Here is a 57671-nt window from a genome sequence, read left to right as displayed (position 1 = left end):
GAAGCAAAGTAATTTTTCGCCGGTTCTGCCACTAGGTACCAAATAAGTCCAGCAAATAATAAGAAGTTAACAGTTCTTTGAACTATATCAGTATCCCCATGACCTGCTTCAGATGCTAATGCATAAGTTGATACCATTAGTAATAACACTAAAATTCTACTCACATTACATCCTTATATTTGACTTATTTTAGCTGTAACAGCTTCTTTAAACATTGGAACTTGAGCCATGAGCTCTTTTGTCAACTCTTCTTGAGATTGAGCAAGTGACTGCTTAAACTCAACATAATCTACTGCAAGTTCAGCACGTTTTGCTTCTAACTTGTTCTCTGCTAACTCTTTAGCATCCGCAATAACTTTTTCTCTTAGGGCCGCAGCTTCTAGTTTAGCATTCATAATGATTGATTCTGCTTTTGCTTGTAACTCAGCGATTTCGTTATCATTTGAACCTACTTTTTCAAGGTCTTTTCTGATATCTTCATCACGTTTGTCCATAAAGCCAAACAATGGATTATAAAGCCAACTATTTAGAACGGCTATAAGCGAAACAAATACAACAAATGTAGCCAAAAGTAACATTGGATTTATATCTAACATAGCACCTCCTAAAAGTTGCGAGATTATACTATTATTAAATTGAAAGGATAGTTAAATTTATAAAAATTTTAATATTTTTGAAGAAATTAGGATAAATGTGACAAAAATTCACTTATTTCATCTTCTGATGAAAACTCGATGGTTAGCTTATTTGCGGAAGTTTTATAATTAAAGTTAAACGTGTCAAATTTTTCTTGTAAATTAGAAAAATCATATGCTGTTTTTTCAGTTGAAGTAGGTTTTTTCTCTAAATTTTGCTTTCTATTCTTAATCATAGATTCTACTTCACGCACACTTAATTTTTGACCAATAATAGAATTTACAATCAGCTCTTGTTCTTTATCGTCAAGCCCAACCAATACTTTTGCATGGCCAGCTGAGATACTTTTTTCAATAAGAGCTTTTTGTGTTTTTTTAGATAATTGTAATAAACGTATAGTATTAGTAATATGCGTTCTACTTTTGTGAATCATTCCAGAGAGTTCATCATGTGTCAGTTCATGAAGTTTTAAAAGCTCTCCATATGCCTCAGCTAATTCTACAGCATTAAGCTCTTCACGTTGAATGTTTTCAATAAGAGCAAATTTACGCATTTTTTGCTCATCTGAATTTAATACAATCGCTTTTATCTCTTTTATTTTTGCAAGTTTTGAAGCACGAAAACGTCTCTCTCCTGCAATTAACACATACCCTTCTAAGTCATCTTCTTTTACAACAATCGGCTGGATTAATCCATCATTTTTAATAGATTCTGCAAGTTCATGTAAAGCTTCTTCATCAAAATGCTTTCTTGGCTGAAATGGATTAGGACGGATGTTTTTAACTGGGATTTCTAAAATGACATCTCTATGAGAACCTTCATTCTCATAAGCTTCATCAATCTCCCCTAAAAGTGCATCTAATCCACGACCAAGTTTTTGACTTTTCACTTTTGAACTCTCCTTTTATTATTTTATAATTGCTTGCGCTAAGTTTTGATAAGCTATTGAACCTATCGATTTTACATCATATAATATTGCAGGTTTTCCAAATGATGGTGACTCTGCCAATTTAACATTTCTCGGTACTACTATATATTTACTCTCATCATCAGTAAATAGCTTCCCTTTAAAATGTTGTTTAAGATCTGCAAATACCTGTTTAGACAAATTGTTTTGAGATGAATACATTGTCGGTACAAAACCTTTTATATTTAATTTCGGATTGATCGACTTTCTTACAAGTTTAATTGTATTTAATAACTGTGCCAAACCCTCTAATGCAAAAAACTCACATTGAATAGGAATAATGACAGAGTTGGATGCTGAGAGTGCATTAATTGTCATCGGTCCAAGTGCAGGAGGAGAATCTATAATAATATAATCATAATCTTTTTTAACATGAGCGATAGCTTTTTTAAGAACAAGTTCACGTCCTCTTGCTTTATCAGCATCATAATACTCTTTTTCAATACCAACTAAACCGATATTAGATGGAGCAAGGTGTAATGTAGGCAGATCAGATTTTAAAATGATATCTTTAAGTTTTTTCGCACCAATTAAAACATGGTATATATTAAACTCGTAATCATTTCTATGAAATCCCAATGATGTTGTTGCATTTGCCTGAGGATCGGAGTCAATTAATAAAACTTTTTTCTCAGCAACAGCGAGCGAGGCTGCAAGATTTACTGCAGTTGTAGTTTTTCCAACCCCACCCTTTTGATTTGCTATTACTATAACTTCACTCATCTTAGACTATATATCCTCTCACCATCAATTTTTATACTTCCATCAGCTTCAAGTATTGCATTACTTAAAGGAACTTTTTTATTATTTATATGTACAAAAAATTTATTATTCTTACGAAATTCTAACTTATATTTGCTAAAAACTTTCTTCCATAAAACTTTTTTTTCAACTTTTTTGAAATAGTTTTCAAGCAACAGTTTTTTATCTACTATTATGTCGATTTTTTCAAACCCTTGTGGTGCTGCTATAAGGTTTAATCCTACACCGCAAATCAACTTATCTCCTACAATATTAGTGATCATTCCTCCGATCTTTTTTTCATTGAGATAAAAATCATTAGGCCATTTTATGAATACTTCAGAACCCATCTCAGCCAATGTCTCTTTTAAAATATAAGCAAAATAGATTGATGCAGATTCAAGTTTAAGATCGTTGGGAAGTTCTTTTAAAGAAATTGCAAATGAGAGAAAAAGATTCCCTTCTATACCGTTCCATGAATTGTTTCGGCTTCCAATGCCGTTGGTCTGTATCTCTGAAGATACAGCTATAGGTAAATCGGGTTTAGTATCTTGAAGTAATTTTTTTAAATAGTTTTGTGTAGAGTCAACTTCATCAAGATAAAGTATCTTCAACACCTATCCTTTTACCGTTAATATATGAAAGAACATTCATCTCTTTTTTCGATTCTGGCTGTACACTGAAAATTTCTAAACTACCGTTTGTACATCCAACTATAATGCTCTCTTTTTTAACTTCTATTATTTTTCCGGAATCATTTTTCGATTTTGTTTCAACTAAAGAGATATTTTTCAGCTTTAATCCACTTTCTAAATAGATCCCAGGCCAAGGTGTAAATGCACGATACTTATTATATACCTCTTGCGCACTATCAAAAGATACTTTTCCCTCAGCTTTTGTTATTTTCGTACAATGAGTTGCTAGTGTTTCATCTTGTTTTACAGGTGTATAGTTTTTATAGTTCTTTAAAACATCGATTGTAAGCTCAGATGCAACTACGGTGAGTCTCTCAAAAAGAGTAGCTACCATTTCATCGTCAGGTACATCTATCTCAGAAATTTTGAGGATATCTCCCGTATCTAATCCCACATCCATCAGCATTGCAGTTACACCCGTTTTAACATCACCATTTAAAAGTGTCTGTTGAATCGGACTTGCACCTCTATACTGTGGTAAAATAGAAGCATGAAGATTAATACACGGAGCATGGTCTAAAACCGCTTTTGGAAGGATCTGTCCATATGCAGCAACAACTATATAGTCACAATCGATTTTTAAAAGTTCCGCAACCGTCTCTTCATCTCTTAAACGTGTCGGTTGATATACTGCTATACCGGCTTTTTCAGCTGTAACTTTGACAGGGGGTGGTGTTAAAACCTTTTTTCTACCAACAGGTTTATCCGGTTGTGTATATACAGCTACTATATTGATCTCTTGATCAGATATAAGCTCTTTAAGAATCTCATCTGCGTAAGATGGTGTCCCCATAAAAATTACATTCATTATATACCTTTTGTAAATAAAGTTCCGCCGATATGATTTTTTTCAAGCATAAAACTTTTAACATCTCTAAGATCAAATCCACTTGCTAAAAACATATCAATATTGCTATTAAGCAGATAAGAAGCAGCTTTGAGTTTAGTTACTATACCACCCGTAGCAAAAACGTTATTTGGCGTTACATCTTTTGTTAATTCTTCTTCAGAAATTTCATGAACAACTTTTAGTTTTTTCGCATCATCATGTTTTCTAGGGTCTTTGTCATAGTATGCATCAATATCAGAAAGTATAATCAACATATCTGAAGCGGTATGTTTAGTCATATACGCTGAAAGCTGATCATTGTCCCCTACTACTAATTCTTCAACAGCAGTTGCATCATTTTCATTGACAATAGGGATAACACCATTTGCAAGTAAAGTATCAACAGTGTTTTTAATTTTTTGGATTTCATCCTCACGAGCCAAGTTTGCAGCAGTTACTAAAACTTGTGCAGTAATAACCTCATGCTTTTCAAACTTAGTTGCATATTTTTGCATTAAAACCGGTTGACCAATTGCAGCAAGAGCTTGTTTATTTGCTAAGACGGAACGATCAAGTTGCAGTTTTGTATATCCGCCTGCAACTGCTCCAGAAGAAACTAAAATAACTTCATTCTCTTTTTTCAACTCTGCTAAAAAAGCTACAAGTGAACGCATTCTATCTAATGCGATCTTTCCATCTTGTGTTAAAACTGCACTACCAACCTTAACTACAATTCTTTTCATTACTCTTTTCTATCACTTTGTACAAGATTAAACAGAGCATATTTAAGACCCTCTATATTTTTGTTGATCGCAGAAGATATCGGTAAAATAAAATATGGTTTTTCTCTATCAAACCCTAAAGTTTCATCCACAGTATCTTGAATATAGTATGGCAGATTTTGGTCAAAGTCAAATTCACTGTGTGTACTTTTCTCAAGTCCCATCATCTTAATAAAACCGCCAACTAACTCATCTACATCATCAGGAGCAATAATATCTACACGTGTAAGTGCGATCGCATATTTCGAAGTACCCAGCTTTTCCGAGAATGATGCTACTTCATCTTTTAAAACATCAATCTGTTCTTTTAAGTCTCTATATGAAGCAAGGTCAATCATAAATAGAAGTGTTTTGGTTCTTTCAATATGACGTAAGAACTGAATCCCTAAACCTTTCCCTTCATGAGCACCACCGATAATTCCAGGAATATCGGCCATAACAAATGACTCATAATCACCAATGTTTACCTGACCGAGTTTCGGTGTCAATGTTGTAAATTCGTAGTTTGCGATCTCAGGACGTGCATTTGAAACTGTTGAGATTAAAGTAGATTTTCCAACATTTGGAAATCCTACTAAGCCAACATCAGCGATCAGTTTTAACTCTAACTTTATAGAACGAGTTTCACCCTTTTGTCCAGGCTGTGCGTATGTCGGTCTTTGATTTGTAGGTGATTTGAAGTGTGTATTTCCAAGTCCACCTTTTCCACCTTCAAGAAACTTTGCTTCTTGCCCGTCTTCGAGCATATCAAGCAGTACTTCACCTGTTTCTTGGTCTACGATCTGTGTCCCAGGCGGTACGATAATAATCTTTTTCGCACCAGATTTTCCAGTCATATTTGAGCCTTCACCCGGACGACCGTTATCTGCTTTTATATGCATTTTTCTTTGAAAATGGGAAAGTGTATGTGTATTATTATCACACTTGAACCAGATGTCTCCACCTTTTCCACCGTCACCACCGTTTGGACCACCGTTGAGTACAAACTTTTCACGACGAAATGCTACACATCCTGCGCCACCTTTTCCTGATGAAACTGTTAATTCGACACTATCTGTGAACAAGTGAACTCCTAATATTAATATTTAGCTATATATAGTCAATATTTTTTTCAAATATTAACCAACGAATACTTAACAATACACTAAACGATGATAAAGTAGATTATTAAATATTTTAAATTTGAGTATTTTGGAAAAATTTCCGAAGTTAAAAAAATATTTGAGCCAAAGCTCAAATATTAAAAGTAGAATTATGCAGCAGGAATAATAGAAACTTGTTTACGTTTCTTATCTTTTCTTTCAAAAGAAACTACACCGTCAACTAAAGCGTAGATAGTGTGATCTTTACCCATACCTACATTTTTACCTGGGTGAACTTTTGTTCCTCTTTGACGAATAATGATGTTACCAGCAACAACAGCTTCTCCACCATATTTTTTTACACCAAGTCTACGACCTGCTGAATCACGGTTATTCTGTGTACTACCTTGACCTTTCTTATGTGCCATCTTGCGTCTCCTCTTTTAGTTTAGCTTATGCAGCGATTTTCGTGATACGAACACGAGTATGATCTCTTCTGAAACCACGTTTTACTTTACTGTCTTTACGACGACGTTTTTTGAAAGTAACAACTTTTTTGTCACGACCTTCACTAATTACCTCAGCAGTTACAACAGCGCCATCCACGTATGGAGCTCCAACTTTAAGCTCACCAGCGTTTACTGCTAAAACTTCTTTAATCTCGATAGTAGCTTGTGGTTCAAGAGACATTTTATCGAAATCTAAAACGTCACCCTCTTGAACTTTATATTGCTTACCACCATTTTTAATAATTGCGTACATCTATGGTCCTTAAATTATATATACTGTATTTCTACAAAAAGTGCGGAATTATACCGAACTTAGTTTTAAGTTTTGTTTAATTGTTAATGATTTGTTATTTTACGAATCACTTGTATAGCTTTTATAACCATATATCTTAACAATGATAGTAAAAGGTACACTATAAAAGTATAAATAAAAGGATGAAAATAATTTTCTCTTTCATACATAAGTGAAAATCTTTCACTCAAATTACTTAATAGATCAGGATGAATAACTACAGCAAGAAAGATAAGTAAGCTGATAAAAATACCAACTTCTCTTATCATCAAAGATCTCATCTTACATTAAACCTCTCATCATTAAATACCAATACATAGGTTTTAACATGTAAAGATCAAATGCCCACCACATCCATCTTTGTTCACCAACAGCTAATGGGAATGACGGTGCAGCACCCTTATAGTCAAATTCAGCAAGGATAATTTTACCATATTGAGTTTTTAATGGACATACAGTGTAACCATCAAACTTCTCTTTAGGCTTTTTGCCTTCCATTACAGATAAAAGATTCCCTACCATAATAGGTCCGTGATGACGAGCTGAACCACCTGTTTTTCCCTTAGCAACTCCACAAATATCACCGATACCGAATACATTATTATAACGTCTATGCTGCAGCGTGTATTGATCAACTTCCAACCAACCTTTTCCTGTTCCTTTTTGCCATGCAAGCGGTGAAGAAGCAACAGCATCAACACCAGCCATTGGTGGAACAATATGGATAAAATCGTATGGCATATCTACACGCTCAGTTTTCTTGATGATATCATACTCTTCCAAATCTTCATCATACTCACCTTGTAGCTCATACTTATGCTCAAATGTAGCTATCTTTTTCTCAGCATCGATTGCCACAAGATTATGTCCAAACTTGTTAGTTATATTTCCATATCTAGGCTGCACTTCCTCTTCAAGCGTTTTATTTACTTCTGGAACGCCAAACAAATTAGTTGATGATGTTGCAAATGTAAAGTCAGCTGTTAGTTTATCCTGTTTTAAAAAGTCATTGCTTAGATAAAGGATCTTTTGTGGAGCACCACCACATTTAATAGCTGTTTCAGGTTGTGTACATATTACTTTCTGTTTGCCTGTTTTAGCTGCTTCTTTAAGATCGTTAAACCACTCCCAAGTTAAAGAACCGCCATCCGCAGTTCCAGCTTCGGCATTATTCAGATAAACTGAAGAGATCCCGTTTTTTCCGATCATATCTTCAGTAAGACCTTCAATCCACTCATAATGGTACTGAAGACCGGTAGCTACTACTAAATAATCATAGCTTACTTCTTCTCCGGCACGAGTAATCACTTTATTGTTATCAGGATCAAAGGTTTTCACTTCATCTTTAATCCACTTTACATCATCAGGGATAAAGTCTTTATTATCTTTTACTATATCTTCAAAAGTGTACTCACCGGCTGCCATAAAAACTTGCCCAGGTTGATACAAGTGTTTTTCATTTGGTGCAATAAGTGTAATGTCAGGGTCTGAAAGTGCCGAATGAAATCTTGCCATAGCCATGATCCCACCTGAGCCACCACCAACAATTACAATTTTTCCTTCAGCAGAAGATGATGCTTCAGCTGTTGTAGCTTCACCAGCAGCACCACTCAATAATAATCCGGCTGCAATTGGTGAAAGCCCCATAACTTTTAAAGCATCACGACGACTCATCCCAGAGTTATTTACAATCTCGTCCATAAACTCATTTTTCTTATCCATAATTTCCCCTTTAACTCTATAACGTTTTAGTATCTATAACTTACTGCAAATCTCAAATCAGATGATGTAATATCTACCTCTTCTGGTATTACCCATCCTGCGCAGTTAATGTTTGGTGTAAAGTTGTGTTGTACGTACGTGTAACGGATCTGTGATGGAAGATATTTCACACCAAAGAGATCAAAATTCCAGTACGCTTCATAAGCATCACCACGTACTGCTATTTTAGATCCGATTGCCGTATCTTCTGCCCATGTCATCGGTGTCCAGTACTTTGTTCCATGATTATATTCCAAACCAAATTTTCCAGCATCTGTTATGCTATCAGGGAAAACTGCTCCGATCCAATAAGAATATCCTGTTTTACTTTCCCTTGATCCAAGCAGTTCATGATTCTCTTTTGGATTGTATTTAGTAGCTGCAAGCGATAGAAAAAGTGTTGTCTCATCTAAAAAGTCACTGATCTCATCTCCAACACCTTCAACTTTTAATGAAAGAGCTCCAAGATCTGCACTACCTGATGCTGCTTTATTTACATCATCCGCTACTCCAGCACCATTTAATGCCTTCCCTTTTGTATCAAAGATATGAGCCCATTGATACGCTAACTGATATTGTCCATCATTATATCCATCACCTAAAAATACAAAGAAATCTACACTCTCATCTTCTAAAGTTGCGTTTACATCCCCACCGCTTAATGCATAAGGCATTCTAGTTACCGGGCTATCACCGTATACACTCTGCATCTCTCCACTATGTGCACGACCATATACTAACTTTGTGTATGCACCATCTACAAAACGGCTGAGATTAAACATTGCCATAGCAGCATTTACTTCCATATTTGTAATATGAGCCAAAGGGGAACCTGCCACTTTTTCATTCTCTCTATAATTTGCTAAAAAGCCGTTTGTTGCAGGGCGTCGACCAACACTAACACTGATAGGCTGTTCACCTAAAGCAGTATTATAGATAAAATAAGCTTCTTTAATTCGCATCACTGTATCAGCAGGTCTTGATGAAGCCGCCCAATCTTTGAGTGCATTATCATCCACATAAAGATGTGAACCCCATGTAGAGTATACAGCCAATTTTCCTTGAAAAATAAGATCTTTAATTGGAGAAGATGCCATTGTCAAATAAAGTCTGCTTGTGAGTAGAGAGTTATTAGAAGCTGTCTCTCCCGTTTTATTGTTTTTATACTCTATTACATCAACTGCATTTCTAAAATCGAGTCCAAATTTTACATTATCAAAAGCATCATGCTTTTTTACCTTTGAAAGAGTTTTGCTCGTTCTTTTTTGCTTTTTTTCTAATTTTTTTACTTTAGTAGTCAATGCTTTAACTTCAGCTTTTAAGTCTGCTATATCATCACCAAAAAGATTTAATGATAAAGCACTTACCACTACAGAAGAAAGGAGAATTTTTCTCATAAATATTTCCTATTTTTTGATTTTTTATTTGAGGGTTGTTATGCAAGTGCACTGCACTTGCATACAATTAACACTTAGGGATATTACCGCTGTCACTTGCAAAGTCATTTACAAAGTCGTAAAGATGTGAAGAAAACTTATTTTTAAACTTATCACTTTCAAAAAACTCTTTTCCTGCTGGACATATCTCAGTCATTGCCTTACCAAGTTCACCATTATCATTTGCTTCTGCCCATTCATCTTGAGAATGTTTTGCTGCAAATACTGCACCTGTCATACCACAAACTTCTTTCAATTTCTTTTGATAAATTCTTTGTCCTTTTGCAGCATCTGCACTTACAGTTGTTGCGAAAAGTCCTAATCCTAATAATGCTGTTAAAGCGATTTTTTTGTATGAAACCATAATTATTTCCTTATTTAATTTTATTCATAAGTAAGCATTATATACATAGAAAGATTAATAGATTATTAACTATTTTTTATAATAAAAATAAGAATTTCTAAAAAAAGAACAAAATTAAACGAATAAAAGATGGTATAGTGGAAATAAAAAGGTAATTAGATTTTAATATAAGGGGAAGAAAAAGCCCTGCTATAGGGCTTTTATATATAAGTTAGGTTATTAGTTCGCTAATGCTATAGCATCAATCTCAACAAGAGCATTCTTTGGTAAAGTTTTTACTGCTACTGTTGAACGAGCAGGTTTATGAGAACCAAAAGCTTCTTCATAAATTTCATTTACTGTTACAAAATCTCCCATATCTGCTAAAAATATAGTAGTTTTTATAACTTGCTCCATGCTGCTTCCTGCTTCTGTAAGTACAGCTTCGAGATTTCTTAACACTTGTACAGCCTGTACAACTACATCTTCTTGAAGTAATTCATCACTACCATCAGGTTTTAAAGCTATTTGCCCTGATGTATATACCATCCCATTTGCTTTTACGGCCTGTGAGTATGGTCCAATAGCAGCAGGGGCATTATTTGTTTGAATAAGTTCCATTGTTTCTCCTTTATTTATTAACTTTTAGTCTGTCGTGTGCATTATCCATAAATGAATCAAAACACTCCACACCACGATGGCCTAATGTCTCATAAAGTATCTCACCTTGTGAATCTACAAAATAGTGTCTAGGTACTGGTGTAGTTTCAAAATTTTTAGGTACAAAATGACGATCTCTAGAGATATGTACTACGACAAACTCTTTTGCTAATCTTTCTTGTATAGCTTTTTCCTGTAAAGTTGTATTTTCAAATTTTCTACACCATCTACAATTATCCGATGTTAAAAGTACATATACAAGTTTGTTTGATTTTTTTGCATCTATCAATGCTTGTTTATAGTCATGCGGCCAATCGATTCCCGAAGCAAATAACGAAAACGTCATTGCTAAAAATAAAACTATTTTTTTCATACTATTTATCCCATATTTCTATCAAAGTTTTAAAAACCTGACATAAACCTTCAACCTCTTTTTTTGAAGTTCTTTCATTTACAGCGTGAATGGTGTCATTCTTGACACCGAATTCTACCACATCAACTCCAAATGCGGAGATAAAGCGTGCATCACTTGTTCCACCGGCAGTTGAGTGTTTAGGTTTAATAGATGTTACTTTTTCAATAGCCTGGTCTATCTTTTTTACTATTTTTGTATCTGTATCTGTTTTAAACGGATAAGAACCTTGCGTAAGTCTAAGTTCATAATCAAGGTCTCCCAGATATTTTTCTACAAATGCCTTAATCTCTTCTTGCGTTGTTTTTGTATTATTACGTACATTGAACATCATTTGAAGTTCATTTGGAGTAACATTTGTTACCTGCATACCTGCACGAATATCAGTTACTACAAATTTTGAAGGTGCGAAGTGTTCATCCCCGTTATCTAGGTCAACTCCGGCCATCTCACCGAGTACTTGTGAGATTTGATGGATCGGATTAATAGCTTTTTCAGGATACGCAGCATGACCTTGCTTCCCTTTAATAGTGATGTAACCGTTTATAGAACCGCGACGCCCTACTTTAATGGCATCTCCAAAGTTCTCTTCACAAGTCGGTTCAGCAACTACACAAAAGTCAGGCAGCATCTCTTTATCTCTTAAGTATTCTAATACTTTTACCGTACCATTAATTGCATCACCCTCTTCATCAGATGTAAGTAAAAGTGAAAGTGTTCCATTGAAACTATCTGCTTCATTAACGGCTTGTGTAAATGCCGCTACTCCACTTTTCATATCTTGTGTGCCACGTCCGTAAATATAACCGTCTTTCTCTGTAGCTTGATAGGGATCAGTATCCCAACCTTTTGAACCAGCTGGAACTACATCTACATGTCCTGCAAAACAGAGATGCTCACCCTCACCGAATTTTTTATAGATAAAAAGGTTTTTTACATCTTCTACATCAACTCTAACAGCTGTAAAGCCCGGTAAATAATCCTCTATAAAAAGTAATAAACCTCCATCATCGGGAGTTTCACTTTTCGAATTGATCATATACTTGAATAATTCAATTATTTGCAAAACTATTTTCCTGCACTACCGTACTTAAGTGTTTTTAGAGCTACCTCTTCATCATCTTGACGCATTAAAGACTCACCAACTAAGAAAGCGTCCACTCCCGCTTTAGAAAGATCTTCTAACTGCCCGTGTTCATAGATACCGCTCTCAGCTACGATCACTTTTCCGTTTGGAATTAATGGAATAAGTTTATATGAAAGCTCCATATCCATCTCAAAAGTTTGCAGGTTTCTATGATTGATTCCGATAATATCACTTCCCGCATAGATAGCTTTTACAAGATCAGATTTATCATGAACCTCAACTAACGCTTCCATACCAAGGTGTCTAGTATATGCTAAAAGATCTTTTAACTCTTTTTTTGAAAGTGCAGCAGCAATTAAAAGGATAAAGTCAGCTCCATATACTAGAGCTTCTAGGATCTGATACTTTGAAACGATAAAATCTTTTCTAAGAAGCGGAATTCCTACATATCTTCTTATACCTGCTAGATAATCTAAACTTCCTTGAAAAAAGTGTGGCTCAGTTAAAACAGAGATAGCACTTGCCCCACCTCTTTCATACGACTGAGCGATAGCTAACGGATCGAAATCTTCGCGAATTACTCCTTTAGACGGAGAAGCTTTTTTCACTTCAGAGATAATTCTGTAAGGGTCCTCTTCAGTTGCAGTAAGGTATGGGAAAACATCTCTTGGTTGTCTTGCATTAAATGCCAATGAACGCCCCAACCAATCCATAGAGAACTCTTTTTCCCTTTTAGCTAAGTCTTCTTTTGTTTTTTTGATAATATCATCTAAAATCATTCTTTATTTTTTCCTCTTTAAAATTTGTTTTTTTAAACATTCATTTATCTTCTTCATGTGCAGATCAACTTCAGGATCATCTCCACCCTCTAAAGTTCGAACTTTCAGCATCAGCTTCTTCGCTTTTTTACATTGTCCCAGTTTATAATATCCCCATGCTAGAGAATCTAAATAGTATCCCGATTTCGGTTTTACTTTTAAAACCTCTCGAACATACTTCATACCTTTTTTAATATCAAGCTCATGGTCTATTAGGATATACCCTAAATAGTTTTTATATAGAGTGTCATTTTTTACAGCTACGACTCTCTCTAACTTCGATACTACACTCTCTAAAATTTTTTTATTGAGATTACTTTTATTTGCTTCATATTGATAAATAGCACTCTGTCCCAGATACTCTAAAGAGTTCTCTTTCTCATAAAGTTTAGAAGCTATAAGATATGCTTTTTTAAAATCTTTTGCTGAAAGGTAAAGCTGTAGTAGAAGTTCATCATCTTCACCACTCTCTTCCAAAAAGTTCATCAACTTTACATAATCTCTTTTATAACCGTATATCTGAATAATTTTTTTTGCTACTGCACTCTCTTTATCTAAAGAGTATTTTCTTTTATATACACTTAATAATCCGTCAATATCATTTTCATTGCTATAGATCCCAATAAGTCTATCACAAATCAGTTCAGAACACCCGTGCATCCTTGAGTGTGTTTCAAGCTCAGCTATAGCATCTTTTTTTCTCGATAAATTCACATATAAGATAATTGCAATTTTATCTAATATCTTCTCATTATACTCTTTAGCATAAGCACTCTCAAGATATTGCAATGCTTCTTCATATTGATGATTTTTGATATATACATCTGCTGTAAGGATATAGTCATCGGGTTGTTGTGTTTGTTTTGATAGAGAAAGTGCCAATGCAATTGCATTAGGTATGTCTCCCGATTCGGCAAGAGAACCTATCTTATATCTTTGAAGTTTTCTATCGTTTGGTTCATATGCTAAATACCGATCGATAATCTCAATAGTAGTATTGTAATCTTTTGCTAAATATCTATTTTGCACAGATCTATACAAGTACTCTTTTTTTTGTGACTTGTCATACAACTGAGCAAAAAGTTTAGCTGCTGTTTTATAACTTTTTACCTGTTCCGCACGAAGAGCAAACATGATGTAGGTATCTTCCTCATCAAATGCTTTTTCATTTGGCGTAGGTTGCGTCTCCTGCATTGTTGAACAAGAGATAAAAAAGATTGAAACAAACAGAAGCAAAAAATTTCTATACATCTACTATCCCTGGGCATTCTTCTTTGAGCTCATCTACCCTTGTTTTAAAATAATCCCAAAACGGAAAAGTTTTACACTGCGTCGGACGTGCCTTATAGATCTGACATCCATTGCTTTCTTTGTCGTAAAACACGCACTCGTAGGAGTCTCCCACCTTGTTCTCTTTTATAGAGTATTTATACCCTTTTTTAAAGAGATATTTTATCGCAAAATCATTAACATCCATCTCTAAAAGATCTGCAATCGCAAATATCTCACTTTTGGTGACGTAGATATATCCACTCTCACCCGTACAACATCTTCCTTCACAAGTTTCACACGCTGAAGGTGTAAAAGCGTAAGGAAATCCATCTTGTTTTATTATATCTGACATTTTATACTCTGTGTTGACGCTTTTTTATAAATTTTTTTTGACTCTTCACTTTGTTCGTTACCCTCAAAACTGATAAACGGCGGCCAAACTTTCATCAAAGAGTTTGAACCGTTTCTTGCGTGAATCATAACGATAGAAGCTGTGCGATCTACTTTTGGATGTACAAAACGTACATCTACCACTCTCATTTTCACTTTATCAAGTTCTGCACATACACGTCCGAACTGCGTTGCATCATAACAAAATATAAAATGGGACTTCGGTTTTAAAAGCTGAGAAACCTTTTTAAAAAAAACCTCCATCGGCAAGTTTACATCATACCTTGCATGGAACAACATATCGTTAGCACTTTTTTGTGCACCTGAAGGGTAAAAAGGTGGATTTGATATGATATAGTCATACTTCTCTTGCACCTCTAACGATGTAAAATCGCTATGGTACACTTTATAATCTATACCATTTTCTTTTGCATTTTTTTCGGCATATGCCACAAAAGCTTCCTGTTTCTCAACAGCTTCTAAAATAACTTTTTCATTATCACGAGCGACTAAAAGACCTACGACTCCACACCCTGCACCAACATCTAAGACTCTCCCTTTAGGATTGAAATTATTTATAAAATCGTATAAAAAGAGAGAATCGCTGTTGTAACAATATCCTGCCTCCGGCTGGTGTAAAATCATTATACTCCTTTATCTGCACTATGATATAATTGTGGCATTATATCAAAAGGGATTTAAAACAAAATGATAATTATTCCGGCAAGATTAGCCTCAACAAGATTTCCACAAAAAGTTTTAGTAGATATAGGCGGTTTACCTATGGTTGTAAGAACTGCAAAAAGGGTTGCCCACCTAGATAGAGTCGTTGTTGCAGCAGACGATGAAAAGATAGTAGAGACTTGTAAAGCTCACGGTGTAGAAGCTATGCTTACATCTACTACACATAAAAGCGGGACTGACAGAATCCACGAATGTGCGACTATTTTAGAGCTTGATGATGATGAACTGATCATTAACGTACAAGCAGATGAGCCTTTCATTGAGACTGATGTTGTAGAGTCTCTGCAAAAACAACTCAAATCTCTTCAAGACAAAGGTGAAGAGTTTATAATGGGAAGTTGCTACAATGCGATCAACGATGAAGCAGCCCAAGATCCTAATCTTGTAAAAGTTGTTTTAGATGCAAATCACAATGCCATCTATTTTTCACGTGCAAAAATTCCATACAATGCAGGTGGGGGTGCACAATATTTTGGCCATATCGGTATCTACGGATTTTCTAAAAAAAGTTTAAAAGAGTTTTGTTCTTTAGGTGATGCACCGATCGAAGATATAGAAAAACTTGAACAACTACGCGCTATTTATCACGGTAAAAAGATAACAATGGTAAAAGTTGCTTCAACAGGATTTGGAATCGATACGAAAGAAGATTTAGAAAGAGCAATTGAGATATTTTTATAATAATCTCTACAATTTTTCACTCAAATGGATAAGTATACAGTTGATACAGATGAATTCGAAGAGGATCTAGAACCCTCATGGCTAATAAAGCAAAAAGAAGATGCTAAACTAGCTGAAGAATCTTATGCCCAAAATAAAAAAATAATTTATAAAGCGGGCGATCAACTGGGAAATTTTTTATTTGTAAAATATAATAAAGCAAAAAATCGTGCTACATTTGAGTGTCAAGATTGCGGACGAAAATTCACCTATAACATATACGCTATAAAAAATAAAAAAAAGTGCAAGTGGTACAAGTACCACTAATATTTATGCTTTTTTGAGAATCTCTGCGATAGTTTCACTGTTGTAGAGTTCCCCTATACCCCAAAGTGTAGCTAACTCTGCTGCATTATCAGCAATCTCAGCTATCCCCTCTTCAGGTATCCCCGCTTGCTTTAATGTCACTGGTGAACTTATTTTCTCAAACCACGATTCAAGTGCACTGATACCTGCATCTGCATCTTGAAGATTAAAAAGCTCTTTTGCAAAACGTTCAAACTGTGGAAGATTTTTTTCTTTATACCATTTCATCCATGCAGGAATAACAACTGAAAGTCCTGCACCGTGAGATACATTATAAAGGGCAGAAAGAGCATGTTCAATCATATGGTTTGGAAAGTTTCCGCCATGTGTTCCAGCTGGAGTAAGACCGTTTAGTGCTTGTGTAGCTGCCCATGCAAACTCACCTCTAGCCTCATAATCATTAGGATTTTCTATTAAAATTTCCGTTGTTTCCATAATAGTTTTAATGATAGCTTCTACAATTCTAGAGTTGAAGTTCGGATGAGACGCGGCAGTAAAATAGACCTCTATAGTATGAGCAATCGCATCTACCGCTGAATATGCAAGATAATCTTTACTAACCGTTGCCATCAGTTCAGGGTTAATAACTGAGACTAGCGGATTTACATGTACAGATGAGATTGAATATTTTTGTTGTGTATCTTCATTGGTGATAACAGAATTTCCGTTCATCTCACTCGCAGTTGCGGCAAGCGTCATCACGGTAAATACAGGAAGAGCTTCTGTAATCTGTGCTTTTTGAATAAAAAAGTCCCAAACATCACCATCATATTTTGCACCTGCGGCAATAGCTTTAACAGAGTCTGCAACAGAACCCCCGCCAACTCCAAGAACAGCCTGAACCTTTTTCTCTTTAGCTATTTTTACACCTTCTTGCACTTTGCTAAGAACTGGATTGCTTACTATGCCACCAAACTCTTCAAATGCCACTCCAGCTTCTTTAAGTGAGGCAATAGTATCATCATACAAAGTACCTTTTTTTATGCTTCCTGTTCCGTAAGCCAGCAATACACTGTCATATCCGGCTTCTTTTATATAAGTTCCTATCTTTTTTTCTTTTCCCTTACCAAACTCTATTTTAGTCGGGTTGTAATATGTAAAATCGTTCATAAAATATCCTAGTTTTTATTTAGGAAATAATATACCATATAATCCTAACACAATGATAACAGAATAGAAAAGTTAAAATAAAAGTGATTGTATAAATAGTTTCAAAAGATTTTGGAATTAAATAAAAAAGGTTTTTATAAAAGGGATTGGGGAGAACAAAACCTTATCCATCTCAAAAAGAGGTGGATAAAGCTAAGAATATTTTAATTAGATATTGTCACGAATTCCTAAAGAATCTACAAGTGCTTGGTAACCATCTTTGTTCGTTCTTTTGAAGTATTTCATAAGACGACGACGTTGACCAACTAATTTTAGTAGTCCAAGACGAGATGCGTGATCTTTTTTGAACACTTTTAAGTGCTCAGTTAACTCCGCAATTCTAGTAGTTAATAGTGCAATTTGAACTTCACTTGAACCAGTGTCGTTTTCATTACGTCCGTATTTTGCAATAATCTCTGCTTTTTTAGCCGAATCTAAAGCCATAATAGCCTCCTGATAGGTATAATAATCTAACTCAAATGCAATTGCAGATAAAGTTGAAGCGCAATTATACCCAATTTTTTCTTTATTTTTATTTATATTACCATTAAGGGTTTTTAGCTATAATATTCATCAAAATAATAGTAATAAAGAATATAAAGATGTTGATTACAAAAGCAAGTGAATATGCAATACTTTCGTTAATAGTTTTATCATCAGCAAAAGATCCTATGGATAGCGAATCTCTCTCTAGAGAATTGGCAATATCCAAAAGTTTCTTAGCAAAAATACTTCAATCACTTGCAAAAGCCGGAATACTTAAATCGTATAAAGGTGTTAACGGTGGATTTGCACTTAACAAAGATCCAAAAGAGATCAATATGCTTGATGTCCTTTCCAATGTTGAAAGCAAAGCACCTGCTGTTTTTGAATGCTCACCTTCTGAAAAAGATTGTCCATCTGATAGAGCTGACATATGTTCTATTTGGCCGTTTCTAAATAAACTCCAGATCAAGATAGATGATTTTCTAAAAAATCTGACACTTGCAGATATATTAAAAGATTAAAGTTTATGAGATGATATACATTGGCTAAAAAGAAGTTAACACTAAAACAACAAGTCGGCACCAGTTTAAATTTTTTACTTGGACAAAAAGATCTAAGTGTAGTTGTATTTGTAATGGCAATCTTAGCCATTATTATCGTTCCCCTTCCATCATCTGTTTTAGATCTTTTCTTAACGGTATCGATGGCTATGGCAGTTTTAATACTACTTATTTCGCTCTATATACCAAAACCGACCGATCTGACAACCTTTCCGACACTTATACTTATTCTGACTCTCTTTAGACTTGCACTTAATATTGCAACGACAAGGATGATTTTAAGTCATGGATATGAAGGGCCTGAAGCGGTTAGTGATATCATTACAAGTTTCGGTAACTTTGTTGTTGGTGGAAACTATGTTATCGGTATTATTGTATTTGCGATCTTAGTTATTATCAACTTTATGGTTGTAACAAAAGGTTCTACAAGGGTTGCAGAGGTTGCTGCTAGATTTGTACTTGATTCTATGCCGGGTAAACAGATGGCAGTTGATGCAGATCTTAATGCGGGACTTATCGATGATGCCGAAGCAAAAAGACGCCGTGCGGAGATCTTACAAGATGCAAACTTTTACGGAGCGATGGACGGTTCGTCTAAGTTCGTTAAAGGGGATGCGGTTGCAGGTATTATCATTACACTTATCAATATTATCGGTGGATTTTTAATCGGTGTATTTCAGTATGATATGAGTGTAAGCGATTCAGCTGCAACATTTACCCTTCTTACAATTGGGGATGGTTTAGTTGGTCAAATCCCTGCACTTATCGTCTCAACTGCTACAGGTATTATGATTACGCGTTCTTCAAGTGACGGCGATAATTTTGCAGAGGGTACTATCAACCAAATGGTTGGAAATGCGAAGATCCTTATGATCGTGGGTGGTATTATGACACTCTTTGCACTGGTTCCTGGACTTCCTACTGCATCAATGGGGCTTATCGGTATCTTATTTGCCCTTCTTGGATGGTCAATTTATAAATATGAAAAAGGGGAACTTAGTATCCTTGATGTTGAAAATATCCTTACAAGTAAAACACAACAAGAGTTAGAAGCTCAAGAGAAACTAAAGCCTAAAAAGACACAAGAGGAGATCCAAAAAGAGGAAGAGAGTGCTCTAGAGGATATCTTAAAAGTGGAGATGCTAGAACTTACACTCGGTTACCAGCTTATCAAACTAGCAGACTCTTCTCAAGGTGGGGATCTTTTAGAGCGTATCCGTTCAATGAGACGTAAAATAGCAAGCGACTATGGCTTTTTAATGCCGCAAGTTCGTATTCGGGATAATCTCCATCTAAAACCGACACAATATCAGGTACTTTTAAAAGGTGTTGAGATTGGTGAAGGGGAAATAATGCCAGATAACTTCTTGGCAATGGATAGCGGTATGGCTACAGGACATGTCAACGGTAAACCTACTAAAGAACCTGCATTTGGACTTGATGCTATTTGGATCTCACCGGATGATAAAGAGGATGCAATTATGCATGGATATACTGTAGTTGACCCTGCTACTGTTATCTCTACACATATGAGTGAACTTATCAAACGTAATGCTGAAGAGCTTCTCACTCGTCAAGAGGTTCAAGCACTTATCGATAAAATTAAAGATGATTATCCAGTTATTGTGGATGATGTACTTAAAGTAGCTAATATCGGTTTAATCCAAAGAGTATTAAAATCATTATTACATGAAAAAATACCTCTTAAAGATATGCTTAATATCTTAGAAACAATTGCAGATATTGCAGAGTATACAAAAAATGTAGAACTGCTGACTGAACAAGTAAGAGCGAAACTCTCCCGTGTTATTACACAGATGTACTCGGGTGAGGATGGTGTAATCAGACTACTTACATTTGATACGCAAACTGAGCAGATGTTACTCCAAAAATCGCAAGAGCAAGACGGAGTGAGAAACATTATGCTTAATGTTGGTGAAATCAATGCTTTAATCCAAGCTGTTAGTACAAAAGCAGCAGAAGTATTACAGAAAAACATCTCACCTGTTATAGTAATAGTAGATCCACAAATACGTCGCGGTGTTGCTGAGATATTTGAGAAATTCTCACTTGATATCGTAACACTTTCACATGCTGAGATAGACTCTACTGCAACATTTGAAGTGCTTGGTTCAATCTCAATGGAACAAAACAATTAATAAGGAAAAAAATGCAAAAAAGAACAATCCACCATTTATCACATGTTGATTTAGATGGGTACAGTTGTCAACTTGTTATGAAATACACACCGTATGAAAAACTAAACTACAACGCAAATTACGGTGCAGAAGTAAAAGCTAAACTTGAAGAGATCTTAGAAAATATCCAAAAAGCGGATAAAAGTGCCTATATCTTAATCTCTGATCTTAACTTGACTGCTGATGAATCTAAATGGTTAAACCATGAAGTAAATAAACTCAATGAGAATAAAAAAGATGTAAAACTACAACTTTTAGACCATCATGGAAGTGGTGAAGAGAGTGCTAAGAAATATGAATGGTACTATCTTGACACTTCAAGATGTGCTACAAAAATCGTATACGACTTTACAAAAGAGAACTTCACATTCAATGAACCTTCTTGGATGGAACACTATGTTAACATCGTTAATGCAGTTGATCTATGGAAACAAGAGGAACAAGAAAACTTTGAATTTGGAAAAGTATTTATGCGCCTTGTTACAGAGACAAGAGAGTTAAACCGTGTAATGTTTGCAAAAAAAGATACAGAGTATAAACTTGCTCTTTTACATGAGGCTGTTAACTACATCGATCAAGCAAACGGTCATATTGTTTTAGATGAGAAGATCCATACTCTTAAAAAAGATTTTTTCAGAAGAGATGAGGACAACACTTTAGATAATCTTGCAACGGAATATATCGTTGAGCTTCTAGGGGAGAGTAAAGCCGAAAAAACTATCTACTATAAAGGGTACAAAGGGTATCTATCTTACGGTGTTGGAAATACCTCTATTATAGGTAACGGTTTTTTAACAAAATTTCCTGAGTACGATTTTATTGTTGATGTAAGTTATAGAGGTACTATGAGTCTCCGTGCAAATAACAATGTAAGCGTTGCTCAAATAGCTAAAGAGTGGGTTGACGGCGGTGGACATCCAAATGCAGCAGGAGGAAGAGTTCAAGGTTTTAAAGAGCAATTCCGTTACTCTAAAGTTAAAGAACAGATTGAATCTATTATACATAAGAAAGAATCTGTTGCAGGCAAGCTTGAATACAAACAAGAGTAACACCCGTTACTCTTAAAACTACATCTACTAGTTATTTAGAAAATATCTTTCAATCCCGTTAGCTAGTCCAAGAGCCATTTGTTTTTGATACTGTCTATTTACTAATCTTTTTGCTTCTTTTGGATTTGTAATAAATCCAACTTCAACTAAAACAGAAGGCATCTGTGCACCTACAAGTACCCAAAACGGTGCAGGTCTTACACCTGCGTCTTTAACGTTTTTATACTCTTTTCTAAGTGCTCCAAGCGCACCTCTTTGTAAATCGATCGCCAGTTTATTTGATGCTACTATATTATGAGAATTCAGTGTTGAAAGAAAACTCTGTTTTCCATAGAAATCCATTTCACTCATATCTGCCGAGTTCTCTTGTGCAGCCACTTTTTTCGCACGGCTTGAACGGGATTTGTCAAGAAAATAACACTCTATTCCATACGCTTTGTTTGCATGCTTTTTACTTACGGCATTTGCATGGATACTGATAAAGAGATCCGCTTTTTTACGGTTTGCGTATTTTGTTCTGTTTCTAAGTCTTATAAACTTATCATTATCCCTTGTCATAAATACTGTATATCCGCGAGCTTTTAAAATAGACTGCAGTTCTCTTGATATTTGAAGCACAACAACTTTTTCTCTATATCCCTTATAGCCAATCGCTCCAGGGTCTTTACCCCCATGTCCGGCATCAATTACAATTCTTTTATTTCGATCCAGTCTTTTAGGAGAAACTACTTTTTGTACTCGTGTTGTTTGAGCGTATTTCTTCCCAGCTTTTGGAGTCATTTTAACTATTAGTTTTTTATCCTCTTTTTTAAATGAGATCTTAACTTGTGCGCTGTCTTGTATAACTAAACGGAGTGTTGTAGGATTAAACTGTGCTAACTTTATTTTATCAATATTTTGTTTTTTTAATGTTTGTGATTTTGTCAACATGGATGCATGTACATCAAATACATATTTATATACTTTTTTCTTTGGATCGTATAGTTTAAAATAGTTTATTTGATTATTGCGTAGTTTTTTATCAAAACTTAGAACAAGTCTTCCATCTCTCCAGCGAATAGATTTTAGTTTATGAGAAGAAGAAACCCTAATATCTGAAGATTTTTTTCGCTTACTTTTTTTCTGTTTTTTTACAGTTGATGATTTCTTTTGTATTTTTTCAAGTTCATCGGAGTATTGAGATACATCTATGTGTAACTTTGTACCGCACTTTACAATACCTTCAAGTGCGCATGTTTTTAATTTCTGATCTTCATTCATCAAAGCACGAAGATAGATATTTTTATAGTCGTTATAGGCACGGAACTGATTTGCTTTTGTAGGAGACTTTGCATAGCCGTCTGCCCGTTTTAAAAGCTCAAAATCATTCGCCCCATATAGTGAAATAATAAAAAGTAGAAAAAACGTTACAATATAGCGAATCATCTAAATCTTATTCACCCTCTGTAAGTTTTTCCAATAACTCTTTGACAGATATAATTTTATCTAGTCTGTATCCATTTGTACCAGAGAAGAATAGACCTGTATCAAGATTACCTTCATAAGCATCACTAAGTCTGTCTGCAATACAGAAGCCTACAACTTTTGCTTCTTCACCACGATTACACGGTGCAACACAGTTTGAGATACACTTAATATCCGGACCTTCACGTTTCTCAACTAAGTGTGTGAGATTTGTCACAACACCACGTGCAGGATATCCAACAGGAGAACTCATCAGTTTGATATCATCCTCTTTAGAATCTAAAAGAACTTTTTTGAAGTTAGCGTGAGCATCACACTCATATGTACCTATAAAGCGTGTCCCCATTTGAACACCTTTAGCACCTAGAGCCATCATCTCTTCGATATCTTTCTTATCCCAGATACCGCCCGCTGCAATAACAGGAATATCACCCCAATTTTTTGCTTCTTCTACAACTGGTTCTACCAGGTTTTCTAACTGATACTCTTCCATTAGACACTGCTCATACGTAAAACCTTGGTGACCACCAGATTTTGGTCCCTCTAAGATCACGGCATCAGGAAGACGGTTATATCGTTTCTCCCATCTACGGCAAATCAGTTTTAATGCTTTTGCAGATGATACGATAGGTACTAGTGCTACATCAGGATACCCTTCTGTAAACTCAGGCATATTTGTAGGCAATCCTGCTCCGGTGATGATAATATCAATACCCGCTTCACAAGCATCTCTTACAACTCTTCCGTAGTCGTTAATTGCATATAAAATATTTGCAGCAAGAGGTTTATCTCCACAAATCTCTCTAGCACTCGCTACCAGTGCAGTCAGTCCCTCTTTAGAGTAGAAGTTTGCTTCACTAAGCGGACGGTCAGCTACAAGTTTTTTAGCAAACTCTTTGTTTTTATAATATCCAGTACCAACAGCAGAGATAACACCTAGTCCACCCTCTTTTGAAACTGTTCCGGCTAATTGATCCCAACTAATACCAACGCCCATTCCACCTTGAACTATTGGTTTTTCGATCGTGTATTTTCCAATTTTTATAGATTCAAAACCCATTAGTCAACCCTTAGTTTTGCAAATTTTCTTTTTCCTACTTGAAGCAGGTACTCCCCAGCATTAAGCTGAAGATTCATATCAGTCACTTTTTCTTGATTAATTTTAACACCACCTTGCTTAATATCACGTCGTGCTTGAGAAGTAGATGGTTCAAGCTTACAATCAACTAAGGCTTGAGCGATCCATAGTGATTCAGCATTAATAGTAAATTCCTCTATATCTGTAGGAATTTGACTTTTTGCATGTACTCTTTCAAACTCCTCTTTTGCTGCTTGTGCCGCTGCTTTATCATGGAATCTTGTCGTAATCTCTAACGCTAATTCCTCTTTAACCTTTTTAGGATGCAGTGAACCATCTTCTACACCAGCTTTAAGTGCGTCGATCTCATCTAAAGATTTAGAAGAAAGAAGTTCATAGTATCTCCACATTAACTCATCAGAAATACTTAATGTCTTTCCAAACATATCTTTTGGCTCATCACTTACACCGATATAGTTTCCTAAAGATTTTGACATTTTTTGTACGCCGTCAAGACCTTCTAGAATTGGCATCATAAGTACAGCTTGTTGTTTTTTTGTTTCATAAGCTTTCTGAAGCTGTCTACCCATTAAAAGGTTAAACTTCTGATCAGTACCACCTATCTCAATATCAGATTTTAGATGAACACTGTCATACCCTTGAAGTAACGGGTACATAAATTCACTTACAGCAATAGGTGTATTTGATGCATATCTTTTTGAAAAATCATCACGCTCTAACATACGTGCAACTGTCAAGTTTGAAGCAAGTGCAATCATATCTGCTGCAGTCATATTTCCTAACCAGTCATCATTGTATACTATATCTGTTTTTGATTCGTCAAGGATCTTAAATGCTTGTGTAGTATAACTGTCAATATTGTGAATAATCTCTTGTTTTGTTAATACTTTTCTTGTAGCACTTTTTCCTGTAGGATCACCGATTGTTGCTGTAAAACTTCCGATCAAAAACTGTACACGTGCACCATATTTTTGAAATACTGCAAGTTTTTGTAAAAGTACCGTATGCCCTAAGTGCAAATCAGGTGCAGTTGGATCAAAACCGGCTTTTACAGTATAGCCTTTCCCCTCTTCAAAATAAGCTTTTAAAAGTTTTTCTATTCTTTCATTATCAATAATTTCCGCTGTTCCACGGCTAATTTCTCGTAAAGCTTCTTCTATCATTTACTACTTTCTCTTTCTAAATTTTTTAGTTTCTATAAGCGTCATCACTTCTAACTAAATCAACGACTTTTATTTTTGACTCAATTTTAGCACGAAGTGTATTAATATCAGCTTCTTCGGATTGAAAAACCATATCACAATACTGTACATAGTCCAAATCATCTTTTCCCAATTCAATTGAAGTGAGATCAATATTTTGTTTTGCCAAAAATGCCAAGAAGTCTGCCAATGCACCTTTTTCATTTGTTAATGAAGCAATAAGTTTATATTTAAACACTTTCTCTTTTGCCCATTTTACAAAAACCATAGGTTCATTATCTTCAAGCTTTTTAGCAGCATTCTGGCACATTTTATGGTGTACGTGTGCTTTAGATTTTTCTACAAATGCCATCACTTCATCACCAAATTTCGGATGACAGCAATAGTCAAATACGACGTCATTTATAGAACTGTTTGAATATACCTCTAAACCACTAATTTCATACGGTTTCAACTTAAATCTGTGACGACTGATAAACCTTTTAAAACGGTTGTTTTTTGCAATATCACTGATATATTTATGCAATACGTTTTTAAGATGTTCTATATCTGTCGGAATATGGGAAAGGTTTTCACAATTATTCTTGTTTAACCACTCCTGAACCCGCGCATGATTCAAGTTCATTACATTAGAGATAATATTTACAGCCGATTTTGCATTGATCTCACGAATTCTTGCATTACAGTTGTTTTTCATATTTGTTTGTGCTTTAGAAGTTTTTACAGCATCAAGCCAAGAACACCTTGTCTCAATCTCATCACCCGTAATAACTTTTACAATATCACCGTTATGCAGCTCTGTAAGCAGTGAAGTTTTACTTTTATTTACCACACCGTTTATAGCTTTATTTCCAATATCTGTATGTACGGCATAAGCAAAGTCTAACACTACGGCACCGCGAGGGAGTGTAAAAGCATCACCCGTTGGTGAAAAGACTGAGATATCTTCTGAATAGAGATCATTTTTGATTAAAGCATAGAAATCTTCAACCGATTCATTTTGATACTGAAGATTATCAAGCCAGTCCAGTTTAATGTTGTTACCGCCAGACTTATACTTCCAGTGTGCCGCAACTCCAAGCTCTGCAGTTTGGTGCATATCGTATGTACGAATTTGTACTTCAAAAATTGCAGTGTTGTAAAAAACAGTAGTATGAATAGTCTGATAACCGTTATCTTTAGGAACGGCAATATAATCTTTAAATCTTGAAGCGAGAGGTCTAAAGTTTAAATGTATTAAACCTAAGGCATCGTAACATTTAATAGGGTCCTTTACTAATATTCTAATAGCAAGCAGGTCAAGTACTTCATCTATACTCACCCCTTTTCTTTGCATCTTCAAATAGATAGAATATCTGTGTTTGATACGTGAAAGAATCTCAAAATCATCTTCACAAAAACCGTTTTGTATTAAAATGTCGGAAACACGTTGTTTAAAGTCATTTATACGCATCTCAATAGCATGATAATTTGTATCAAGATAATTATCAATAAAATGTTTTTCTTCTGCAAAAAGATATGAAAAGCTCAAATCTTCAAGCATATTTTTTAAAAAACTGATCCCTAGACGGTGAGCAATCGGAGAGTATACAACTAGAGTCTCTTCAGAGATACGTTTTTGTTTGTGTTGCGGTAAGGCATCTAAAGTGAGCATATTATGAAGTCTGTCACATAACTTAACTACAAGTACACGAACATCTTCAATACTTGCTAAAAGCATTTTTCTAAATGAAAGTGCTGAGACGATCAATCTTTCATTCGAACTTGAAGGGATCAGCTCACTGTCACGAATCGAGTCTATCTTTGTAAGTCCCGATACCAAGTGAGCTACATCCTTTCCATAATCTTCTTCAACCTCTTCTATCGTTGTCGGCGTATCTTCCACTACATCATGTAAAAGTGCCGCTATAGCCATCGCTTCATCATTAGTGATCGAGGCTACAATTGCTGCTACTAAAATAGGATGGATTATATAAGGTTCACCACTTTTTCTAAATTGTGTTTTGTGTGCCTCTTTTGAAAATTCAAGGGCATGTTTTAATTTATCTGTGGGGATTATGTGTGAGAAAAGATAAGCTGTAGCCGAGTCAATATCATGAAGATGCTTAACTTTCTCGATATCGACTGGACTTAATGACAAGGCGGAGACTTCTTAGTTTTTAGAATCTTCAAAGCCTTTTATACTTACAAGGCCTTCAGCGATTTCCATTAGTGCTAAGTCAGTAGACTTGATATTTGATGTGCTTACACTTAATTTGCTTGTAGCACCGTTATCAAGTTCTTCAGATCTTTTAGCAACTGCGATTGCTAATTTGTAACGGTCCATGCTTGGATTTTCATTTAAAACTTTTGCTGTTAATTCTTCTATTTTCATCTATGTTTCCTTTATTTAACTATAGAACAGTTTTGCATGTTTCCATGCTTTAAAATATCTAAAAGGTTACCCTCTTTAAACATATCACAAACAATAATCGGAAGTTTATTGTCTTTTGCTAAAGCGATAGATGTATCATCCATAACTTTGATATGGTCTTGTAAAGCCTGATCATAACCAATTTCATCAAATTTTACTGCGTCACTATATTTCATCGGGTCTTTATCATAAACACCGTCTACTTTAGTAGCTTTTACAATCACTTCAGCACCAATCTCTACTGCTCTTAGTGTTGCTGCAGTATCAGTTGTAAAGAATGGGTTTCCAGTACCCGCTGCAAAAATCACAACGCGCCCTTTTTCAAGATGTCTGCATGCTTTACGGTTAATATACGGCTCAGCAATCTGCTCCATTTTAATAGCTGTCTGCATACGCACTTCAAGACCGGCATGTTCACAAGCTTCTTGCATTGCAACACCGTTAATTACTGTTGCCAACATCCCCATATAATCTCCACTAGTACGTTTTATGATACCATCTTGTGCAGCAGTTACACCACGAATGATATTTCCACCACCGATAACAATTCCAACTTCTACACCAGCATCAACAAGTGATTTGATCTCTTGTGCAATAAATTTAAGAATTTGAGTATCTATACCATGACCAGCTTCACCAGCAAGAGCTTCACCTGAAAACTTCACCAAAACACGTTTATGCGCCATGTAACACCTTCTTTATAAAATCTGCGTATTATAGTAAAAATTCTCTTTAAAATTGCTTTGACTCAGCTTTTGCAATAGCTTTTTCAATCAGGGTCTCGCTATCTGTACCATCATTAGGGTATTTAGTTAATCCCATAGAGACATCATACGAAGCATCGATATCAACAGGGTTTTCCGAGAATCCTTTTTGTAATCTTTCGATCACAATATGAGAATTATCCTCTTCGAGATATTCATTAAAAAGAATTATAAATATATCATCATATATGTGTGCTACTAAATCCTCATTTCTTGTAGATTTAATAATAATGTTACTTGCTTCGTACATAAACTCATTAACAAGTTCTGTAGATTGATTCTTAAGCTGATGGTAATTATTCATCTTGATTGCCAAAATAAGAAAAGACTGATTGTGTCTTAGTGTTCTATCTATTTGTTCATCAAAAACAAATTTAATATTCTTTTTATTAGGCAGGTTGGTTACGGGATTAAAATAAGCTTCTTTGATTAATCTTTCTTTACGTTCTTGCATATTATGTAGTCTCATTCGAAGTCTAATAATATAAAAAATCAAAACCAAAATTATAGCTGTAGCGATGTAGATATAATACTCATTCATCATTGTTTATCCCCCGTTTCCTTACCTTTATTTATACTTTCAACAATTGTAACATAATTTTTTATTTTTTCATCACAGATGAAGTCATAGTTATTTGCTATAATACGCTTAAAAACCAAGGGTACATATATGTCAAAATTTTTAACTTTTAATTGTAATTTGGAAAATTTTATAGACGATTTACAAGTAAAATTAAGACACAACAATGAAAAAATAGAAACACTTTTAGAAGAAGAAAATAAAACTTACTATAACTTTGTAAAACCGTTGCAGATGATGGAGGAAGAGTTAGAGCATTTCTTTACACCCCTTTCTCATCTAAACAGCGTAAACAATTCCGAAAAAACACAAGAGGTATATACTCAGGCGATTCCGATCATTACAGAATACTCTACAAAAATTTCTCAAAATATCGCCATTTACAAAGCATATAAAACAATTGCAGAGAATGAAAATGCTACGCTTAACTATGAACAAAAAAGAGTTTTGGAGTTAAATATACAACATTTTGAACTCAGCGGTGCACATCTGGATGAACAGACAAAAGCACGCCTGCAAGAGATCAATATTCGTAAAAGTGAACTCTCAAACGACTTCTCTCAAAATATTCTTGATGCTACAAATGCATTTGAATACACTATAGAAAATGAAGCTGACATAGAAGGGATTCCGGCAAGTGACCTGCAAAGTGCAAAGTTTGAAGAGGATGGAAAAACAAAATATAAATTCACTCTGCAGATGCCATCTTACATCGCATATATGACTTACGGAAAGAACAGGGATATCAGACAAAAACTTTATGAAGCGTATGTATCTCGTGCACCGCAAAATGCTGCAATCATCGATGAACTTTTAGCATTACGCCAAGAGATGAGTGAACTTTTAGGTTTTAAGAACTATGCCGAATATTCACTGGCAACTAAGATGGCACCGACTCCAGATAAAGCTTTAGAATTTTTAGAATCTCTTTTAGATAATTCTATAGAGCAAGCAAAAAAAGAGTTAGAGGAGCTTCAAGAGAGTGCACCTCATCAACTAGAGAGTTTTGATACAGCATATTACGGTGAGATTCTAAAAAAAGCTCAGTATGAGATAGATGAAGAGGAGTACCGCCCATACTTTGAACAAAAAAGTGTAGTAAACGGTATGATGGATTTCCTTGAAAAACTCTTTACGATCAAGTTTGAACTTCAAGAAGAAACGCTTTGGCATGAAAAAGCGTATGCGTATCATATTTATGAAAATGAAAAACTCAAAGCAAAAATCTACTTCGATCTAGAAGCAAGAGACTCCAAACGCGGCGGAGCATGGATGAGTAACTGGCAAGCACACTGCACAAATGAAGCAGGTGAAGAGCAACTCGCTTCGGCATTTATAGTGTGTAACTTTCCACCATCAAGTGATACAAATCCATCACTTCTCAGACATGATGATGTTGTAACGCTCTTTCATGAAATGGGGCATGGTATCCATCACCTGCTCTCAAACGTAAATGAAAATGAGGTTAGTGGAGTAAACGGCGTAGAGTGGGATGCAGTGGAGTTCCCGTCTCAATTTTTAGAAAACTTTGCTTATGAGCCGCATGTACTGAAAATGTTTGCAAAACATCATGAGACTAGTGAGGTTCTAAGTGATGAGATGATCGAAAAACTGGTACGTGCAAAAAACTTTCTCTCGGCAATGGGGATGTTACGCCAGTTGGAGTTTTCGATCTTCGATCTGCAACTCCATACGAAACTTTACAAAGGGGAAGAGGTGCAGAACTTACTCAATTCAATCAGAGAAAAAACAGCACTAATACCTACACCTGAGTACAACAAATTTCAAAATGGATTTTCACACATCTTTGCAGGTGGATATGCAGCAGGTTACTACAGCTATAAATGGGCAGAAGTATTAAGTGCAGATGCTTTTTATGCTGTAGTTGATGAAGGTATCTTTGAGTCTCAAACAGCACTGAAATATCGTGATATAATTTTACATGGTGGTGGGGCAAAATCTATGCAGGATCTATACATTGATCTTATGGGTAGAGAAGCAGATACTACACAACTTCTACGTCTTAACGGTATCTATGCGTGAGAACCCTTTTACTCATCTTTCTTGTAGTTACGACTCTTTTTGGAGGTGATAGTTTGAAAATAGCTACATATAACGTTGAGAATCTTTTTGATCTTCAAAAAAGCGGAAATGAATATGAGGAGTATATCCCCTATTCTCAATCTGCTTGGAATGATCGCAATTATAAAATAAAACTCAAAAATATCTCTAAAGTGATTAAAGATATCGATGCAGATATCATAGCTCTTCAAGAGATAGAATCCCCTAAAGCATTTAAAGACCTTCAATATCAGCTTAAACGGGATGGTCTCTACTATCAATATGCAAAAATAGCCGATGCAAAAAACACAACTATTAAAGTAGCACTTTTAAGTAGAATTCCATTTGTCTATACAAAAGAACTGATAGTAGGCTATTCTTACGCTTTTAGAAATATTTTAGAGGTAAAATTCAAATTAAATGATGAAGAGTTCTATATTTTTGTCAACCACTGGAAGTCAAAAGCGGGACCGGAGAGTCAAAGGATCTCTTATGCTAAAGCACTCAAAAAAAGGGTACAGGAGTTAGGAGATAAAAACATTATAGCTCTCGGTGATTTTAACTCTCACTATGAAGAGTATAAGATTTTCAAACGAAAAAGAAAACATAACAATACCGAAGGTATTACAGGTCTCAACCATATACTAGGTACTATTAACTATCAACAAGATACCTCTAAAGCTTTAAAACTTAAAACAGATGAGTTTTATAACCTCTGGTATGATATAGATAAAAACGAGAGGTACAGCTACATATACAGAGGGAAAAAAGAGGCTCTGGATAATATCTTGGTTACAGGTAAATTACTCAATCATAAAGGATTAGATTATAAAGTAAAGTCTATACATAATTTTATAAAACCGTATCTCTTTAAAGGTAAGAGTATCTATAGATGGCAAGTCTCTCGAGGTAAAATACGACGTCATAAAGGTAAAGGCTATTCTGATCACTTACCTGTTGTTGCAGAGTTTACTTTAAGCACCAATTGATTGGAGATTTGCCATTTGCAATCAGATATTCATTTGTTTTAGAAAATGGCTTTGAACCGAAAAATCCTCTATAAGATGAAAGTGGCGATGGATGGGGGGACTTTAAAATTAGATGTTTACTTTGATCAATAAGCTTCTCTTTCATCTGAGCCGGTCTTCCCCATAGGATAAACACAACGTGCTCTTTTTTTTCACTGATCGCCTTGATTGTAGCATCTGTAAACTTTTCCCAACCAATATCTTTGTGTGATGCGGCATTGGCAGCACGTACAGTTAGTACTGCATTTATCAAAAACACACCTTGGCTAGCCCAAGATGTAAGTTCACTTGTAGTTGGGTAAGGACACCCAATATCATCTTGTAACTCTTTAAATATATTTACAAGTGAAGGTGGGTGTTTCACACCGTTTAAAACTGAAAAAGCAAGCCCGTGAGCCTGATTTTCTCCATGGTAAGGATCTTGCCCTAAGATCACCACTTTAACATTGTCAAAATCGGTCGTATTGTAAGCATTAAAAATATTTTCATCTGTAGGATAGATAGTGTGTTGGAGTTTCTCCTCTTGAAGAGTTTGTTTTAACTCTTTTAAATAAGGCTTTTTAAGTTCCTCGGCTAAAACATCTCTCCAAGACTGATTTGTAATTTTTGCTTCAAGTGGCATATATTAAAGTCTTTGCGGCATCTCGTCTTTAAAAGCTACCTCTTCAGCTTTTTTAAGTAGTTCCAGTGCACCGTTGCTTATCATAAGTTCTGCCATATCAAAGCCCATATTTTGGCTCTCAGAGATCTTCTTTATCATTTTCTCTTGCATAATATTTGTACCGTCACTAAAGCCGATCATAGTACGAAATACTACATTTTCTCCATCAATTACAGCATTACAGGCAACAGGTGCCGAGCACCCCGCTCCAATCTTAGAGATGAAGTCACGCTCGATCTGCGTACAGATAAAAGTGTTTAGGTCTTTTAAACTCTCTGCAATCTCCAATACCTTTTCGTTTCCTTGTACAATCTCGATTCCAAGAGCAGCCTGTCCCATCGGCGGGATCATCATATCAAGTGAAAGTTTTTCAACATGAGGAATATCTTTTAAAAGATCAAGTCTGTTTAGACCGATAAAAGCGAGAATAATAGCATCATACTGACCCTCTTTAAGTTTTCTAAGACGCGTGTTTACATTTCCACGCAGATCTTTTACTTTTAGGTCAGGTCTCTTTGCAAGTAATTGCATACGGCGGCGTAAACTTGTAGTTCCAACTACGGCACCCTCTGGCAGTTCATCTAGAGAGCTGTATGTATGTGATAAAAACACATCACTTTGATCTTGACGCTCAGTAACAGCAACAAGTTCTAAACCATCAGGAATGTATGTCGGTACATCTTTTAAACTATGTACAGCCATATGAGCATTTCCTGCTAACATTTGGTCTTCTAACTCTTTTGTAAAGTGCCCTTTTCCACCGATTAATGCAAGTGGTTTATCTAAAACCTTATCACCGTTACTTACAATCTTATTGAGTTCAACTTCAATCTCGGGAAAAGATTTTTCCACTCTCTCTTTAATATGATACGCTTGCCAAAGTGCTAGGTCTGATACTCTTGTTGCAATTACTAATTTTTCCATTATTTAACTTTTTTATATCCCTTTTTAGTTTCATCAAGTTTTCCGTCAACATACACTGTCGGTGTCCCCGCTACCATTAACTCATTTGCAATATCGAAATCACTGTTTACATGTTGTAGTACTTTTGGAGTGTTGATATCTTTTTGTGTTAATGTTGTTCCTACAGCCTTATTAAATGCCTCTAAGATCTTATTGACATCTTTTTCTCTTGGATTGATTTTGATATCATACATTTTCAGTGTAACATCTTTTACACCTTTTAATTCAGCAGCTGCAGCCATCTTAACAATATGTACAGAAGCCGGGTGAATTCTCTCTAACGGCATATGGTAATAATATACTGCAAACTTTTTAGGATCTTTTTTCATATCTTTAATTGCACCGGGTACAAACCCTTTACAAAACGGACATAACGGATCTGAGAAAAGCGCCACTTTATGTTTAGAATTTGCATCTCCGTAGATCAAGTTCTCTTTTTTATAAAATCTGCTTTCAAATTTCGGTTTTACTTTTTCTACAAGACTGCGTCCGCTATCCATATCAGTTAGCTCTTTTGTAATCATTTGACCGTTAGAAAACCATACCATTCTTTGTTTTACTTGACGTTTAGGGTTCTCTTTGAGATATGCTTCAACTTCAACTATGTAGCCGTTCCATCCCTTTAACTCTTTTAAAGGAACCCTCTCTTTAACTTTTACTTCGATCGATTCTATTCGTTTATTTTCTTCAAATTTGTCTGTTAAAAACTCTTCTATTTTCTCATTTGTATTTGCCGATAAAACACTACTTAGTAGAACTGTTATGCTCAATAATCTCAACGTCGATAACATCGTTTTTATCCTTTTTTAATTTTTCTTCATCTTCAAAAGCTGAACTATTACAGCTTTTTGATTGTACATTATAACGGTTAACAATCATACTCGTTATGGCACTAAATTGTAATAAAAGGCCGAGAATATCCGTTAAAAAACCTGGGATTATTAAGAGTATAGCTCCAAAAAGGGTAAATAGGTTAAGTCTTTGAAACTCTTGTAGATCAATGCAGTTATAAGAAACTGCTTTCATATTTTCAAAAAGTGTATTTCGAAAATTGACAAGTATAGCTATACCGACAAAAGCACTTGCTAAAATTTCAAAAAATGTTGCAAGACCACCGATAGCAGAAGAGATATTGACAGATATCAATACCTCCAAAAATAGATATATTAAAAAATATACCATTAAATCATTTCCATAATCTTTTCATAAATTTCATCAGCTTTTACCTCTGTTTTTTCAGTTGTAGCTCTGTCATATATTTGGACGTTTCCGTTGACAAGCTCTTTACCGATTATAACAGTATAAGGGAAACCGATTAACTCAGCATCTTTCATTTTAAAGCCGAATCTATCTTTTCGATCATCTAAAATAACCTCTACTTTAGCATCTTGAAGCTTTGTGTATAACTCTTCACCAAGAGCTACTTGTGCTTCATCTTTAATGTTACTTACCATAATGTTCACCATGTAAGGTGCTGTTTCTTTTGTCCAGATACACCCATTTTCATCATGATGCTGTTCAACTACGGCTGCTACTAAACGTGAAACTCCCATACCGTATGTACCCATAATAAACGGTTGAGATTTTCCGTTTTCATCTAAAAACTCTGCTTTTAAAGGTGCAGAATAAGTCGTTCCAAGTTTGAATATATGCCCAACTTCGATCCCTTTAGTGAACGATAGTTCACCGTCACAGTATGGACATGTATCACCCTCGTTAACCTCTGCAATATCTGCAAAATATGCCACTTCACTAATTACACTGAGATCAACACCTACAAAATGGTAATCAGTTTCATTCGCACCACAGATCATATTCGCCGCATTTTTAAGGTCTGCATCAATCACGTGTTTTGCTTTATCTTGATCTAACGGTCCAATAAAACCAGGGATTAGTCCAATTTCAGCAAGCTCTTCCTCTGTTACATCTACAATATCAAGTGCTTCTGTAGCATTAACAGCTTTTACCTCTTGAAGGTTATCGCACCCTCTTACAAAGAAAAGAACGATCTCGCTTGAATCTTCATAGATAACCCTTTTTGCTACACATTTGATCGTGTAGTACGGATCTACTTTAAAGAACTGTGCTAAATCATCAATAGTTTTTGTATCTGGCGTTTGGAACTTGTTAAATTCAGCTTCCGGAGCTTCAGGGATATGCCCTCTTTTACTTCTTTTAGCCGCCTCAACATTTGCACCGTATTCACATTTTGAACACACTGCGATCGTATCTTCACCACTGTCAGCTAAAACCATCAACTCTTTTGAACCGCTTCCGCCAATAGCACCGCTGTCAGCTTCAACAACTCTAAAATCAAGTCCTAGACGAGAAAGGATCTTTTTATATGCAGCTTCAACAGCATAAAACTCACGATCAAGGTCTTGAAATGTGCTATGAAAACTGTAGCCGTCTTTCATGATAAACTCACGACCACGCATAAGTCCAAATCTCGGTCTTGCTTCATCACGAAATTTTGTCTTGATCTGGTACAGGTTTATCGGTAGGTTTTTATATGAAGTTACACGATTACGTACAAGATCAACCATCATCTCTTCATGAGTAGGTCCCAGTACGAAAAGATTTTCTTTACGATCTTTAAAACGTAAAAGCTCTTTTCCAAACTTCTCAATACGTCCACTTTCAGCCCATAAATCAGCCGGAGTTACGAAGCTGAGTTCAACTTCTTGAGCAGAGATAGCTTCCATCTCTTCATTAATTACGTTTTCGATCTTTTTGATCACTTTTTTAGCAAGCGGCATATAGTTATATAAACCTGCTGCAACTTGAGAGATAAAGCCTGCACGAGATAAAAATATATGGCTAGGGAGTGTCGCCTCGTTTGGCACTTCCTTAGATGTAGGTATAAACGCTTTACTTCGTCTCAAAAATTAATCCTTTTTCATATAATGTTTGTATTTATCTGGAATGTTGTCATTCTGGCTGTTTAGCATGTACTGCATTGCACCTGTCATAGAGTCGCTTTTCGCTTCAGTTGAAACTTCTCTCATATTTTTTGTCATATCATGTAAAAATCTTTTGATAGCCTGATTTGCCATCTTTTCAGCTTGAGATGCACACTCTTTTGGGATAAAACCTTTTTTAAGTGCTCTAGCCATCTCTGTTTCTACAGCTTTATTTGCTTTAATATAGATCTCTTTGATCATAGGCTCTACATTTAAAGCATCTAACCATTCATAGAACGCAACAACATTTCTTCCCACAATCCCATGTGCTTTTCTTACATCTTGTTCACGTTGCGCTTTGTTTGCATCTACAACATCCTTAATATCATCGATACTAAAAAGATAGATACTTGCTTTATGACTCATTTCTATATCTCTAGGAATAGCCAAATCAAACCAGAAACGCTCAAACTCAACATCTTCGATCATATCATCTGTAATGATGGGATACTGAGCACTTGTGGCCGTAAAAATGATGTCGAACTCATTTATAGCTTTATGAAGTTCACCGAACTCATATACATTTGCACCACAAGCATCTGCAAGATATTGTGCTTTCTCTTTTGTTCTGTTTGTAATATATGTTTCAACACCGTCAGACAACAAATGTTTTGCACATATTTCACTCATCTCACCGACACCGATTACTAGTGCTTTTTTTCCCGAAAGATTTGCAACTTTCTCTTTTACCTGTGCGATCGCTACTGAAGCAACAGAAACAGGTTTAGAAGAGATCTCTGTAAAGTTTCTCACTTTTGCAGCTGTTTTGAAAGCATGTTCAACAGCCCGGGACATCTTTTGTCCGCTATACCCTTTTCCCTCAGCAAATTTAAATGCGTCTTTTAATTGTCCGGCAATTTGTGTCTCACCAACTACCATCGAATCAATTGAACTCGCAACTGCAAAAAGATGATGAATTGCACTAGAGTCATCTACAATCTCAGCAGTCTCTTTAATAAACTCTTTACTAAGACCCGACTTAGACGTAAGAAGATGTAACATATGCTCAAGTGCATTTTCAATATCGCTACAACAACCGTAAAGTTCTACACGATTACAAGTAGCAAGTATCATCGCTTCACTTATCGCTTCAGATTGTAAAAGATTTTGTAAACAGGCCTCTTTTTGTTCATCCGTATAAGTGAATTTTTCCCGTAAAGCGACATCACTGTTTTTGTGTGAAAGACTGACTGTTAAATAATGCATAGTTAATAATTTCTCTTTATCATGGTCTCTAAAATAGCTACAAGTTCAGGATCCTCATGCATCGCAGCTTGTGCTTCATTTGAAAGTTTTTGTGCAAGTGTAAATGACTTTTCAATTGTCTGATAGTGTTTCATTTGTTCTTTAAGCCAAAGAGTATCTTCGTTTGAAAGCTCTTTTGCATGAAGCGATTGCAGTCTATGTTTATCTTGTTCATCTAAAGCGTGATAAAGATAGATGTACGGCAATGTACATTTCCCCTCTACAAAGTCATTCATTGCAGGCTTTCCAAGAGTAGCTTCATCGGAAGTAATATCTAAAATATCATCAATAATCTGGAATGAAAGACCGAGATTTTTTCCGTACAATGCATAAGCAGCAGCATTTTTACCTGCTAAAATCGCACTCGCTTTTGCAGCAGCTTCTATAAGTGTTGCAGTTTTTAGATAAAGCATATCAAGATATTTTTTCTCATCAGAGTTAAACGATTCTGCCATCTTCACATCCATCATCTCACCCTTGCTCAGGTCAGTGACCGATGCTGAAATAGTTTGTGCTACAAGTTTGTCAAAATGAACAAGTTCCGTAAACGCTTTTGAGTAAAGAATATCTCCAAGCATAACAGCCGTTTTGCTTCCGTCTGTCGCATTTACAGAAGCTTTCCCACGGCGTGTCATCGCTTCATCGATCACATCATCATGTAGTAAAGATGCCGCATGAATAAGTTCTACAATTGCAGCAAGAAGCGGCGCATCCTCATGCTCTTTTGCAATTTTTAAAATCAACTTGGCACGAAGACGTTTCCCACCGCTAAGCATAGCGAACAAACGGCTCACTTCATCATAATCTATCTCTTGAATCAATCTTTCAATCTGTGCTTCTACTCTATCCATTATTCTCGTCTTTAACTGTTTTTTAAATCTTCTAAAGTGACTTGAACTTTATTATTAAAATTGTAAAGTTCAAAAATCGCTTCATGTTTTTCATAATCAAACTCTTTAAATTTCACCAATAAATATGGAACATTGTAGTTACTAGAGCCTCGGGGCTTCAGAGCGACCCGGAAACTTTGATTTTTATGATTTAGTTCTAATACGTTTTGCCCGACTTGTTTATCGTAAGAACGTAGTACAACTAAACCACCGTTTACATAAAGCGTCCATCTGAATGTAAAGAGTTTTTCTTTGTTTTCGTATTTTACAAGAATTTTCTTTTGCTGATCCTTTTTTAGGGAAATTTTTCTAACTTCCTTATATTGATCGGCAAAAGAGACACTAAAAAATAATATTAGTGTGATAAAAACCTGTAAAAATAGTTTCAAAACGGTTTTATTCGCTTTTTGAAACGATAGAACCTGTTAACTCAACAAATAAAGATTTAGTTTTCATATCACACTCTGCACTGTACTCAAATGCAAACTGTTCTACTGCTCTATCTATATCTTCACCTACATGTTTCTCTAACATCAATTCCATCGCTGCCATTTTTTGAATGATTTGCTCAAGATCATATCTTACTACATCATTATTTGCAGTAAATACTACATCCATAAACTTTGATTTTGGTGAACCACCAAATACATTATCTTCATCTTCAAATAAAGCTTCGTACTTCATTATTCTTCTTCCTTTTTCTCTATAATCTGTGTACCAACACCCTCTGATGTAAAAAGCTCAAGCAACATAGAGTGCTCTAATCTTCCGTCAATAATATGTGCTTTATGTACACCGCCATCTATTGCTTCTAAACAAGCATCGACTTTTGGAACCATACCACCATGTATCGTTTCATCTGCTTTTAAATTTTCTACATCTGCTTTTGTTAAGCTAGATATCAGGTTCTTATCTTTGTCCAAAACACCTTCGGTGTCTGTTAAAAAGATGATTTTATTTGCACCGATAGCCTTAGCAACTTGTGATGCACAAAGGTCTGCATTAATGTTATACCCAGGATGTCCCATCTCTTCACCAGCAGCAATCGGAGCAATTACCGGAATAAAATTCTCAGCAATCAAGTTTTTTACTACACTGGCATTTACATCTGTAATATTTCCTGTAAGACCCCATTTTTCAAAATCTTTCGGCTGAGCTTTAATAAAATGAGCATCTTTACCACTAATACCGATCGCTTTTGCATCGTGAGAATTTAAAAGAGAAACTATCTCTTTGTTGATCTCACCGCTTAAAATCATCTCAACAATACGCATAACATCAGGTGTAGTTACACGTTGTCCTTCGATAAATTCAGTACCAATATTCAGAGCTGAGAGCATATCTGTAATTTTTTTACCACCACCATGGACAATTACTGGTTTGATCCCAACTAGATACATAAGTAAAATATCTTCTGCAAACTTCTCTTTGAGTTCAGGTGACGTTTGTGCTGAACCGCCATATTTGATAACTACGATCTCTTTTCTGAACTCCCTAATAAACGGAAGTGCATCAAGGAGTGTTTTTACTGTTTCTATTTTAGCTTTCAATATTTTTTCCTAAAATTATAATCTTGAAATTTTATCATTTTTTAGTTGCAACTCCAAGTCCAGTAATGATAAAGGAAGTCCAAATTTCTCAATTTTGACATAATCTTTAAAAGTTACCAGCAGACTATCACTCTGATCGAGTTGTAAAATTGTTTCAAGTTCCTCTTTTGTAAAACTGTGATGATCCTCAAAATAGTGTTTTCCAACAACTTCAGGGAGATATTTATCAAGTCTTTGCGGTCTTGCAATTGCCGTCACTAATGACATCTTTTCCCTCGGATCTATCAAAGTGGTTTTACGAATAAAATCTTTCTCCTCTTCTACAACCAGTGCTTCTTTAGAACTCCAAAGTTTTTCCCTATATGGACCGCTAGGAAGACAAAAACTATTTTTCGTTTTTACATCAATGAGAATATCTCTTTTTTTAATCGAGTGTTTTGAGTAGGCATCATCTAAAAAGATCTGTTTAACTCCCATCTCTTTTGCTTTTTGAATTGCAATTTTTCTATCTTCACTTACTATGACAATAGCCAAAGGAAGTTTTTTTGCATAGATCATCGCTTCATCACCGCTAAGGGAAACATCTACCAAGATCTTTTCTCTGTCTTTGACAACAATCAGCCCACTTGAATCTCTTCCATAACCTCGGAGGATAATTGCAATATCTTGTTTATTTTGGGCTAAAGCTGTAACAAAAGGAGTTTTTCCACTTCCCCCTACCACTAAATTTCCAACACTAATAATATCTATTCCGAAATCATGAGGCTTTGCGATACGAAAACGTACCCACATAATAAAACAGTATAAAAACGATAAAGGGAGAAAAATATAGGAGAGAAGTTTTTGGAAAATATTTGGGTTGTAGAGATACCCCTCAACCCAAAATACTAACGCTCTTTTCAAGTGATTTAAACTCTTGTTTTTGCGATCTTCTTCACTGTTTCGATCACGTTTTGAACATCTTCATCACTCATATTTGCATAGATTGGAAGTGATAATACCTGCTGATATGAACGAAGTGCTACAGGAAAATCATTTACTCTTAAAGAATATTTTGATTTGTAGTATGTTAAAAGGTGCAGAGGGATATAGTGCAGTCCCGCTGTAATTCCCTCATCTCTTAACTCTACGGCAAATGAGTCACGGTTTTTATCTATCTTGATAATATATAAAGAGAATGGATGTTCATCATTACTCATATCAGGGATAGTGATATGGTCAACCCCGTCAAGCTTCTCACTATAAATGCGTGCGATCTCTTGTTGTCTTGCGATATTGTTATCCTGCTCTTCAATCTGTGCACGGATATATGCTGCATTTAATTGACTTAAAGAGTAATCATTTCCAATATCTACAACATCATAGATATACTCTAAAGCATCTTCATCACGCACAATTGCATGGTTTGCCAAAAGTCTTGCACGCTCAATAATTTCATCATCATTTGTAACTAACATCCCACCGTTACAAATATTTTTTCTCAAGTGTGGAGAGAAGTTAAAACAAACTATATCAGCTCCAGTAGAACCGATTTTTTGCCCTTTATATGTAGCACCTAATGCATCACATGCATCCTCTACAATTTTTACATTATAGATTTTACCCATTGAATACACACGTTCAAGATCAACAGTAGTACCTGCGATATGTGTAACAATTACAGCTTTTAATTTTTTAGATTTATTGTCTTCTAAATAATTTTCAAGTTTATCAAGGTTGATATTGTAATTATCTTCATAGATATCTATAAATACCGGTTCTGCATCAAAATGACGAACCACTTCCGGTACACTAGGATGTGCATTTACAGAACATACAACTTTATCACCACGTTTTAGATCTAGTGCCAACATTGCTAAATGAAGTGCTGAAGTACCATGTGAAGTAGCAAGAGCATACTCAGCCCCTACATAACTTGCAAATTCATTTTCTAACTCTTCAACCTGATTGATCTCTTCACCATCTAATGCATCACTTACATATGAGTGGGCTTCACGAGAACTTTCATATTTGCTAAATGGTATTTCCATACTGTTTCCTTTATAAAGTTATATCTCTTGGATAATTAAAATCATGATTCAACGTTCTAGATGTCAGTTTTGCGATCACAGGCATCTTACGCTTAAAATGGTTTGCAAAGATACGTTTTATGATCATATCTAACATCTTCTCATCCACACCTTGTTTTACAACGTCCTCTTTTGAGAGTCTTTGATCAACATAGAGCTTCATAGCACCGTCAAGTTGTTCATAAGTATAGCCTAAGTCGGCTTCATCACTCTGCCCTGCCCAAAGATCAGCTGAAGGGGGCTTTTCAATGATGCTTTTTGTAACACCAAGATAGTGTGCTAGTTCAAAAACCTCACTCTTATAAAGATCGCCTATCGGATTAATGGCACTTGCCAGATCTCCGTAAAGCGTTCCGTAACCAAGCATCAGCTCACTTTTGTTACTCGTACCAAGCACTAGTGCTCCTTCACGAGCCGAGATATCAAAAAGTGTCGACATTCTCATACGAGAAGAGAAGTTCCCTTTTCTTAAATTATTAAGATTTGGATGCATCTCTTCATATGCACGTAACATCGGCTCAATCGAGACCGTTTCATTTCTCAAAGAGAAATCTTTACATAACTCATCAGCATCATCAAGTGAACTTTGTGAAGAGTATTGAGAAGGCATCTTGACACATAAAAGGTCATCGCCGAATGCTTTGTGAGCAAGTACGGCGACAACAGCAGAATCAAGTCCGCCACTCAAACCAACTACCACTTTTTTTATCCCTGTTTTTCTTACTTCTTCATCTAAAAAACTTACGAGATAATCAGTTATTTGTGAATACTTACTCATAATTATACACTAAACCTTTAAAAAATATTAACTTTTTAAATTATATCTTTTTAAAATTAACAAACCTCTTTATTTGCCATAATTTTAAGCTCACTACAACTAAAGCCAGCCTCTTTTCTAGCCTCGATATTAAGATCATCTGGACGTAGAAAACTTCTTGGATAGTACTTTTTAATGATATCAAAAAAAACACTTGGATCTTCATTTTCCAACTCACAAGCATAAGAGAACCAAACATCCCCCTTTTTGACATGGTCTATTTCCTCTTGTAAAATTATAGTGAGTGCAGATTTGATCTTCTCCAATATCTCATTTTTTGGATAGTTTTTCAGTTTTTCTAAGATCATTGGAGTAGCATCTAGTCCGTTAGCTTCAAGGTATCTTGGTACAACTGCCATCCGCTCAAGCAAAGTTTGCGTTTTGAAACTTGCTTCAAACAAAGAGTTATGCACTTCAATCTCTCCATAGCTGCTTCCAAGTTCATCTAAAAGGGTTTCAAGCATCTCAAAATGGCGTACTTCATCATTGGCAACTTCCAACCAGTCTTCGTAATATTTTCTAGGAAGTCCACGAAATCTATATGCTGCATCAAGAGCTAAATCAATTGCCGAATACTCTATATGTGCAACTGCATGAAGCAGATTAATCTGCCCCTCTTTTGTAGTCAGATTTGAGCGTTTAGGTACTTTTTGAGGTGGGACAACTTTACAAAAACCTTCATATGCAGGTTGGGTAAATATTTTGGGATTTTCTTCGCTTGAAAAGTCGATCTCTTGTTGAACAAACTCTTTATAAAACTCTCTAAATTTTTCCAGCTTTTCTGTAGGAGTTTTTATCTCCAATATCACTTCAAGTTCATTATAAAAATTCATAAAGGAATAATGGTATAACTTTTCTTAAAAAAGAGAATTTGTTTATTAAAGATTGATGTTAATAATAAAAGAAGTTAGTTGTATTTGTAGTTAGTTATGAAGAAAAATATTGCAGGTAAAAGGATGATACAAAAGTATCATACCCGTTAGTGCTTAGTGAGCACGATCACCTGTATTAAAATATACGTACATTCCAGAAGCGATCGTTAAAGCAGTACCGTAAACAGCTACCATGATTTCCATATAATTTCTCCTTATAATTTTTTAAAAAACGAGATTATACTTTTTCTATCTTACATTTGTGTTAAGAACAAAAAATTAAGAGTTTGATTAGTATCATTACTATACAATTCCCCCCCATAAAGAGAAGAATAGTAACACTATGTATATATTTTAAAATGGAGTAATAATGACAATAAAAGTACAACCTATGGGACCATATCAAACAAACTGTTATATCGCGACAGTTGATGGAAAAGATTTTATTATCGACCCTGGTGTAGATGCTACAGAGTGGGTAAAAGAGAACGTTACAAATCCCGTTGCCATTTTAAATACCCATGGACATTTTGATCACGTATGGAGTAATGCAGAGCTCCAAAAAGATCTCGGCGTAAAACTTTATACGCCGCAAGGTGATGTGATGTTACTCCAGGGAAGCGGCTGGATGCCCGATCTTCCACCCTCAACTCCAGATGTTGAGATTGTAGGGGACGAGGAGCTTGATTTTGACGGTGTTAAAGTAAAATTCCGTCACTTTCCCGGTCATTGTCCAGGATGTAGTACAATTGAGATTGGAGATGCTATGTTTAGCGGAGATTTTATTTTTGAACGTAGTATCGGAAGAACCGACTTTCCATACTCTTCTCCCGAGGATATGAAAAAATCATTAGAAAAATTTAAACAGATAGATTATGACAAAACAGTGTATCCTGGTCATGGCGGGACAACAACTATAAAACAGGAACAAAAAAATTCAGATTATTGGATAAGTATATTATGAGTCAATTTGATAAACGTGCAGAAAATTGGGATAAAGGCGACATCAGAGTTAATGGTGCAAAAGTTATAGCAGATGCTATTGAAAATAAATTTGTTCTATCAGACAATATGGTTTTAATGGACTTTGGAGTTGGTACAGGGCTTCTTGGTTTTGAGATCGCAAAAAAAGTACAAAAAGTGTACGGTGTAGATACTTCAAAAGGGATGCTTGATAAACTAGAGGAGAAAAATACTCCAGAGGTTTCTATAGAAGCTATTCATCAAGATATAGTTGAAAACCCTTTAGATATGAAGTTTCACGGACTTATCAGTTCAATGACACTGCATCATGTTGAAGATCTTACAAAGTTTTTTCAAACTGTAAAAGAGAATTTACATGAAGGTGGTTTTTTAGCTATTGCCGATTTAGAGAGTGAAGACGGAACATTTCACTCAGACAATACGGGAGTATATCACTTTGGATTTGAAAAAGATGCTCTTTGTAAAATTGTAGAGAATTGCGGTTTTAAAAATGTTTCATTTGAGAACATTAACACTATCAATAAACCACATAGAGATTTCGGAGTATTTCTTTTAAGTGCAGAAGCTTAGAACTATTCTAAGCTGCCTTCAGGTGGTGGAGGTGTCGTACCGCTATTTAAAGCTTCTTCGTCATGAAGAAGCTTTAATTTTAAAACATGTTTCTCTGTAATAACCGTTTTAAACTCCCCTTCAAACACTTTTACATCTAATACATGTCCCGTTACATAAACGTTTCTTTTACGTCCCTCTTTATGTCTAACACGTGCTACAATATTTACTTCATCATGCAGTTTTACCGGAGATAAGAACTGACAATCTGATGCTACTAAAACTACATTTCTTTCATTTACAGCAAGCATAGCGGCATAATCTGCAGCAGAAAAGATAAAACCACCGTGAATTAGCCCAACGTTATCAGCTAACATATCTATGGTAGTTGTAAGTCTTACCTCAACATAACCCTCTTCGAGTTTAACTACTTCACCACTTAAATCTTCATTGATCCTGTCGTGTGTTTTTGCAACAACCTGGTCATCCCTATAATCTTCTATCTCTAAATCTGTTTCGTGTTCTTGTAATTCTTCAGCCATTATTTCTTATCCTTTATCAATCGTACATATACTCTTTGTGGTGCGGGGTAACCTTCAACGGTTTTTGTTTTATCATCTGGGTCTAAAAAGTCTTCTAAAGACTGCCCTTCTATCCATTCAGTTTTTCTTTGTTCACCCTCATCCGTGATCGAAGTTTCCAACACTTCAAATTCTGAAAAGCCGGCTCTTAGACACCAGTTTCGAAGAGCCTTAATCGTAGGAACAAAGTAGATATTTGGTATCTTTGAGTAACTCGATTCCGGACAGAGTGCCATCTCATCTTCCCCGTCTATATAAAAAGTATCGAGTATCACCTCACCTTTTTTCTCTAATCCGCGATACAACGACTTTAACATAGCAACCGGATCACTACGATGGTATAAAACCCCCAAACAAAAGATCGTGTCAAACTTCTCTTCATAAAACTCTAAATGCTCAACACCCAGAAGTTCATAAACAATATCACTCTTTATAAAATGGTTTATAAAATCAAATTGTGTTTTATAAAGCGGTGAAGGATCAAACCCTACAAGTAACTCAGGCTCCTCTTCCAACATTTTGAACATATAGTAACCATTGTTACACCCTATATCGGCAACTTTTTTCCCTTTTAAATCAAAATGTTTACGAATAAGGTTATATTTTACATTGCTTTTCCACTCTGAGTCTATAAAAGTATCACCAACTGCAAAGGGTCCTTTTCTCCAAGGCATTAACATTTTTGCAGTGTTATATATAGCCTCTTGGTCAAAATCACCGCTGATCTTAACCACGTCTCCAAAAGTGACATCGCAAGGTACATCATCAAGTTGAGCCAAAGCATCCCTAAGAGGTGCAATGTTTTTCCAACTCATCCACTTTTTTCTATCTTCTTTAATCTTTTGTATGTCCATTTAAGCTCAATAGTTTAAAATTTTTATATAATTGTAACTAAAAAAGGATCGGTTTTATATGACTTTAGAGAAAAAGGCTACAGTTGTTTCAACTTCCGTTGCAGGACTACTCGTACTACTAAAAATGACAGTTGGAGTTCTAAGCGGTTCTATCGCAGTTCTTGCATCGGCAATCGATAGCTTTTTAGATCTTACGGTTTCACTATTTAACTATTTTGCACTACACAATGCGGAGAAAAATCCTGATGAGAGTTTCCATTTCGGAAGAAGTAAAATAGAACCGCTTGCAGCTGTTATAGAGGGAAGTGTTATCTCTTTTTCGGCATTTTTCATCCTTTATGAAGCTTTAGAGAAAATCATCCATCCACATGAGATGCAATATATGATGGAGTCCTTCTACGTTATGCTTGCATCAATTATCATTACTGCTCTGCTTGTGGCTTTTTTAATCTATGTAGCCAAAAAAACAAACAATATGGTAATCCGTGCAGATGCCCTGCACTATAAAACAGACCTTCTTTCTAACGGTGCTGTACTTTTTGCATTAGCTGCTGTTAGCTATACGGGTGAACAACTAATTGATCCTATTTTAGGTATTGCAATCGCAGCATATATGATTTACTCTGCATTTCCAATAATAAAAGAAGGAGTGTTAATGCTTCTTGATATTGCATTACCTGCAGAAGATATAGAGAAAATCGATAAAGTGATCAAAAGTGAACCTATTATTACAAACTATCACTATCTAAAAACCAGAGAATCTGGTTCACATATCTTTATCTCTTACCACGCCGTTTTTAACGTTAGTATCTCTTTATATGATGCACACCTTGTAGCCGATAAGGTAGAAGCCAAAATCCTTGCACTTTTTCCAGATAAAAAAGTACATGTGCTGACACATATGGATCCGTATGATGATTCTGAGATCAATGAAGATGAAGAGCAGTGGTAGAAACTACTTTATCTTTTTAGCTTTGTAGTTTCTATTTGCGATTGCTTCTAAAAATACCGTAGCGTAAGAACCTTTAGGAAGTGAAAAGCTGATATTTAAAATATCGAAATTATTTTTATAGTCCAGCTTGATATCTTTTGGAAAAACTACCGCTTCTCTGCGGTACCCTTTCTCATATAAAAACTGATCGTCGTATTTTTCCTCGATCTTTCTCGCATCGCTTCGTGCACGGAACACATCACGCCCACATAAAAGACCCGTAGGGACTACCTTTTGAGCTTTAAAATCTTTCTCTTGTTTTGTTTTAGGTGTGAAGAATTTCCCTTTAGTATCCATATACACATCACCCTCTAAAAGAGCAAATTCACCATTATTGTTTTCTCTGCTGAAAAGCACTCTCTCTTTGAGCCAGTCGTTGAAAAACTGACTTTGATAGATAGAGATTAGAAAGTTTTTGAGTTTTGCGTCATTTATATGCAGCTCCCCTGCGATCATAGCTTTAGCTTGTTCAAGCGAGTCCTCATCACGTCCAAATCTTTGATATCCGAAGTAGTTTGGCAAACCGTTTTTTACAATTTTTCTCGCACGCTTTTCTATCTGCCCTGCTTCGATCTGACTCACTCCGAAAAGATTGATCGTAAAACTGTTTCCTTTGAGATCACCCATACGAATCGAGTGTGTATGGTGAGTTGAACCGATGATCGTTATTTGAGGGTGTTTAAACTTTTTAAGTGCTTTCTCATACTTTGCTTCAATCGAAATATACTGCGTCGTTGTCGCATGTTTATCTTTTAAACCAGCATATCCTATCTTTTGTGCGTCAATATCTAAAAACTTTGCAAACTCTGCGATCATATCCCAAGTTGTAAGCTCCACTTTTTTTACGCGAAGGATTAAAAAATTCCCTTTACCTTTAAAATTCAACCCTATCTCATCTACGATAAAGTCCTCTTTATTTTGTTCAAATTTAAAATAAAGGGTCTCTTTATCTTCTAAATATTCTCTTTGCATTACTTTCCAATTATTATAATTCTAAACGTTGTAGTTCTCTGTTTGCTACTGCAATATCTTTTTTGATTGCATCTCGCAACTCATCCATACTCTCAAACTTTTTATTCTCTCTAATGTAAGCTATGAAACTGATCTCCGCTTTCTCTTCACAGACTACTTTGCCGTCAAGTATATGTGATTCGATCGCAAAACTTCCATCAGTACTTACACGATGCCCAATAAAACTCACAGATGGGTGAAAATGTTCCTCATCATCTATACGTGTAGTTGTCACATATACACCCTCTTTTGGGACTAAAAACTCTTTAGCTTCAAGGTTGATCGTAGCTACCAACTCTTTTGCTCCGATCCCCTGACCTGTGATCTTTTTCCCACAAATTGTATAGTTATATCCAAGAAACTCATTTGCCCCTTTGATATCTCCAATAGCGAGTTTTTGACGGATTTTATGGGAATGTACCGCATCATTATGATGTTTCACTTCCTTTACGATCACAACTTCTCCATCTTCATTCTCTTTGAGAAAAAGCTCTTTTAAGTCTTCATAAGAGTATCTTCTATCTTTTCCGAAATGAAAATCATACCCGACAACAATCTTTTGCAGTTTTGGAAAATCTTTTTTCAGCAGTTCGACAAACCCCGCTCCGTCTAGATGACGGATATCTTCTAAATTATAATAATGAAGATGTTTGTCAGTATGTCTTTGTCTAAAATGAGAAGGTGTCAGATTTGCATACCCTGTATTGATCACTACAATTACACCGTTTTGATCTAAGTGATGAAAAAGTTCCTGATGCCCAATGTGCATCCCGTCAAATCCACCTATAGCAACACTAGTGCTATTTTGTAAAATAGTAGCAGTATTCAAGATTACCCTCTTTTCCTGTTGTTTTTGAAGGCGCTTTGCTCTGCAAAGTCCAACCTTTTAATTTACATGCATCTTCAAATCTAATCATACCATTTTCTATAGCTTTTTGATCAAGCACAACACCGTTTTTATCACGTTTTGCTTCACGTCCAACCTCAAACTGCGGCTTAAAAAGTAAAATAATATCTTTTGATGCAAGTCTGTCGATATCATCTAAAATGTAAAGCAGTGAGATAAAGGCCACATCACTAACAATCAACTCGAACGGCGATGCACTTTCAAACTTTCTAATATCACAGTTTTCATAAACATGCACTCTTTCATCACTACACAGCGAGTGATGAAGCTGATCAGAACCTACATCTACACAAGTTACTTCCTTCGCTCCCGCTTCAAGAAGTACCTGTGTAAATCCTCCTGTAGATGAGCCGATATCCAGTGCTACTTTGCCACTTGGTTCATAATGAATTTCATCAATAAAATCTTTGAGCTTATGTGCAGCACGAGAAACATATGCTTTATGCTCTTTTACAATCACATTCATTGAATCCTCAACTTTAAAAGCGGGCTTTTTTATCTCTTTGTCATCAACTAAAACCAGTCCCTCTTTTATGATCGACTGTGCTTTATTACGGGTTTCTGCAAGTCCCTGTTCAACTAAATAACTATCTAGTCTCAAACCATTTCTCTCATCTCATCTTCAGTAAGAGTAGCAACTCCAAGGCTTACAGCTTTATCATATTTACTTCCTGCATCTTCGCCGTAGATCACAAAGTCGGTCTTTTTACTTACCGAGCCTGAAACTTTAGCACCGAGATTTTCAAGCATCTCTTTAATCGCTCCGCGAGACTCACTCATAGTTCCAGTCAGTACTACAGTTTTTGCTTTAAAAGGATTCTCATGAGCTTCTTCTCTAAGTTCAGGCTCAAGTGGCTCGATCACCTCCAACAACTCTTTAATAGTCTCTTCGTTTACACGCAAGAACTCTAAAAAGCTCTCAGCCATCTCTTCACCGATTCCATCAATCTCTAAAAGATCTTCTTTATGAATCTCTAAAAATTTAAGCCCGAACTTTGCCGCGATCATTTTTGAAGCCACTTCACCGATATGCTCAATTCCCAGAGAATTAATGAAACGCCACAACTCGCTTCCTTTTGCATTTGCGATCGCATCTAAAAGATTTTGTGCTTTTTTCTCTTTAAACCCTTCAAGCTCTAAGAGTTGCTCTTTTGTCAGACTAAAAAGATCAAGTACAGACTTTACTAAATGTTCATTAAAGAGCTGTTCTACTATCTTGTTTCCAAGCCCGTCGATATTTAAACAAGGTTTTGAAGCAAAATAGATGATCGAGTTCACAACCCTTGCATTACACTCGAGATTTTGACATTTAATAAGTACATCCTCTTGTAAGAGTTCACTACCACACACCGGACACTCCGTCGGACGATGTACCTCTACTTCATTTCCCGTTCTCTCGTGCTCTAAAACTTTAATAATTTTAGGAATTACATCCCCGCTTCGAAGAATAATAACCTTATCCCCTAAGCGGATATCTTTACGTGTGATCTCATCAAAATTATGAAGCGTTGCACGCTCTACAACTACCCCCTCTATATCTGTAGGCTCAACAACTGCAACCGGTGTTACCGCTCCTGTACGTCCGACTTGAAGTAAAATATCTTTGACCGTAGTGATTTTCTCAACTGCAGGGAATTTATATGCTACCGCCCAGCGTGGTACTTTTACAGTATAGCCCATATCGATCTGTGAAGAGATCTCATCAACTTTTATCACCATACCGTCAAGCATCATGGAGTAGCTGTCTCTATTTGCAACCATCTCTTTGTATATCTCTTGGATATCATCTTTGTTTTTGCAAACTGCACTTACAGGCGGTTTTCTAAATCCTAAAGAGTAGATATATTCCATCTTGTCATGAAGCAGTTTTTCGGGAAGTTCATTCTCCCCTAATCCATACGGTAAAAACACAAGATTTCTAGCAGCAGTAATACTAGGATCTAATTGACGCAGACTTCCCGCTGCAGCATTTCTAGGGTTTGCAAAAAGCGCTTCACCCTTTTTCAGACGCTCTTCGTTGATCTTCTCAAACTCATCTTTAAAGATAACAACCTCACCGCGGATCTCAATAAGCCCTTTATGCTCGATTGTTAAAGGGATCGAGCGGATTGTTTTTACGTTTTGGGTAATGAGTTCACCCTCTACACCGTCACCTCTTGTAATCCCTTTGATTAGTTCACCGTTTTCATAAACAAGATCAAGTGAAGCCCCGTCATATTTCGGCTCACAATAAAAGCTGATTCTGCTGTCAAGCTTATATGTCTTAGTCAGCCATTTGTCCAAATCGTCTTCATTAAAAATATCTTCCAAAGACCACATACGAGATATATGTTTCTCTTTTGTAAAACCGTCACTTACGATATCACCAACCCTTTGTGTAGGGGAATCTTTTAAAACTTCCTCTTTATGATTCTCTTCATACTCTAAAACTTCATGGTAAAGCTTATCGTACCCCTCATCCGTCATTATAGGATCGTCTAAAACATAGTAATGGTATGCCCACTTGTTTAATAATTTTACTGCTTCTATATATTCTTGATTATTCATGATGATATTTTATCAAAAGAAGCTAAACTTTTGTATGTAACCAGGTACGTCTGGAGTAGATATACCAAAAGATAATCCCTTTGATCAAAGTCTCAATATTCATAATGATAAAAATAGCTACAATTCCGTAACCCATCTCGTACGCTATGTATGAAGGCACTACTCGTAAAAACCAAAGCGATGCAACATTTACCCGCATTGTTATTTTTGTAGCCCCGGCTCCCCTTAGTGCAGATGAATAAACAAACATCAATGCCAATGGAATTTGTGCAAGTCCCACTAAAATAAGGTACTGAGATGCTACTACGATCGTAAGCATATCTTTGGTAAAAAACGAGACTAAATATTCAGGAAAAAGGATCATAATTATCCCGACACTTCCCATAAAACCATAAGCTATACGGCCTGAGATAATCCCCATATTGTAAGCTTTATCAAAATCTCTTGCCCCGATATTTTGACCCACAAGAGCCATAGCCGCGATCGCAAAACCAAATCCTGGCATAAATGCGATCCCCTCAATTCTAAGACCTACTTGATACCCTGCCAGCTCTGCTGTACCGTATGCCGTAATGATTGAGACAAAGATCAAAAAACTTGCACTTGAGATCCCTCGATCTAAAAAAGCGGAATATCCCACTTTAATGGCTCTCACTACATCTACTTTTCTAACAATAGGGAGAAAATCGAGTTTGGCATTGAGTTTTTTGATAAGTATATAGTAAGCTATAACATTGAACAGATAAGCGATAACTGTCGCTATTGCAGCCCCTTTTACACCCAATTCCGGTGCACCGAAATGCCCGAAGATCAGTACATAGTTTAAAAAAGCGTTGAGTGCTGCTGAGAGCAGTTTAATATAGAGTGAACTTTTCGTATCTCCAGCAGCAGAGAGTGCATTGTAAAGAAGGTTATCTATAAAGATTAAAATGATCCCTAAAGAGAGGATGCTGAAATACTCTTCACCCGCTTGAATAACATCAGGAGTTGATCCCATCGCACTATAAAAAGTCGCACTGCCAAAATAGCCGATAATCGTTACAAAAAAACCGAGTATAGTTGCAAAAATAACAAGCCCATAGAGTAAAGAAGAGGCTCTGTTTTTTCTACCGCTTCCTATAAAACGAGATATTAGAGCATTTCCACCCACTACGTAAAGCGTTATGATCGCATTGATAAGCATCATAAACTGCATACTAATACCAACAGCTGCAAGAGCAGCTGTACTCACCGCCCCAACCATTAACATATCGATGAGAACCTGCAGTATATCTACTAAATGTTTCAGTGCTGCCGGAATGGCAAGGGAGAATACTTTTTTAGTATCTTGTGAAATCAGTTGTATAATTTTGCTACCTCTTGCATCTCTTGCATCAATTCATCTTTTGTCTCGAAAGTTAAAACAACTCTATTTTTCTCTTCATCACCTATTTGTGTAGAATCAAATACAAGTACATAATGGAGTGTTTTTACTTTATCACCGTAAAGCTCGATCCACTCCAAACTCATCTCGGCAACTTCCCCTTGCATATCTACAACTACAGCGGGGTAAAGTCTTACCAAGTTTGTTAAATCTATATCCCCTACACTCGATTTATATATCAATCCTCTTCCTTCTCTAATGTTTTTCTTAGTACTCCGATTTTCATTTTGTAAAATGCTAGAAGCCCGAAGACAACTCCTATTGTTATAGAGATAATTCCCCAAAAATCATCTCTCTCATAGGCCATAACAACCCAGCACAAGTCAGCAAATAAGTAGACAATAACAGCTTGGAATATTTTTCCTTTAAAGGTTAGAAATGCACCGATATTAAGAAAAATTCCACCTAATACTGCAAAACTCATATATTTATCTCTTTTATCTTCTTTGTTTTAATAACATAGGCATAATAAAAAGCCCCAACGATAAATCCAAGTCCCATAATGTTTGCTATATTTTCAAGCGATATATCTGCCGTTGCCAAATACCCGATCATATACGAAGTAAATGCCGCAGAGCTTAAAAAAAGCATATCGTTATATGCAACTATTCTACCATAATATTTTTCTTCAATATTTTTTTGCAGAAGCGTATAGCTGTATGACCAAAGTGTCGTTGTAAAAAAGCCTACGATCACACTTGCAACCAAGCTTAGATAAAAATACTCCATCACATACGACCATAAGAGCACGGCCAATGCTTGTGCTATAAAGATATATATCAGTCGTTTGTTGTTTACAAACTTTCCAAGAACTACAGGTCCTACCACCAAGCCGACTGCACGGGCTGAGTGAAGCAGTCCCAAAGCCAAAGAGGTTGCAATAATCCCTGCATAATATTTATCTACCATAAGTGCTACAAGCGCATCAAAAGCAGTAAGCCCTACAAAAGCATGTACAACCATAAGATGAAAAGCTTTCGGTGTGCGTTTGAGATATCTGAAAGTATCCCGCATCATCTCTGAGAGTTTCTCTTTTTGCGTAAGTAGATCAACTTCAATTTTCAAAGTACTCAACAAATAAAAGGCAACAACAAAGAAAAGTGCATCGAGTATAAACGCGATTTTAATCCCTAAAAGATAAACTACAAATCCACTTATAGCCATTCCTAAAGTATAAGATAACGACCAGATAATAGAGTGTAGTTCATTCGCTTTTTGTAAAACTTTTGCATCAAGAATTTTAGGGAGTAGTGACATCTCAGTCGTAAAGTAAAATGATGCAGCTGCCATCTTTACAAAGATAAGTACATATAACAATAACAAATGATTGTGGGTCGTTACCATTACTAAAAATGCAGTAGCTATTATCTCTAAAGCTATCAGTGAAAGCATCAGTTTTTTCGGTTTAACCATATCTATGATTGCACCCGAAAACGGAGCTTGAACAACACCCGCTAAAAAATGGAGCATTGCCACAAAAGATACAACTTCGGCAGAAACTTCCATTTTAAGTAAAAGTGTGTAGATAGCGACATTGCTAAACCATGCACCGAAATAGGAAATTAGCTGAATAAAGGAGAGTCTTCGTAAGATTTTTTCCTGTTTTAAAAGTTGTATATAACTGTTCATAAATGGAAGGTTATCATATAAATTGTAAATTTTTTGTTTTTTTTCTAAACATTTTTTTTCTATAGTCGATCTAGTTGCTACTATATTAATTGTGAATACAAAAGGAGTAAGGCATGGACGGCATAGCAAATGTTGCTAAACAGCAACAGACTCAGATGGGTGCACAAGAGCTTCAAGGACGAAGCATAGAGCAAAATCAATCGACACAATTACAACAACAAGATATTGTCAAAGAGGTGCAACAAGACACTGTTGATTCAGCAAAAAAACTCAACTCAAAAGAGGATGTTGAAAAACTTGTAAAACAGCTGAATGAGGCGTTAGCACCTATTAGTACAAATATCAAATTTGGAGTTGATTCCCAAGATATATTTTATGTTTCAGTTATAGAAGCAAAAAGCAATAGAATGATACGAAGATTTCCGGCTGAAGACGCACAAATTGTTTTACCGAAAATGCAAGAAGTAAATGGGATTTTATTCGATTCAAAAGGATAAAATTCCGCCTTCTTTCTACCTGTTTCATTGAACCTTTCTATCTATTTTTCTACTATAAGCAAATTCTCACTTACAATTAGATACAATCTGCACTATTATTTTATCACCAAAAGGTTTTTTACATGAAAAAAAGTGTGAACAAAGTTGTTTTAGCTTACTCTGGTGGGCTTGATACGAGTATTATTTTAAAATGGCTTCAAGACGAATATAATGCAGAAGTTATTACTTTTACTGCTGATCTTGGGCAGGGTGAAGAGGTTGAACCTGCACGTGAAAAAGCACTTAAAATGGGTATTAAACCAGAGAATATTTTCATTCTGGATATTAGAGAAGAGTTTGTAAAAGATTTCGTTTTCCCAATGTTTAGAGCAAATACTATTTATGAAGGTGAGTACCTTTTAGGAACTTCTATCGCAAGACCGTTAATTTCTAAAAAACAGATTGAAATTGCAGAGAAAATGGGTGCAGATGCAGTAAGTCACGGTGCTACAGGTAAAGGAAACGATCAAGTACGTTTTGAACTTGGTTATTTAGGATTAAATCCTGATATTACAGTAATTGCTCCATGGAGAGAGTGGGACCTAAACTCTCGTGAAAAACTTTTAGCATACGCAAAAGAGCATGGTATTGAGATCGCACAAAAACATATGGATGAAAATGGAAACCCGCAAGTAAGCCCATATTCAATGGATGCTAACTTACTTCACATCTCTTACGAAGGTCTTCACCTAGAAGATCCAAATGCAGAGCCGGAAGATTCTATGTGGTTATGGACTGCGTCTCCGGAAGAGGCTCCAGATGAAGCTGAGTATATTACAATCTCTTACAAGAACGGTGATCCTATCGCAATCAACGGTGAAGAGATGTCTCCTGCAACACTTCTAAAAACACTAAACGATTACGGTAACAAGCACGGTATCGGTCGTATCGATATTGTTGAGAACAGATATGTTGGTATGAAAGCTCGCGGATGTTATGAAACTCCGGGTGGAACTATTATGTTAAAAGCTCACCGTGCTATCGAATCTATTACTGTGGATCGTGAAGCAGCTCACCTAAAAGATGAGATCATGCCTAAATATGCAAAACTTATCTATAACGGTATGTGGTTCTCTCCAGAGCGTGAAGCACTA

Annotated in this window: 65 protein-coding genes (2 of these 65 running past the window's edge); 12 read left to right on the top strand and 53 right to left on the bottom strand. The window is 35.7% G+C overall.

Going from position 1 to position 57671, the window contains the following annotated elements; translation table 11 throughout:
• The 20 genes from FJR03_RS04235 to FJR03_RS04140 all read right to left on the bottom strand — a co-directional run.
• Positions 1-149, bottom strand: the 5' end (the start) of a protein-coding gene (locus tag FJR03_RS04235) for a F0F1 ATP synthase subunit B (protein ID WP_226962192.1). The gene continues 349 nt to the left of window position 1, outside the view; only the first 149 of its 498 coding nucleotides appear in the window; its start codon is at positions 147-149; its stop codon lies off the left edge, out of view.
• A gap of 24 nt (positions 150-173) precedes the next feature.
• Entirely contained in the window at positions 174-596 is a 423-nt protein-coding gene (locus FJR03_RS04230; protein WP_193114410.1) for a FoF1 ATP synthase subunit B', read from the bottom strand.
• Positions 597-682: 86 nt separating this feature from the next.
• Positions 683-1525 carry a ParB/RepB/Spo0J family partition protein gene (locus tag FJR03_RS04225; protein WP_193114409.1) on the bottom strand — a complete coding sequence of 281 codons (843 nt, stop codon included), beginning with the start codon at positions 1523-1525 and terminating at the stop codon, positions 683-685.
• 18 nt (positions 1526-1543) lie between these two features.
• Entirely contained in the window at positions 1544-2326 is a 783-nt protein-coding gene (locus tag FJR03_RS04220) for a ParA family protein (protein ID WP_193114408.1), read from the bottom strand.
• On the bottom strand, positions 2323-2961 hold the full coding sequence (locus FJR03_RS04215; protein ID WP_347402129.1) for a biotin--[acetyl-CoA-carboxylase] ligase: 639 nt from the start codon (positions 2959-2961) through the stop codon (positions 2323-2325). Before FJR03_RS04215 ends, FJR03_RS04220 begins: the two co-directional genes overlap by 4 nt.
• Entirely contained in the window at positions 2939-3847 is a 909-nt protein-coding gene (gene fmt / locus FJR03_RS04210) for a methionyl-tRNA formyltransferase (protein WP_193114406.1), read from the bottom strand. Before fmt ends, FJR03_RS04215 begins: the two co-directional genes overlap by 23 nt.
• On the bottom strand, positions 3847-4611 hold the full coding sequence (proB, locus tag FJR03_RS04205; RefSeq protein WP_193114405.1) for a glutamate 5-kinase: 765 nt from the start codon (positions 4609-4611) through the stop codon (positions 3847-3849). Before proB ends, fmt begins: the two co-directional genes overlap by 1 nt.
• Positions 4611-5714 (bottom strand): GTPase ObgE, encoded by a 1104-nt coding sequence (obgE, locus tag FJR03_RS04200; protein ID WP_193114404.1) that lies wholly within the window; start codon positions 5712-5714, stop codon positions 4611-4613. The genes proB and obgE overlap by 1 nt, the downstream gene beginning before the upstream one ends.
• Positions 5715-5902: 188 nt before the next feature.
• Positions 5903-6160 carry a 50S ribosomal protein L27 gene (gene rpmA, locus FJR03_RS04195; protein ID WP_193114403.1) on the bottom strand — a complete coding sequence of 86 codons (258 nt, stop codon included), beginning with the start codon at positions 6158-6160 and terminating at the stop codon, positions 5903-5905.
• Between the two features lie 25 nt (positions 6161-6185).
• Positions 6186-6494: a 50S ribosomal protein L21 gene (rplU, locus tag FJR03_RS04190; protein ID WP_193114402.1), complete on the bottom strand. Its 309-nt coding sequence runs from the start codon at positions 6492-6494 to the stop codon at positions 6186-6188.
• A 321-nt stretch (positions 6495-6815) separates the two neighbouring features.
• Complete coding sequence (locus tag FJR03_RS04185) at positions 6816-8255, bottom strand: NAD(P)/FAD-dependent oxidoreductase (RefSeq protein WP_193114401.1); 1440 nt, start codon at positions 8253-8255, stop codon at positions 6816-6818.
• A gap of 26 nt (positions 8256-8281) precedes the next feature.
• The gene (locus tag FJR03_RS04180; protein WP_193114400.1) at positions 8282-9691 is read right to left on the bottom strand and encodes a DUF3373 family protein; all 1410 of its coding nucleotides are present in this window, start codon (positions 9689-9691) and stop codon (positions 8282-8284) included.
• A 67-nt stretch (positions 9692-9758) separates the two neighbouring features.
• Positions 9759-10094, bottom strand: coding sequence for a cytochrome C (locus tag FJR03_RS04175; RefSeq protein ID WP_193114399.1), 336 nt, complete (start codon positions 10092-10094; stop codon positions 9759-9761).
• A 219-nt stretch (positions 10095-10313) separates the two neighbouring features.
• Positions 10314-10694 carry a RidA family protein gene (locus FJR03_RS04170; protein WP_193114398.1) on the bottom strand — a complete coding sequence of 127 codons (381 nt, stop codon included), beginning with the start codon at positions 10692-10694 and terminating at the stop codon, positions 10314-10316.
• A gap of 10 nt (positions 10695-10704) precedes the next feature.
• Complete coding sequence (locus FJR03_RS04165) at positions 10705-11106, bottom strand: thioredoxin fold domain-containing protein (protein WP_193114397.1); 402 nt, start codon at positions 11104-11106, stop codon at positions 10705-10707.
• A gap of 1 nt (position 11107) precedes the next feature.
• Positions 11108-12211, bottom strand: a complete 1104-nt coding sequence (gene dapE / locus FJR03_RS04160) for a succinyl-diaminopimelate desuccinylase (RefSeq protein WP_193114396.1) — start codon at positions 12209-12211, stop codon at positions 11108-11110.
• A 2-nt stretch (positions 12212-12213) separates the two neighbouring features.
• Complete coding sequence (gene trpC, locus FJR03_RS04155; protein WP_193114395.1) at positions 12214-13011, bottom strand: indole-3-glycerol phosphate synthase TrpC; 798 nt, start codon at positions 13009-13011, stop codon at positions 12214-12216.
• Between the two features lie 3 nt (positions 13012-13014).
• The gene (locus tag FJR03_RS04150; RefSeq protein ID WP_193114394.1) at positions 13015-14301 is read right to left on the bottom strand and encodes a tetratricopeptide repeat protein; all 1287 of its coding nucleotides are present in this window, start codon (positions 14299-14301) and stop codon (positions 13015-13017) included.
• Positions 14294-14674, bottom strand: a complete 381-nt coding sequence (locus tag FJR03_RS04145) for a YkgJ family cysteine cluster protein (RefSeq protein ID WP_193114393.1) — start codon at positions 14672-14674, stop codon at positions 14294-14296. The genes FJR03_RS04150 and FJR03_RS04145 overlap by 8 nt, the downstream gene beginning before the upstream one ends.
• Complete coding sequence (locus tag FJR03_RS04140) at positions 14662-15357, bottom strand: tRNA1(Val) (adenine(37)-N6)-methyltransferase (RefSeq protein ID WP_193114392.1); 696 nt, start codon at positions 15355-15357, stop codon at positions 14662-14664. The genes FJR03_RS04145 and FJR03_RS04140 overlap by 13 nt, the downstream gene beginning before the upstream one ends.
• A gap of 63 nt (positions 15358-15420) precedes the next feature.
• On the opposite strand from FJR03_RS04140, the gene kdsB reads away from it, so the two are divergent.
• Positions 15421-16137, top strand: a complete 717-nt coding sequence (gene kdsB / locus FJR03_RS04135) for a 3-deoxy-manno-octulosonate cytidylyltransferase (RefSeq protein ID WP_193114391.1) — start codon at positions 15421-15423, stop codon at positions 16135-16137.
• Positions 16138-16161: 24 nt separating this feature from the next.
• Entirely contained in the window at positions 16162-16443 is a 282-nt protein-coding gene (locus FJR03_RS04130; protein WP_193114390.1) for a hypothetical protein, read from the top strand.
• A gap of 3 nt (positions 16444-16446) precedes the next feature.
• Here FJR03_RS04130 and FJR03_RS04125 read toward each other — a convergent pair whose 3' ends face one another.
• Positions 16447-17592, bottom strand: coding sequence for an iron-containing alcohol dehydrogenase (locus tag FJR03_RS04125; protein ID WP_193114389.1), 1146 nt, complete (start codon positions 17590-17592; stop codon positions 16447-16449).
• A gap of 207 nt (positions 17593-17799) precedes the next feature.
• Entirely contained in the window at positions 17800-18075 is a 276-nt protein-coding gene (gene rpsO / locus FJR03_RS04120) for a 30S ribosomal protein S15 (protein ID WP_193114388.1), read from the bottom strand.
• 158 nt (positions 18076-18233) lie between these two features.
• Between rpsO and FJR03_RS04115 the strand changes: the two genes are divergently transcribed.
• From FJR03_RS04115 to FJR03_RS04105, 3 genes are read left to right on the top strand one after another with little or no spacing between them, the layout of a single operon-like run.
• Entirely contained in the window at positions 18234-18638 is a 405-nt protein-coding gene (locus FJR03_RS04115; protein ID WP_193114387.1) for an RrF2 family transcriptional regulator, read from the top strand.
• Between the two features lie 20 nt (positions 18639-18658).
• Positions 18659-20836 carry a flagellar biosynthesis protein FlhA gene (flhA, locus tag FJR03_RS04110; protein ID WP_193114386.1) on the top strand — a complete coding sequence of 726 codons (2178 nt, stop codon included), beginning with the start codon at positions 18659-18661 and terminating at the stop codon, positions 20834-20836.
• An 11-nt stretch (positions 20837-20847) separates the two neighbouring features.
• Positions 20848-21924 (top strand): DHH family phosphoesterase, encoded by a 1077-nt coding sequence (locus FJR03_RS04105; protein WP_193114385.1) that lies wholly within the window; start codon positions 20848-20850, stop codon positions 21922-21924.
• 27 nt (positions 21925-21951) lie between these two features.
• Here FJR03_RS04105 and FJR03_RS04100 read toward each other — a convergent pair whose 3' ends face one another.
• Genes FJR03_RS04100 through FJR03_RS04070 form a run of 7 tightly spaced genes read right to left on the bottom strand, consistent with a single transcriptional unit; the run spans position 21952 to position 29320 of the window.
• Positions 21952-23349 (bottom strand): N-acetylmuramoyl-L-alanine amidase family protein, encoded by a 1398-nt coding sequence (locus FJR03_RS04100; RefSeq protein ID WP_193114384.1) that lies wholly within the window; start codon positions 23347-23349, stop codon positions 21952-21954.
• Between the two features lie 7 nt (positions 23350-23356).
• Positions 23357-24448 carry a nitronate monooxygenase gene (locus FJR03_RS04095; protein WP_193114383.1) on the bottom strand — a complete coding sequence of 364 codons (1092 nt, stop codon included), beginning with the start codon at positions 24446-24448 and terminating at the stop codon, positions 23357-23359.
• Positions 24448-25650: a tyrosine--tRNA ligase gene (tyrS, locus tag FJR03_RS04090; RefSeq protein WP_193114382.1), complete on the bottom strand. Its 1203-nt coding sequence runs from the start codon at positions 25648-25650 to the stop codon at positions 24448-24450. The genes FJR03_RS04095 and tyrS overlap by 1 nt, the downstream gene beginning before the upstream one ends.
• Positions 25651-25675: 25 nt before the next feature.
• Positions 25676-27829 (bottom strand): RelA/SpoT family protein, encoded by a 2154-nt coding sequence (locus FJR03_RS04085; protein WP_193114381.1) that lies wholly within the window; start codon positions 27827-27829, stop codon positions 25676-25678.
• 12 nt (positions 27830-27841) lie between these two features.
• Positions 27842-28063 (bottom strand): DNA-directed RNA polymerase subunit omega, encoded by a 222-nt coding sequence (gene rpoZ, locus FJR03_RS04080; protein ID WP_193114380.1) that lies wholly within the window; start codon positions 28061-28063, stop codon positions 27842-27844.
• A gap of 11 nt (positions 28064-28074) precedes the next feature.
• Positions 28075-28788, bottom strand: coding sequence for a UMP kinase (gene pyrH, locus FJR03_RS04075; RefSeq protein ID WP_193114379.1), 714 nt, complete (start codon positions 28786-28788; stop codon positions 28075-28077).
• Positions 28789-28834: 46 nt separating this feature from the next.
• Positions 28835-29320, bottom strand: coding sequence for a GGDEF domain-containing protein (locus tag FJR03_RS04070; protein WP_193114378.1), 486 nt, complete (start codon positions 29318-29320; stop codon positions 28835-28837).
• A 216-nt stretch (positions 29321-29536) separates the two neighbouring features.
• Between FJR03_RS04070 and FJR03_RS04065 the strand changes: the two genes are divergently transcribed.
• Positions 29537-31489, top strand: coding sequence for a M3 family metallopeptidase (locus FJR03_RS04065; protein WP_193114377.1), 1953 nt, complete (start codon positions 29537-29539; stop codon positions 31487-31489).
• A gap of 53 nt (positions 31490-31542) precedes the next feature.
• On the top strand, positions 31543-32496 hold the full coding sequence (locus FJR03_RS04060; RefSeq protein ID WP_226962178.1) for an endonuclease/exonuclease/phosphatase family protein: 954 nt from the start codon (positions 31543-31545) through the stop codon (positions 32494-32496).
• On the opposite strand, the gene FJR03_RS04055 is transcribed toward FJR03_RS04060, so the two are convergent.
• From FJR03_RS04055 to FJR03_RS03990, 14 genes are read right to left on the bottom strand one after another with little or no spacing between them, the layout of a single operon-like run.
• Positions 32477-33157, bottom strand: coding sequence for a uracil-DNA glycosylase (locus FJR03_RS04055; protein WP_193114375.1), 681 nt, complete (start codon positions 33155-33157; stop codon positions 32477-32479). The genes FJR03_RS04060 and FJR03_RS04055 overlap by 20 nt on opposite strands.
• Before the next feature lie 3 nt (positions 33158-33160).
• Positions 33161-34120 (bottom strand): hydroxymethylbilane synthase, encoded by a 960-nt coding sequence (hemC, locus tag FJR03_RS04050; protein ID WP_193114374.1) that lies wholly within the window; start codon positions 34118-34120, stop codon positions 33161-33163.
• Entirely contained in the window at positions 34120-34950 is an 831-nt protein-coding gene (locus FJR03_RS04045) for a DsbA family protein (protein ID WP_193114373.1), read from the bottom strand. Before FJR03_RS04045 ends, hemC begins: the two co-directional genes overlap by 1 nt.
• On the bottom strand, positions 34904-35341 hold the full coding sequence (locus tag FJR03_RS04040) for an FxsA family protein (protein WP_193114372.1): 438 nt from the start codon (positions 35339-35341) through the stop codon (positions 34904-34906). Before FJR03_RS04040 ends, FJR03_RS04045 begins: the two co-directional genes overlap by 47 nt.
• A complete protein-coding gene (locus FJR03_RS04035) occupies positions 35341-37044 on the bottom strand; it encodes a proline--tRNA ligase (protein ID WP_193114371.1) in 1704 nt (567 codons plus the stop codon). The genes FJR03_RS04040 and FJR03_RS04035 overlap by 1 nt, the downstream gene beginning before the upstream one ends.
• 3 nt (positions 37045-37047) lie before the next feature.
• Positions 37048-38328, bottom strand: coding sequence for a glutamyl-tRNA reductase (hemA, locus tag FJR03_RS04030; protein ID WP_193114370.1), 1281 nt, complete (start codon positions 38326-38328; stop codon positions 37048-37050).
• Between the two features lie 2 nt (positions 38329-38330).
• Entirely contained in the window at positions 38331-39218 is an 888-nt protein-coding gene (locus tag FJR03_RS04025) for a polyprenyl synthetase family protein (protein ID WP_193114369.1), read from the bottom strand.
• Between the two features lie 11 nt (positions 39219-39229).
• Positions 39230-39646, bottom strand: coding sequence for a hypothetical protein (locus FJR03_RS04020; protein ID WP_193114368.1), 417 nt, complete (start codon positions 39644-39646; stop codon positions 39230-39232).
• Positions 39647-39653: 7 nt separating this feature from the next.
• Positions 39654-39941, bottom strand: a complete 288-nt coding sequence (locus FJR03_RS04015; RefSeq protein WP_226962177.1) for a DUF2018 family protein — start codon at positions 39939-39941, stop codon at positions 39654-39656.
• Positions 39941-40807 carry an acetylglutamate kinase gene (gene argB / locus FJR03_RS04010; RefSeq protein ID WP_193114367.1) on the bottom strand — a complete coding sequence of 289 codons (867 nt, stop codon included), beginning with the start codon at positions 40805-40807 and terminating at the stop codon, positions 39941-39943. Before argB ends, FJR03_RS04015 begins: the two co-directional genes overlap by 1 nt.
• A 15-nt stretch (positions 40808-40822) precedes the next feature.
• Positions 40823-41710, bottom strand: a complete 888-nt coding sequence (locus FJR03_RS04005) for a tetraacyldisaccharide 4'-kinase (RefSeq protein WP_193114366.1) — start codon at positions 41708-41710, stop codon at positions 40823-40825.
• 5 nt (positions 41711-41715) lie between these two features.
• The gene (locus FJR03_RS04000) at positions 41716-42837 is read right to left on the bottom strand and encodes a DegT/DnrJ/EryC1/StrS family aminotransferase (RefSeq protein ID WP_193114365.1); all 1122 of its coding nucleotides are present in this window, start codon (positions 42835-42837) and stop codon (positions 41716-41718) included.
• A 10-nt stretch (positions 42838-42847) separates the two neighbouring features.
• A complete protein-coding gene (locus FJR03_RS03995) occupies positions 42848-43654 on the bottom strand; it encodes an NAD+ synthase (protein WP_193114364.1) in 807 nt (268 codons plus the stop codon).
• Positions 43655-43710: 56 nt separating this feature from the next.
• A complete protein-coding gene (locus FJR03_RS03990; RefSeq protein ID WP_193114363.1) occupies positions 43711-44526 on the bottom strand; it encodes a ferritin-like domain-containing protein in 816 nt (271 codons plus the stop codon).
• Positions 44527-44935: 409 nt separating this feature from the next.
• Between FJR03_RS03990 and FJR03_RS03985 the strand changes: the two genes are divergently transcribed.
• Positions 44936-45529, top strand: a complete 594-nt coding sequence (locus FJR03_RS03985) for an MBL fold metallo-hydrolase (protein ID WP_193114362.1) — start codon at positions 44936-44938, stop codon at positions 45527-45529.
• A complete protein-coding gene (locus FJR03_RS03980; RefSeq protein WP_193114361.1) occupies positions 45526-46119 on the top strand; it encodes a class I SAM-dependent DNA methyltransferase in 594 nt (197 codons plus the stop codon). The genes FJR03_RS03985 and FJR03_RS03980 overlap by 4 nt, the downstream gene beginning before the upstream one ends.
• 2 nt (positions 46120-46121) lie before the next feature.
• On the opposite strand, the gene FJR03_RS03975 is transcribed toward FJR03_RS03980, so the two are convergent.
• Both FJR03_RS03975 and cmoB read right to left on the bottom strand, forming a co-directional pair.
• The gene (locus FJR03_RS03975; RefSeq protein ID WP_193114360.1) at positions 46122-46640 is read right to left on the bottom strand and encodes a PaaI family thioesterase; all 519 of its coding nucleotides are present in this window, start codon (positions 46638-46640) and stop codon (positions 46122-46124) included.
• Positions 46640-47533, bottom strand: a complete 894-nt coding sequence (gene cmoB, locus FJR03_RS03970; RefSeq protein WP_193114359.1) for a tRNA 5-methoxyuridine(34)/uridine 5-oxyacetic acid(34) synthase CmoB — start codon at positions 47531-47533, stop codon at positions 46640-46642. Before cmoB ends, FJR03_RS03975 begins: the two co-directional genes overlap by 1 nt.
• A gap of 58 nt (positions 47534-47591) precedes the next feature.
• Here cmoB and FJR03_RS03965 point away from each other — a divergent pair, with 58 nt between their 5' ends.
• Positions 47592-48485: a cation diffusion facilitator family transporter gene (locus tag FJR03_RS03965; RefSeq protein WP_193114358.1), complete on the top strand. Its 894-nt coding sequence runs from the start codon at positions 47592-47594 to the stop codon at positions 48483-48485.
• Positions 48486-48488: 3 nt separating this feature from the next.
• Here the strand turns inward: FJR03_RS03965 and FJR03_RS03960 are convergent, their stop codons facing one another.
• Genes FJR03_RS03960 through FJR03_RS03925 form a run of 8 tightly spaced genes read right to left on the bottom strand, consistent with a single transcriptional unit; the run spans position 48489 to position 56041 of the window.
• A complete protein-coding gene (locus FJR03_RS03960) occupies positions 48489-49496 on the bottom strand; it encodes a tRNA pseudouridine(13) synthase TruD (protein ID WP_193114357.1) in 1008 nt (335 codons plus the stop codon).
• Positions 49497-49509: 13 nt separating this feature from the next.
• Positions 49510-50364, bottom strand: a complete 855-nt coding sequence (locus FJR03_RS03955) for a bifunctional riboflavin kinase/FAD synthetase (RefSeq protein WP_226962176.1) — start codon at positions 50362-50364, stop codon at positions 49510-49512.
• Positions 50336-51043: a 23S rRNA (cytidine-2'-O)-methyltransferase TlyA gene (tlyA, locus tag FJR03_RS03950; protein ID WP_193114356.1), complete on the bottom strand. Its 708-nt coding sequence runs from the start codon at positions 51041-51043 to the stop codon at positions 50336-50338. The genes FJR03_RS03955 and tlyA overlap by 29 nt, the downstream gene beginning before the upstream one ends.
• Entirely contained in the window at positions 51040-52989 is a 1950-nt protein-coding gene (ligA, locus tag FJR03_RS03945) for an NAD-dependent DNA ligase LigA (protein ID WP_193114355.1), read from the bottom strand. The genes tlyA and ligA overlap by 4 nt, the downstream gene beginning before the upstream one ends.
• A 22-nt stretch (positions 52990-53011) precedes the next feature.
• Positions 53012-54277: an MATE family efflux transporter gene (locus FJR03_RS03940; RefSeq protein WP_255524261.1), complete on the bottom strand. Its 1266-nt coding sequence runs from the start codon at positions 54275-54277 to the stop codon at positions 53012-53014.
• Between the two features lie 47 nt (positions 54278-54324).
• Positions 54325-54594, bottom strand: a complete 270-nt coding sequence (locus tag FJR03_RS03935; RefSeq protein ID WP_193114354.1) for a hypothetical protein — start codon at positions 54592-54594, stop codon at positions 54325-54327.
• Positions 54591-54836: a hypothetical protein gene (locus FJR03_RS03930; protein ID WP_193114353.1), complete on the bottom strand. Its 246-nt coding sequence runs from the start codon at positions 54834-54836 to the stop codon at positions 54591-54593. Before FJR03_RS03930 ends, FJR03_RS03935 begins: the two co-directional genes overlap by 4 nt.
• A complete protein-coding gene (locus tag FJR03_RS03925) occupies positions 54833-56041 on the bottom strand; it encodes an MFS transporter (RefSeq protein ID WP_193114352.1) in 1209 nt (402 codons plus the stop codon). The genes FJR03_RS03930 and FJR03_RS03925 overlap by 4 nt, the downstream gene beginning before the upstream one ends.
• 113 nt (positions 56042-56154) lie before the next feature.
• Here FJR03_RS03925 and FJR03_RS03920 point away from each other — a divergent pair, with 113 nt between their 5' ends.
• Together FJR03_RS03920 and FJR03_RS03915 are read left to right on the top strand one after the other, a co-directional pair.
• Positions 56155-56538, top strand: coding sequence for a flagellar protein FlaG (locus FJR03_RS03920; RefSeq protein WP_193114351.1), 384 nt, complete (start codon positions 56155-56157; stop codon positions 56536-56538).
• A 122-nt stretch (positions 56539-56660) separates the two neighbouring features.
• Positions 56661-57671: the 5' portion of an argininosuccinate synthase gene (locus FJR03_RS03915; protein ID WP_193114350.1), read on the top strand. It continues 228 nt past the right edge of the window; the window shows 1011 of its 1239 coding nt (coding positions 1-1011); the start codon lies at positions 56661-56663; the stop codon falls past the right edge of the window.

This window comes from Sulfurimonas marina (assembly GCF_014905095.1).
Lineage (GTDB): Bacteria > Campylobacterota > Campylobacteria > Campylobacterales > Sulfurimonadaceae > Sulfurimonas > Sulfurimonas marina.
The sequence above is the reverse complement of the archived record's forward strand: the minus strand, read 5'-3'. Positions and strand labels throughout refer to the sequence as shown.

What these genes read in the sequence shown, in the direction of transcription:
- FJR03_RS04230 (WP_193114410.1), bottom strand. Translation starts at nt 596, where the DNA reads ATGTTAGATATAAATCCAATGTTACTTTTGGCTACATTTGTTGTATTT.
- FJR03_RS04220 (WP_193114408.1), bottom strand. Translation starts at nt 2,326, where the DNA reads ATGAGTGAAGTTATAGTAATAGCAAATCAAAAGGGTGGGGTTGGAAAA.
- fmt (WP_193114406.1), bottom strand. Translation starts at nt 3,847, where the DNA reads ATGAATGTAATTTTTATGGGGACACCATCTTACGCAGATGAGATTCTT.
- proB (WP_193114405.1), bottom strand. Translation starts at nt 4,611, where the DNA reads ATGAAAAGAATTGTAGTTAAGGTTGGTAGTGCAGTTTTAACACAAGAT.
- rpmA (WP_193114403.1), bottom strand. Translation starts at nt 6,160, where the DNA reads ATGGCACATAAGAAAGGTCAAGGTAGTACACAGAATAACCGTGATTCA.
- rplU (WP_193114402.1), bottom strand. Translation starts at nt 6,494, where the DNA reads ATGTACGCAATTATTAAAAATGGTGGTAAGCAATATAAAGTTCAAGAG.
- FJR03_RS04185 (WP_193114401.1), bottom strand. Translation starts at nt 8,255, where the DNA reads ATGGATAAGAAAAATGAGTTTATGGACGAGATTGTAAATAACTCTGGG.
- FJR03_RS04180 (WP_193114400.1), bottom strand. Translation starts at nt 9,691, where the DNA reads ATGAGAAAAATTCTCCTTTCTTCTGTAGTGGTAAGTGCTTTATCATTA.
- FJR03_RS04175 (WP_193114399.1), bottom strand. Translation starts at nt 10,094, where the DNA reads ATGGTTTCATACAAAAAAATCGCTTTAACAGCATTATTAGGATTAGGA.
- FJR03_RS04170 (WP_193114398.1), bottom strand. Translation starts at nt 10,694, where the DNA reads ATGGAACTTATTCAAACAAATAATGCCCCTGCTGCTATTGGACCATAC.
- FJR03_RS04165 (WP_193114397.1), bottom strand. Translation starts at nt 11,106, where the DNA reads ATGAAAAAAATAGTTTTATTTTTAGCAATGACGTTTTCGTTATTTGCT.
- trpC (WP_193114395.1), bottom strand. Translation starts at nt 13,011, where the DNA reads ATGATTTTAGATGATATTATCAAAAAAACAAAAGAAGACTTAGCTAAA.
- FJR03_RS04150 (WP_193114394.1), bottom strand. Translation starts at nt 14,301, where the DNA reads ATGTATAGAAATTTTTTGCTTCTGTTTGTTTCAATCTTTTTTATCTCT.
- FJR03_RS04145 (WP_193114393.1), bottom strand. Translation starts at nt 14,674, where the DNA reads ATGTCAGATATAATAAAACAAGATGGATTTCCTTACGCTTTTACACCT.
- FJR03_RS04140 (WP_193114392.1), bottom strand. Translation starts at nt 15,357, where the DNA reads ATGATTTTACACCAGCCGGAGGCAGGATATTGTTACAACAGCGATTCT.
- kdsB (WP_193114391.1), top strand. Translation starts at nt 15,421, where the DNA reads ATGATAATTATTCCGGCAAGATTAGCCTCAACAAGATTTCCACAAAAA.
- FJR03_RS04130 (WP_193114390.1), top strand. Translation starts at nt 16,162, where the DNA reads ATGGATAAGTATACAGTTGATACAGATGAATTCGAAGAGGATCTAGAA.
- FJR03_RS04125 (WP_193114389.1), bottom strand. Translation starts at nt 17,592, where the DNA reads ATGAACGATTTTACATATTACAACCCGACTAAAATAGAGTTTGGTAAG.
- rpsO (WP_193114388.1), bottom strand. Translation starts at nt 18,075, where the DNA reads ATGGCTTTAGATTCGGCTAAAAAAGCAGAGATTATTGCAAAATACGGA.
- FJR03_RS04115 (WP_193114387.1), top strand. Translation starts at nt 18,234, where the DNA reads ATGTTGATTACAAAAGCAAGTGAATATGCAATACTTTCGTTAATAGTT.
- FJR03_RS04105 (WP_193114385.1), top strand. Translation starts at nt 20,848, where the DNA reads ATGCAAAAAAGAACAATCCACCATTTATCACATGTTGATTTAGATGGG.
- FJR03_RS04100 (WP_193114384.1), bottom strand. Translation starts at nt 23,349, where the DNA reads ATGATTCGCTATATTGTAACGTTTTTTCTACTTTTTATTATTTCACTA.
- FJR03_RS04095 (WP_193114383.1), bottom strand. Translation starts at nt 24,448, where the DNA reads ATGGGTTTTGAATCTATAAAAATTGGAAAATACACGATCGAAAAACCA.
- tyrS (WP_193114382.1), bottom strand. Translation starts at nt 25,650, where the DNA reads ATGATAGAAGAAGCTTTACGAGAAATTAGCCGTGGAACAGCGGAAATT.
- rpoZ (WP_193114380.1), bottom strand. Translation starts at nt 28,063, where the DNA reads ATGAAAATAGAAGAATTAACAGCAAAAGTTTTAAATGAAAATCCAAGC.
- pyrH (WP_193114379.1), bottom strand. Translation starts at nt 28,788, where the DNA reads ATGGCGCATAAACGTGTTTTGGTGAAGTTTTCAGGTGAAGCTCTTGCT.
- FJR03_RS04070 (WP_193114378.1), bottom strand. Translation starts at nt 29,320, where the DNA reads ATGCAAGAACGTAAAGAAAGATTAATCAAAGAAGCTTATTTTAATCCC.
- FJR03_RS04065 (WP_193114377.1), top strand. Translation starts at nt 29,537, where the DNA reads ATGTCAAAATTTTTAACTTTTAATTGTAATTTGGAAAATTTTATAGAC.
- FJR03_RS04055 (WP_193114375.1), bottom strand. Translation starts at nt 33,157, where the DNA reads ATGCCACTTGAAGCAAAAATTACAAATCAGTCTTGGAGAGATGTTTTA.
- hemC (WP_193114374.1), bottom strand. Translation starts at nt 34,120, where the DNA reads ATGGAAAAATTAGTAATTGCAACAAGAGTATCAGACCTAGCACTTTGG.
- FJR03_RS04045 (WP_193114373.1), bottom strand. Translation starts at nt 34,950, where the DNA reads ATGTTATCGACGTTGAGATTATTGAGCATAACAGTTCTACTAAGTAGT.
- FJR03_RS04040 (WP_193114372.1), bottom strand. Translation starts at nt 35,341, where the DNA reads ATGGTATATTTTTTAATATATCTATTTTTGGAGGTATTGATATCTGTC.
- hemA (WP_193114370.1), bottom strand. Translation starts at nt 38,328, where the DNA reads ATGCATTATTTAACAGTCAGTCTTTCACACAAAAACAGTGATGTCGCT.
- FJR03_RS04025 (WP_193114369.1), bottom strand. Translation starts at nt 39,218, where the DNA reads ATGGATAGAGTAGAAGCACAGATTGAAAGATTGATTCAAGAGATAGAT.
- FJR03_RS04015 (WP_226962177.1), bottom strand. Translation starts at nt 39,941, where the DNA reads ATGAAGTACGAAGCTTTATTTGAAGATGAAGATAATGTATTTGGTGGT.
- FJR03_RS04000 (WP_193114365.1), bottom strand. Translation starts at nt 42,837, where the DNA reads ATGGAAATACCATTTAGCAAATATGAAAGTTCTCGTGAAGCCCACTCA.
- FJR03_RS03995 (WP_193114364.1), bottom strand. Translation starts at nt 43,654, where the DNA reads ATGAGTAAGTATTCACAAATAACTGATTATCTCGTAAGTTTTTTAGAT.
- FJR03_RS03990 (WP_193114363.1), bottom strand. Translation starts at nt 44,526, where the DNA reads ATGAATTTTTATAATGAACTTGAAGTGATATTGGAGATAAAAACTCCT.
- FJR03_RS03985 (WP_193114362.1), top strand. Translation starts at nt 44,936, where the DNA reads ATGACAATAAAAGTACAACCTATGGGACCATATCAAACAAACTGTTAT.
- FJR03_RS03980 (WP_193114361.1), top strand. Translation starts at nt 45,526, where the DNA reads ATGAGTCAATTTGATAAACGTGCAGAAAATTGGGATAAAGGCGACATC.
- FJR03_RS03975 (WP_193114360.1), bottom strand. Translation starts at nt 46,640, where the DNA reads ATGGCTGAAGAATTACAAGAACACGAAACAGATTTAGAGATAGAAGAT.
- cmoB (WP_193114359.1), bottom strand. Translation starts at nt 47,533, where the DNA reads ATGGACATACAAAAGATTAAAGAAGATAGAAAAAAGTGGATGAGTTGG.
- FJR03_RS03965 (WP_193114358.1), top strand. Translation starts at nt 47,592, where the DNA reads ATGACTTTAGAGAAAAAGGCTACAGTTGTTTCAACTTCCGTTGCAGGA.
- FJR03_RS03960 (WP_193114357.1), bottom strand. Translation starts at nt 49,496, where the DNA reads ATGCAAAGAGAATATTTAGAAGATAAAGAGACCCTTTATTTTAAATTT.
- ligA (WP_193114355.1), bottom strand. Translation starts at nt 52,989, where the DNA reads ATGAATAATCAAGAATATATAGAAGCAGTAAAATTATTAAACAAGTGG.
- FJR03_RS03930 (WP_193114353.1), bottom strand. Translation starts at nt 54,836, where the DNA reads ATGAGTTTTGCAGTATTAGGTGGAATTTTTCTTAATATCGGTGCATTT.
- FJR03_RS03925 (WP_193114352.1), bottom strand. Translation starts at nt 56,041, where the DNA reads ATGAACAGTTATATACAACTTTTAAAACAGGAAAAAATCTTACGAAGA.
- FJR03_RS03920 (WP_193114351.1), top strand. Translation starts at nt 56,155, where the DNA reads ATGGACGGCATAGCAAATGTTGCTAAACAGCAACAGACTCAGATGGGT.